Below are 57,671 nucleotides of genomic sequence, written 5' to 3'. Positions count from 1 at the left end.
AGAACTAGATAGAATTAAAGAAGAGGTAAATAAAATAGTTTCTACAGTAGGGGAACAAACTATAGAAAAACTAAAAGAATTTGATAGTGGTATAGCATCTAAATTAAAAACTAATTTAAATTTAAAACCGTGGGACTCAGTATTTTCATTTGATTTAATAAGTGATGATGATATACCTCTAAATAAAAGAGGTAGTGGAGTACGTAGGCTAATATTATTAAGTTACTTCAGGGCAGAGGCAGAAAGAATTTCAAAAGAGAATAATAAAAAAGAGATTATCTATGCAATAGAGGAACCAGAAACTGCACAACATCCAGATTTCCAAAAAATGATATTAGAGTCGCTATCTTCAATTGCAAATGATGTACAGCATCAAGTTATCTTAACAACTCATACACCAGAAATAGCAAAGATGGTTGACCTCGACAGTATAATATTTATTCATAAAGAAACAGATTTCCCGCAGATTGAAAAGGATAATGAACGCAAAATACATAAAATCGCTCGCTCTTTAGGGATATTACCAACTATTCAATCTAAAGTAGCAATTTGTGTAGAAGGAGAAAACGATGTTAATTTTATTATGAATTTAAATCAGTGTATACCTGAATTTAAAGCGATAATTGATTTGAAAAAAGAAGAAATATCCATAATGCCTCTTTCTGGAGGGAAGTTAATAAATTGGATTAACAATGACTATTTGAAAAATTCGAACGTACTAGAATTTCATATTTACGATTCAGACGAACCGAAATACGTTAAGAAAATAGATGAAATGCGTGAATTAAATGATTTGAGAAGGTTTGGGGTAAACACAAATTTTTTAGAGATGGAGAATTATATACCGCCTAAGTTGGTTGCGGATTTATTTAATTTAAATTTAGAAGAGTTAAAAGAAAGTTGGATGCAGATAGATGTACCTAAGAGGTTAATTAATATTTGTATGACAGATATTCGTGATGTAAATAAAAGAGAGCAAATTATTAAATTAAGGTTAAACGGAGAACTAACTAAGAGAATAACTGCTAAAGACTTACATGATATGGGAACTTATAACGAGATAGAATCTTGGTTTAAATCAATTGCCAGTTTGTATTATACGGGAAAGCTGAAAGATATAAGACAATTAGAGTTTAATAGTTGAATTTTATATATTAATAAAGCTATGTGTCAAAAATCTTAATCCTCTGATATGTAATCAATTAATATTCAATATGACCAGATTGTGGAATAACGAAAATGCCCACAAAGCGATGTTTGGGGGCATTTTTTCACCTTAACGTTGTAAATCCGCATAATTCTGACGGAATCCCTTTTAGAAGGCAATCGTTACACTTTTTCTTCATTCAACGTAACGACATTGCCTTTTTTATTTCGTAGTTGTCTAAGTTCTATTTCTGCTGCGTTTAGTCTCTTTACGAGTTCAAGGCGTTCCGCACCTAACAGTTCGCACTTTTCAGAAAAGCGATTAAGTTCAACTTGTAAGTGTCCGTTATGTACCTTCAAATTGTTATATTCGATTTGGTCTATAATTGCCTTATCAAGAAAATCTTCGATTTCTGTTATTCGTTCTTGTGACTTTTCTTGTTTGTTTTTAAATAACAGGTCTTGTGTTTCAATATCCTTAATCCTCTTTTCTATGTATAAACGGATTGTGTTTGGATTGTTGTAAACGGTACTTTTTGAGATATTCGTATCCTTACATATTCCACGAATATTAAAGTTTGTAGATTTAATCTCTTCGAGTATTTCTTTAAGGCGTTCTTCTTTTTCAAGAAAGTATTGTTCGATTGTAAAGAACTGTTCTTGAGTGTTTTCTTTGTAATAACTTAATTCGCCTAAACCAAACTGTTTCAAACGTCCCGCTGTTGCGGTAATAATGTTTTCTCGCTCCATTCTTGCACCTCCTTTTCAATGTCATTAATATTCCCGATAATTTCCGATAATTTCGGGTACTTGCTGCGGACACTTAGAAGACCTATTTCACTGATTTCCTTCCTAAGCAAAAGTAATTCTGGATTCAATTTTCTTTTGATATAGATTTTTATACCTTTTATTTCTCTTTCAAATTCATTACGATATTTCGGATTCTTCTTGTACAAACTTTCATTATATGAAATGATTTTTGCCTTTTCTTCAAACCGTTTTAAAGAATAAGGCAAATCCTCTAAAGAATGAATTTGATTACCAAGGTAGTAGGCATCATTAATAGTAGATAGAAATTCATTTCGTTCGCATAGTTTATTAAAGGATTTTGCACAAATACCTAATTCCATATCCGCCATCGGCGTATCATTTCTTGAAAGTATTTTTACTAATTCTTTAATATCCTTGAAAATGTTCATCTTCTTTTTTTTCAGGAATTTATTAATCTGTTCATACATTTCCTGATATTGCTCGTTTTGAAGCTCCTCTCTGATGTGTTTGTCACTAGTTTCGTTTATATCCGTAATAAGTGTTGAACCGTCCTGTGAAGTCCTTCTCATCAAAGTGTCAATCGCATTTGTTTCTTTTTTCTCAATCTCATTAAGTCGAATATAATGTTGTGTCATTTCCTCAGTTAAATGGTTCATATGTTGGCGAATGAAATCTAAATGATAACCTTTTTCGTACAAAATCGTAGCAAGTACCACTCGATATTGATGGAAAGTAACATAGTATATTTTTTTATCCATTTCATCGTTAGGAACAAAAGCTAATGATTGAAATTTGTTCTTACTTGTTACAGCAAATTGCTTTACTTCATGGTCGATAATTTCTTCTAATCGTAATTCATCTTGATGGTTATAAAAGAATTCTACGAGGCGATAACGCAACATAGTTTTTGATACTTCTGTACCATTGTGTTTGACAAATAAGTAATTTGTTGTCCTTTTATCACTGTGTATCTCGGTAAGCGTCTGATAGGCGAAGAGGGCATTTTCTGTAATAAAACTTCTAGTCATTTTAAAATCGCTTTCTTTGACAGTCTTGTAAGTTTTAAAATTAAGAAAATGAAATACCTCTGTTTCGCCCTTAATGCTTACTGTATCTAGCTTATTTACTTCTAACATTCTAAATTCACCGACACGCATTCCGGTTTCTGCCATTAACACAACCATACACGCTGAAGCTCTTCGTTCAATGGGCAAGTTTTCATTTCGTATATCCTTAATTGCTAAAGATATTATTTGGTTATGAAGTTCTATCGGAATAAATTTATGTTTGCCGGCTTCTCGTTCTCTTTTCACTTTCCTAGTATTAATGTTATTGAGGTAGCTGTAACATTCCGAAAAATCTAAATTAGGGACTCGAAGTTCTATCTCCGATAAAAATAATTTAAGTGCTTGTTTTTTATCTGTTAAAGCACGTTCCGTTATCTTAGTAGTAGATAAAAAATCTTCAAGGAGAGGAACATCTATAAGATTAGGGAAAAACATTTGATGTTCAGATAAGTAATCGATGAAACTTCTTATGACATAGAATTTAGCTTTCACAGTAGTGAAACGATTACGCCGACTAAATAATTCTCTTAAAATTGTATATTTGGCATAATTCTTATATGTTATATCGAGTTCACTATAATCGTAAGTATATGCCCATTCTTCGCTTGAAAATCGTCGGAATTCTTTAAAGCTCCAAACATCTTCCGCAAAGGTTAAATTTGGCGTTATAGAAAAGTTGATAAAAGCTTTCGGCTTTATATCGATAAGTACAGTTTGTATGTTTTCATACGTAGGTAAATTCATTACTGAGTTTAAATTTTGCAAAGGATTAGTCATCTCCAATTTGTTCAAGTAGCTTCGCATAATAAGCTGTATATAGTTTAAGTTCAGCATCGATTATATTGCGTTCTGTGGCGTTTAGCGTGTTTTCTTTGATGATTTTAAGCCTTGCTATTTGCGTTTTAAATAACGGTATTTTAGAGGGGGTAGTAGCGAAATAAGGACACATAAGACATTTGTATTCTTCATCGTCGAAAACACATCCATCCGATTTACATCCACCAAGTTCTTTTTCTACCGGATTAAGACTTTCAACATCTTTTTCATCCGTGATATTTCCGTAAACATCAACCCCTGAAATAGTCACTCCCGCAAACATCTCAGCATAATCTTGTGCAGTAGTTATTTTGCGATAATATTTTATAGCCGTTTTAACGCCGTTTCCAGCCATTTCAGCGATTACAGAGCTTGGGAGACCATCTTGTATACCTTCGGTATACAAATTGTCTATAAAGGTCGTTCGAAGCGAATAAGGGCGATATACGTTATCGAGTTGTCCTTCTAATTCCTTTTGAAATTTAGCAAAGAGATTCGTAAACTGAAAAGTTATTTTTACAATTCTATCTTTTCTCGAACCGTCTCTTTTAACAAATATATATTTATCCATGTCATCATAAGCTTTGCGGTGTGCATCTTCTGTAAGAAGTATAGCTTTTTCGATAAGATTGATTTTCTCGATGGCTAGAGTCGCTTTAACCTTTTCTCTACCACTTGTTTTTGAATAATACTGAATAACACCAGTTTGGTCATATTTCTCTATAATACAGTCCCTTTCTAGGGTTACTATTTCTCCGGGACGCAATTTAGTCGTTGCAGCTAAGTTATAGATTATATAACTTAGTTTACCTATCAAATTTTTCCGACTTTCCTCTTGGAATTTTTGGGTGAATAATTCGAAATCCTTCTTAGACATGGGAATTCCGCCATCATCATCTTTTGGTGTTTGAGAGAGCGTGTCGATTAATATTTGAGGGATACGATATTCCTCTTTGTAAAACTTTAAATAGGCTTTAGTTCGCTTAATATAGTTATTTCTTGTGGCTGGTTCTTTCCAACTTAGATGAAAATTCCATTCATCTAATAAATTTGCATTTACGTAATTACCGTCTTGTAGTCCGTTCACCTTTTTATAGTTAGAAATGAAATTTAAAAACTCGATGACCATGTATACACCAGATACTGCTGAATTTACCGACATAGTAGACTGCTTCCATAAGTAATTTTTAAAATCAGCTCGAAGGGATTTATCTTGAACTTGTGTAAAATCAATGCCTCGATTGTTATTTTTTACAGCACTTGCATAATTATCAGAATTACCGATTATCAGCCATTTGTTTTCCTTCGGTACATCTTCAAAGGGATTATATTTCATCGCTTTAAATCCATTTTCGTAAAAAAGTGTAAAATAGTTACCGCTAAAAAAATGTTCATTATAAAGCGTTCCTTCAAAAATATTATGTTGAACATTTAATTCTTTGATTTTTTTACAAAGAAAAGAATAAAATCGAATAAGTTGTAAAGATAATTTAAATTGCACTGATTCTGTTGTATTGAGTATGTTTGCTTTTTGATAAAATCTATATTGTTTTTTAAATACATCAAATGTAAAGTCGGTAATGCATTCAGGTGACGATTCTACTGCCAACAAACTATATTTAAATAAATACACAAATAACCTTAATCCGTTGTGCTGACGTTTACTGTTTTCACTTAAATAAAAATCTAATAACAATTTTTTCATTTCTTGGTTGCGAACATTTAAATTTAGGATGAGTGGGAGTGTTTTTTCATCACCTTGAAATAAATGTAATTCCGATAGGGAGCTTCCGATAGGGAAATTTGTTCCTAGTCGGTCTAAATAATGGTTGCTGAGAACATAATTCATTTTAGAAGAATTTCGTTCTTGCCAAATTAAGAATGCTTTATGCTCTTTTAATTCAGCTATGCCTTCGGTATTTATATCCGTATTTTCGAGTACATAAAGATATAAATCTAACAGTAACCTTCTTGCCATTTTTCTAGACGCAGATATTTCAGTCTTATCTTGTTCATTCCAGTTTTGTTGACGAATGCACTTCATACCTAGACAATATTGTTCCCAAGAAATTAGCCGGATAGTGCAATCGCTGAATAGGGTAATAATATAGTCTTCAAAATGTTTGTGAATCTGATAACGCTCAGATTCAAGGAAATGCATTTTTGTCAATTTGCATTTAAAAAAGTCAAGGAACAAAGATTTGAATTGTTCATCTTTTAGAAGATTTTGTATGGCTTTTGTGAATTGCGGAATATAATCATTGCTTATCCGGTACGTTCTTGGTGTCATAAATTTAAACCTCTCTTAGTCAAAGCATCTTGTCTAATGGCGAAATCATTCAAATCATCTTCAGTAGGATTGAAATATTTTTTAACCGAATTTGTATTAGAATGACGTAAAGCATCAGCTAATCGAAGTTCGTCATATCCTTCATGTAGAACTTTAAACATTGCAAATCCGTGACGGAAACGGTGATTCAAGTTATCTCTTCTTTTTCCTTTGTCAACTTCAAGACCGACTTCTTTAAAAATACTTTTCATAATTGAATTCCAAGCTCCGCCAGTTATCGGTGTGTAGTTTTTGCTGATAAAGACATAAGCATTTTTTTCTATTTCGACATGACTAACCTTATCCGCTAAATTCCTAACAGAATAATTTTCATAAGTTTTTTCGCTCATTGAAAAAGGAGAAGTAACTTCATCAATATACTCTTGAATTAAATCGTACATATCGGATTTAATACGGATAATTCGTATTCCGTCACCTTTTTCGTAATACTCCTCGTTATTGGATTGATTACGAGAGGTCACTTTTAAACCTTTTGCATTTTGCCACGGTTCATCTGTAAAACGATTTCTCAATATTAAGCGATATTTGCCTTTCGCTTTTGTGATATCTTCTCCATGAATGTCTTCTAATGTTAAGCCTAATACTTCACCTATTCGAAGCCCGTATTCGTACATCAACTTAACGATTATCATTTCTCGAAGTGTATATTTCTCCTCGATTAATTTTATGATTTTCAGATATTCACTGTATCTTATGTATTTCGGAACAACATTTGATTCAACTCTCTTTAAATTAACGGAGTAACTCTGTACCTCCATTGAAGTGGTTTTAGAATTAAAAGCACTTCCTACATCAGTAATTATTTTTGTTCCGTCCGTTTGTTCGAATATATTATTCTTAATCCCTAAATAACGAAGGAAACTTCTATAGACACCAAAATAACTGTTTACCGTGCTATTTGCTCGAACAGTCTTAAAGTCGTATGTAATGTATTGTCCTGTTCCTGTACCACCTTTTAAAAAAACTCTGATTTTATTTATATCAGCAGCGTCTAAATATTTAATATCTGTATTAAAAAGCTCTATGTATGAGTACAAAAATTTTAAAGCTCGGAGAGCCTGTTCTCTTGTGCTATAACTTTCATCGCTTAATTCATCATTTAGATATTTATAAGCTTCAAAATAAGCATTGCCATTCGTACCTATAATCAGCATGTAAGTGAAACCTTTATATTCCTTTTTCCTACCGACTACAGTTACTTCCTGAGTGTAACTTTCTCTAATGTATTTGTACTTGATACCAAAATACCCATTATATTCAACAATTCTATCCACAAATATCCCTCCCCAGTGAAGTAATATACCACTATAATGGACTATTTTCAAGGTAGCTTATCCTTATTAATCACCATTAAAAAAACACAACTACTAGTGCTATAAGAGATAAATTAATGGACTAAATCATAACATAGTATAACTTCACCACCGAAGAATCCTGTACCTAATTTTTTCTGGAATTCTACGCCAACCGAAACACCTTTCGCCGCAGCTAGAAATGCATCTTTTTGACAGATGATTTTACCGTCCAATTCGCTTAAGTTCATTGGAATGATTTTACCAGGATATGGAGAAGCGAAATATACTTTACGTTTGCCCATACCGTTGTTAGTGAACGTCGTCATGAATAAGCTTTCGCCTGTAATTAAACGTTTCCCTGCACCAAGTAATTTCCCCATCAATCCTGAGCCCTGATTTGCTGAACCATCACCGAATACAGTTTCCATCTGAATTTGATCTTCCATCATCATTAAACTTCCGGCTTCCGCCACAACAGTCTCTTGCGGGTCAAGCTCCACCTCTACAAACTGCATATCATCGCCGTGTAAGACGTAGTCGATTTCATGATTTTTCATTTTTATGTCTCCTTACAATCCAATTTAATATTTACATTAATAGATACGCTTGTAGATTCCAAAAGTTTCAAAATGGTGAAAATAATATTTGTCACTGAATAATGTTATTCTGTTATTCTTTTTGAGAAAAAAAGGGAATAAAGTAGAGAATGTCGAATGAATAAAAGGTAAATGAGAATTTGTGAGGTGGAGAAATGAAGCTGTTAAATTTTATTGGTGGAGAATGGATAAAAGACGATTCATTGCAAACGATGCCTGTGATCAATCCTGCAAATGGTGAACAGTTAGGAACGATACCACTTTCGACAAAATTCCAAGTCGAACTCGCTGCTCAAAAGGCGAAAGCGGCTCAAAAAGAATGGGCGCTTGTCCCTGCGCCAAAACGAGCGGATTATTTATATAAAATTGCATTTAAACTGAAAGAAAAGAAAGAACATCTCGCGCAAATATTAACGAAAGAAATGGGCAAGGTCATTGAAGAAGCGCGCGGAGAAGTACAAGAAGGAATCGACATGGCACTTTATATGGCAGCAGAAGGTAGACGTTTATTTGGAGAAACGGTCCCGTCGGAATTGCCGAATAAGTTTGCGATGAGTGTGCGCGCTCCGATTGGGGTAGCAGGACTTATTACGCCGTGGAATTTCCCGATTGCAATTGCGACATGGAAGTCATTCCCTGCGCTCATTGCCGGTAATACGGTTATATGGAAGCCTTCTAACGAAACACCTTTTATGGCTTACGAGCTTGCAAAAATATATGAAGAGGTCGGCTTGCCGCCAGGTGTCGTCAATGTTGTATTCGGTTCAGGTCCTACAGTCGGAACAGCAATTGTCGAGCATCCGGATATCCGTGTAATTTCCTTTACAGGGTCAACAACGACAGGCAGCAAAGTAGCCGAGCTAGGCGGAAAACACCTGAAAAAAGTTTCGCTTGAAATGGGCGGAAAAAATGCGGTCATTGTAATGGATGATGCTAACTTAGATTTAGCATTGGAAGGAATTTTATGGAGCGCATTTGGTACAGCAGGGCAGCGCTGTACAGCATGCAGCCGTGTAATTGTGCATAAAAATGTAAAACAGGAGTTGGAAAATCGTCTTGTGGAAGCAACGAAGCAGCTGACAATCGGGGACGGGTTGGATCCTTCAGTTAAAGTAGGGCCGGTCATTAATAAGGCTGCCCTTGAAAAAATCAATCATTATGTACAGATCGGTAAGCAGCAAGGTGCGAATTTGCTGATTGGCGGAGAAATTTTATCTGAAGGTGAATTGGCAAAAGGTTATTACTATGCCCCAACAATTTTCACCGATGTGGAAGCATCAAGCATACTCGCACAAGAGGAAATTTTCGGTCCTGTCATTAGTATTATTGAAGTCAGCAGTTTGGAAGAGGCAATTGAAGTGAACAACGGTGTAAAGTTTGGCTTATCAAGCTCGATTTTCTCGCAAGATGTCAACACAATCTTCAAAGCACAGCAGTTGCTTGATACAGGAATTGTTTATGTAAATGCCGGAACAACAGGCGCGGAAATTCACTTGCCGTTTGGCGGGACGAAAGGTACAGGAAATGGTCACCGCGATTCCGGTCAGGCAGCGCTTGATGTTTATACGGAATGGAAGAGTATTTATGTAGACTACAGCGGCAAGTTGCAACGTGCCCAAATCGATAATAACGCTTGATGATTCATCTTTAAGAATCATCACATCTCAAAATTCTGGACGCAATCACGCTGATGCGTAATTGACTTAATAAAAAAGGGGATGTTTACATGAAAGTAGTAGTGTTAGGTGCAGGGTTGATGGGGAAAGAAGTAGCGCGCGATTTAGTCCTTAGTGAAGATGTGAAAAAGATTTATTTAGCCGATGTTTCAACAGATCCTACAAAGGAATTCGTTAATACATTGAATACAGATAAGGTGGAAGTAATTCAGCTTGATGCAGAAGATGACAAAGCATTGCGCGATGTCATCAGCCGTGGTGATGTAGTAGTGAATGCACTGTTCTATAAGTTCAATGAACGTGTTGCCAAAGCTGCAATTGATGCAGGGGTGCACTCGGTAGACTTAGGAGGCCACATTGGCGGAATTACAGAATCTATTTTCGAAATGCACGGTCAGGCAGTCGATAATGGCGTGACGATTATTCCGGATTTAGGTGTAGCACCGGGAATGATCAATATTTTGACGGGTTACGGGGCGACAAAGTTTGATTCTGTAGATTCGATTAAACTTTATGTAGGTGGTATTCCAACAACGCCACAGCCTCCACTGCACTATATTCGTGTATTCTCGCTGGATGGGGTATTTGACCACTATACTGAGCCTTCGAAAATGATTCAAAAAGGTGTTCTTACAGAGGTCGAGTCTTTAACAGGGCTGGAGCCGATTTACTTTGACGAGTTCGGAGTATTAGAGGCTTTCTATACATCAGGCGGAATTTCAACGTTATATAAGACATTCCCTCATGTAAAAACACTCGAATACAAAACGATCCGCTATAAAGGTCATGCAGAGCAATTCAGATTGCTTGCTGATTTAGGCTTCCTTGATAAAAACAATAAAGTTGAAGCAGGCGGTCGTGAAGTAAATGTCCGGGAAGTAACGAGGGAAGTATTACAGAAAAAACTGGATATCGGCGATAATGTCGATGCAGTGTTATTACGTGCAATTATTTCAGGTGAAAAGTCGGAAGAGCAAATTACGTATGAATATGAAATGGTCGTTAGAAAAGATACAGAGCAAAACGTGACGGCGATGGCACGTGCAACGGCAAATACAATTTCAATCGTGGCCCAAATGGTTGGTAAGGGACTGATTGCTGAGCGTGGTGTATTTGCACCGGAAACTGTTGTGCCAGGTCGTGAGTTTATTCAGGAAATGGCGAAGCGAGGTGTGGATATTAAAGAAACATCACACCGTTCATCAATGATTGTAAAGTGGTAGGAGTGAGGGTATGAACTTCGAATTTACGGAAGAACAGAATCTTTTACGAAAAACAGTAAGACAATTTGTTGATGCAGAAATTATCCCTTATATTGCCGATTGGGATGCTGGCGGCGGTTTTGATTCAAATTTATGGAAGCGACTTGCCGAACTGGGCTTAATGGGAGTTTGTGTACCGGAGAAATACGGCGGAGCAGGAATGGACTATAATTCACTCGCAATTGTCTGTGAAGAGTTGGAGCGCGGGGATACGGCATTTCGTACGGCCGTTTCCGTTCATACTGGCTTAAATAGTATGACGCTTATGCAATGGGGCACAGAACAGCAGAAGCAAAAATATTTGCTGCCTCAGGCAAAGGGTGAGAAAATCGGCGCATTCGGTCTGACAGAACCTGGTGCTGGATCGGATGTTGCGGCGATGAGTTCAGTTGCAAAACGTGATGGCGATTATTATATTTTGAACGGTCAAAAAACTTGGATCTCCTTATGCGATATCGCAGACCATTTCCTTGTATTTGCCTATACAGATAAGGAAAAAGCACATCACGGCATTTCAGCATTTATCGTAGAGCGTGAATGGGCTGGGTTTAGCTCGAAGGCGATTAAAGGAAAATACGGTATTCGTGCAGGCAATACAGGCGAACTGTTCTTTGAGGATGTCAAAATTCCGGCAGAAAACTTGCTCGGTGAAGAAGGAGAAGGGTTTAAAATTGCGATGTCCGCACTGGATAACGGGCGTTTTACGGTTGCTGCAGGCGCGGTCGGCTTAATTCAGGCTTGTATCGAAGCGAGCGTCAAGTACTGCAAAGAACGTGAAACATTCGGCAAACCGATTGGTGAGCATCAACTAGTCGGTCAAATGCTCGCAAAAATGGAGGCTGGCTATGAAATGAGTCGCCTGCTTGTGTATCGTGCAGGAGAGCTGAAAAATAAGGGCGTGCGCAACACGAGGGAAACATCGCTCGCCAAATGGCAGGCATGCGACTTTGCGAATAAAGCTGCGGATGATGCGGTTCAAATCCACGGGGCATACGGTTATTCCGATGAATATCCAGTAGCCCGATATTTAAGGAATTCCAAAGCACCGGTCATTTATGAAGGGACACGCGAAATTCATACAATGATGCAGGCAGATTATGTGCTAGGGAAACGAGCAGATAAGAAGTTACGCTGTATGCTGCCAAGCTGGCCATTTGAATAATTTGATGAGGCGAAAGGTTGTTGTGACCTTTCGCTTTTTTGTATTGCAAGCGGGGGACTGGTAATTCGGTTATTTTGGATGAGGCTTGGGACATGTAGCTGTAGTTGGCGAATATGTATAGTAAAATGACGAATAAGGAAAAGAAGTTGACGAATAAGTCAGTCCAAGTGGCGAATACCGTCTAGAAACTGTCTAATACATTAAGGTGGCATTATATTTTGGGAATTCATGTTAATATTGACTTATATAACTAATGGGAATCGAAGGGAGAGAGTAAAATGGTAATAATTCGTACAATGCATGCTGAAGATATTCCACAAGTTCAGGGTGTGGCGAAAAAATCTTGGAATGCAACATATGAGGGTATCATTCCTGTGGAGATCCAAGAAAAGTTCCTAAAGATGGCCTACAATGATGAACGGATGAAACAACGAATGGAGCGTTCTTTTCTTTTTGTAGCTGAAATTGATAGCAATATTATAGGGTTCGCGAATTTTTCTCCTGTTAATGAAGAAGGGAAAGCTGAATTAGGGGCTATTTACCTTTATCCAGAATACCAGGGGAAAGGTGTTGGCTCGGCTTTATTGCAAAAAGGAATTAATGAGCTGAACGGCATAAAAGAAATATATATAAATGTTGAAAAGGACAATAAAATTGGCAAGAGCTTTTATGACGCAAAAGGCTTTCAAGTATTGAAAGAGTTCGATGATCAATTTGAGGGCCATACGTTAAAAACAGTGCGAATGGTATTAAATGTGTAGCTTTGTCAGTAAATCAAGGGGGAGAATTTAATATGAATACTGAAGTTCAAAACCTTTACAATAAACTAATTGATGCCTGGAATAGACGTGATGCCAAAGGGATGTCTGATCAATTTGCCGATCAGGGAGTCCAAATTGGATTTGATGGCAGTAAGTTAATTGGCAAAGAAGAAATTTTGGCGCATCTTACGCCTATTTTTTTAGATCATCCAACAGCTCCTTTTATAACGAAAGTAAAAGAGATACGGTCACTTGGAACGGATGCAGCAATTTTATATGCGATTGCGGGAATGATTCCTCCTGGAAAGTCAGATATTGAGCCTGCCGTAAACGCCCATCAAACACTGATCGCGGTGAAAAAGAACAACAGCTGGCAAGTGGAGCTATTTCAAAATACTCCGGCACAGTTTCATGGAAGACCGGAATTAGTGGAGCAAATGACGGAAGAATTAAGGCAGTTGCTTTAGTTTCAGTGGAGAGTGATAGGAATGGTAAGCTGGAAAAATAGTAAGGGAGTGCTGGGTGCGGTCGTTTTATGTGGTGTAGTTTGGTTTGCCCACCCGGCACAAGACAGGGTAAACGAGTTGGAAGAACAAATAAGTTTGCAATATACATACGCAAATCCTCTATTGAGAGATACGGTTAAAGCTCTTCTTGAATACGACTTTAGTGAACATTTAACTGATGAAAATGAAGAGGATTTCAATAGACTTGCTAAAGAGTTTAGAGATGTAACGGATCTGTTTTTCAGTGGAGGTACAGTACATTACGAATGGCAAGATAGATTGGATGATACGAAGTTCTATCTTATGGATTATGCGAGTGGTTCACCGCTTTCGGAGGAGGAGGTTGCAGATTTGTACCAAGTACTGAAGGCTACCCGGTATATTTGTATGGATTTTAGGGATTATGATAATCGTAGTGACTTTTATGACGCAATGCATTCAGAGAATCACGAAATGGTGGAACAAGTGAAAAAACGATTAGCCTGGAAATATAAAAATCAGGGGGAATAGCTTTGAAAATAGGCGATATCATTACATTTAAACGTACATTTACAACTAAAGACGTCGAATTATTTACGGAAGTTTCTTGTGATGAAGGTGTTCATCATATTACGCCGGATGAACAGGGAAGGCTTGTAATTCAGGGATTGCTTACAGCGACGTTGCCGACGAAAATTGGCGGGGATGCCAATGTATTGGCTCGGACAATGAATTTTGAATTTATAAGACCTGTTTTTACCGGGGATACAATTAAATGCGAAGTAGAGATTCAGAGTTATGAATGGGAGGAAAGTAAGAAAAGAACATCAATTGGTACAACGTTCACCTGCAAAAATCAGGATGGAAAAGAAGTATTAAAAGGAAGTTTTGCGGGCGTTATTCTCTAAGTTTTCATACATGCGCAAGCTTTTCGAAATTACGTCTTGCAGGAGCTGGGCAGGTGCTATGATTTCTGAGGTTACAGTGAAAAATCGAGCCAATTATATAATGACGCTTTTATGCAACCTTTAATAAAATAATGGGGCGTCTTTGGGCGTTTAGAGTGAAATGAGCGAGCTTAGTATACTGAGCTTGCTCTTTTTTTTATGAAGAAAATTTGCCATGTGAAGTTATAAATAAGCTAAAAGAGCGAATGCTAAATGAAGTATAAATGACTAAAAGAAGTGTAGATTATGATTCTATATATGGATACAGGAATAGGTTATATTAACCGAATTTTAATATTCCAGTATATTTATTTGGAGAAAATAATTATATATGGAATAATTTTATTATTCTAGAGATAAGAGGGGCTACAGAAGATGAAGAAACTTGGATACTTATTTTTAGCGATGTTCTCAAGTTTGATCCTTGCTGCATGCGCGGAACAAAAAAGTGAAGAAAAAGAAGTAATTACAACAAGTGCTAATCAGAGTGACTGGTCTTATGAGGAATCGACTGGACCTGAACACTGGGGGAAACTCGATCCCCAAAATTTAACATGTGTGAATGGAAGTGAACAATCGCCGATTAATGTTGAAATTCCCGAAGTAAAAGCAGATGGAAATTTAAAAGGGAATGAGATTCACTATGAACCAACACCGTTTACATTAGAAAATAATGGTCATACGATACAGGCGAATTCTACAACAAAAAGCAATCACATTATAATTGAAAATAAAGAGTACAAGCTTTCACAATTTCATTTCCATACACCAAGTGAACATCAGTTTAACGGTCAAAACTTTGATATGGAACTGCACCTAGTACATAGTGATGAGAATGGAAAGCTGGCTGTTATAGGGTTGATGATTCAAGAAGGAAATGAAAACAAACTGCTTGCTTCAATGTGGACTGAATTACCGACAGATAAAACGGCAAAAGGTGATTCCGAAAAGCATATCATTGACTTACAAGCTCTATTACCAGAAGATGAAACGACTTTCCAATACGCCGGTTCATTAACGACACCTCCTTGCACAGAAGAAGTACAGTGGATTGTTTTTGAGCAGCCGATTGAAATGTCAAAAGCACAAATAAAAGCATTCCAGCAAATTTTCCCGGACAACCACCGTCCTGTTCAGCCGATAAATGAACGGGAAATTAATAAAAATGGAGAATGAAGAGTTAAGTAAAAACACGCAAACCATGGTTTGCGTGTTTCTTTATGCTAATGTTAACGATTCAATTATATAGCAAATTCCTTTTATTTACTGTATAATTATCTTGAATTCAAGATAATTATTTCGATGATGGAAAGGTGATTCAGAATGATTGTACATAATCCTTCTACTAAGCGTTTTACAGCAAAAAATGATTGGCAAGAAACACATTTTAGTTTTTCATTTGGTCCGTATTATGATGAAGAAAATATCAAATTCGGTCCATTGCGTGTTTTAAATGATGATATTGTTAAACCGAACAAAGGCTTTGGCATTCATCCGCACAGGGATGCAGAAATTGTATCTATTGTATTAAAAGGGCAGTTAAAGCATGAAGATAATTTAGGGAATGTCGGTACACTTCAGTACGGCAATGTGCAAAGAATGACAGCTGGTACAGGAGTCCTTCATTCGGAGGTGAATCCAACAGAAGCTGAGGATACTCACTTTTTACAGTTATGGATTCTTCCAAATCAGAAACAGTTAACGTCATCATATGAAGATATTACGTTTGACCCTGATAAGTTAAGAAATGAATTGTTACCAGTCGTTTCTCATAATGCGGGGGAAAATGTAGCGATGATCCATCAGGACGTTACACTATATCTTTCAAAATTAGAGGCAGAAAAAGAAATTCAATTCCAGCAAGAAGAAGGACGTAAAATTTACGTATTTGTCATTGAAGGAGAAGTTTCGCTAAATGGGGAGGTTACGATACAAAGACGTGATGATGCACGAATCACCGACCTTCATTCGTTAACAATAAAAGCAAAAAAGGATGCATTTATCCTTTTAATAGATCTGCCTGGAGGTGAAGGATAGATGCTATATGTACGTCATACTGTCGGCAGTAGACTATTCTGCGAAACTACAGAATATGAGATCAAACCAGTTGAAAACAGTTGGGAAATTTCATTTAAAGTTGATCAAGAAATTGCCAATACATTATTAAAATTCAGAGATGAACTCAATATTTTTTATGTGGAAGAAGATAACCAGAATCAAAAAACATGGTTCTATTCATCAGAAGGGGATGTGCGTTTCTTAGAGGATGAAAGTAAATGTATAATCTTGGCTGATCATAAAACCGTTTATCCGGTGTAATCATATACGATAATAAAAATGAGGGTCCTGCCTATTATTTAGACAGGACCCTCGTTCACTTATTTAAGCATTGTCGTTTTTAGAAATTCTTTTGTTCGCTCTTCTTTTGGATGGTTGAAAAATTGATCAGGGTCACCGCGCTCGATAATTTCCCCATCATGCATATACACGATCCAGTCAGCCACTTCTCTAGCGAAGCCCATTTCATGGGTAACAACAACCATCGTCATTCCTTCTTGAGCTAATTCCTTCATCGTTGTTAAAACCTCGCCGACAAGCTCTGGATCAAGTGCTGATGTCGGTTCATCGAAAAGCATGATGTCCGGTTCCATTGCAAGCGCTCTGGCAATTGCTACTCGTTGCTTTTGCCCGCCGGATAGTTTATTCGGGTAGACATCGGCCTTATCTTCCAATCCAACTTTTTCCAGCAGTTGTTTTGCTTTGGAAATTGCCTTATTTTTGTCAATGCCTTTAACCATTACCGGAGCTTCAATAATATTTTCCAAAACAGTTTTGTGGGGGAATAGGTTAAAATGTTGAAATACCATTCCTACCTTTTCCCTTATGTTGTTAAGGTTATCATTTTTAGGGTCGACTTCTTTGCCCCCTATAATAATACTGCCGCTATCTTTTCTTTCTAAAAAGTTCAGACATCGAAGGAGAGTACTTTTTCCTGAGCCACTCGATCCTATTAAACAAACAACATCGCTTTCGAAAACGGTCATATCGATATTTTTTAATACATGTAAGTCTCCAAATGACTTATTCAATTGATTAACTTTAATCATTTCATTTGCTTCCATTGCTTACGCCTCCTACCTGTCGCTAATTGCTAATCTCTTTTCGAAACGGTTTACTAAGAATGTTAATAATGCCACTAACACTAAGTAGTAGATCGCTACGATGAGTAAATAAGTCATTTCGTCAAAGTTGTTAGATCCTAGCGTTGTCGCTACATTAAAGAGTTCATTCATCGAGATAAATGCGGCTAACGAAGAATCTTTCAAACCGATAATGAATTGGTTACCCAGTGGCGGTAGCGCACGGCGGAATGCCTGCGGAAGAATAATTCTTCGTAATGTCAGAACTTTAGTCATCCCTAAAGAACGTCCTGCCTCCATCTGACCTTTATCGACTCCTTGGATAGTACCTCGAAGAATTTCAGAAATGTATGCGCCATTATGAAGCGCCAATGCAAGTGAAGCTGCCCAAAAATCGGGAAGAAGGAAAATTCCGCTTAGTCCGAAATAGAGGATAAAGATTTGAACAATTAGCGGTGTTCCGCGAACTAAAAAGACATATATATCTGAAATGAGTTCTAAAACTTTAAATTTTGATATTTTCATTAACGCAAAGAAAAGCCCGATTACGATACCGATTAAAATGGATACAACCGTTAACTCCAATGTTAAGAGCATGGCTTTAAGGAAAACATCTTTTGTATCTACTAATACTTCTAGAAAATGTGAAAAACTTGGCACTGTACCTACGTCCTTTCTTATTTAGAGGATTGAATTATTCAGGTTTTTTCGTAATGTCCTCACCAAAATACTTCATGCTAATCCGAGTAAGGGTTCCATCTTCCCGGAGTTTTTCCAGCGCCTCGTTTACTCGCTTTAATAGGTTAGGGTTATCTTGAGGGAGTACAATTGCTTGTTCACTGCGTTCAATTAACTGCTGCCCTTCAACTTTAAACCCTTCTTTTGCAGCGTTTTTTCCGGTAACAAAATCGGTGATTACCGCATCATGACGGCCGCTGTTTAACGCCTGCAAAGCAGTGATGTCACTGTCATAGGTTTTAACATTATCGGTATACCTGGAGGCTGTATCAGCATAGGTTGATCCTTTAGCTACAGCGACTTCCTTTCCGGCTAAATCATCAACAGTTTTGATTTCACTTTCTGGTCGGGTAAAAATCTGCGGTCCAGAATAATAATAGGGGGTAGAGAAAGCAACATGTTTGCTTCGCTGTGGATTAATCGTGTGGCTGGCAACAGCTACATCTGCACGGCCAGTCTTGACTCCTTCTACAATACCTTTAAACTTGATTCGTTTTTGAACCGGTTTTAGACCGAGTTCTTTTGCGATCGCCTCACCAACTTCGATATCAAAACCTGACATCGAAAGGTCCTCATCGTTTACATAACTAAATGGTTTAAACTCTCCAGATGCAGCAAAAACAAACTGATCTTTATGTATCAGTTCAGATCCGTCGGCAAGCTTTTCCTTATCCGCACAAGCAGATAAGAAGCAGGCCGCGATAAAACTGAATATCAATACTAACTTTTTTTCCAACCGCATATTACGTATCAACTCCTCTCATTTATCTCTACAATTTTTTTGCTAAGTATCTTACTAATAAGTGTGAATACCCTTTTAATTCCTCTAATAAACAACGAGTGTCATAATTTGTACAAATTTAATACGATTTTTTTCAGCTGAAAATGTCGAGTATTTTTATAATTGCTTTGCTAATATGTATCCATGAAGGAGGGATATGTTGCTAAAAGAATTAAATCAGGTGATTGAATATATTGAAGAACATTTAACCGAGGACTTGTCTCTTGAAAGCATTGCACATTATGCCGGGGTTTCCGATTATCACTTTAGAACAGTATTTTTTCACCTATCTGGGATGACATTAAATGATTATGTGAAAAACAGAAAACTATCGGAAGCGAATAAGGATTTAATAAATGGAGAAAAGGTAACAGATGTTGCGTTTAAATACGGTTATCAGTCAGTCGACGGTTTTACTAGAGCATTTAAAAAATGGTGTGATTGTTTACCTTCGGATGTTATTAAAAAGAAAATGAGCAAATCATTTCCTAAACTCACATTCGTTATTACAGTAAGAGGAGGAATTTCGATGGAATGGAGAATTGAAGATAAAAAAGCGTTTAATTTAGCAGGGGTAAGCAAACGGGTGCCTATGCAGTTTGAAGGGGTAAATCAGGAAATCGTAAAGCTGGCCCAAAGCATAACGGAAGAACAAAGAAAAGAAATGCGTGCACTGCAAAATATAGAGCCTTTTGAAATTGTGAATGCCTCTTACCACGCTGATGCGAATTTCCTGAAAGAAGAAGGGGAGTTAACGCACTTGATCGGTGTCTTAACAACTGAAACTGAAGTTAGTGATCAGTTAGACAAAGTGCGAGTAGAAGCATGTACGTGGGCGGTATTTCCAAATGAAGGACCGTTTCCTGACACATTACAAGAAACAATGGCTAAAACCTACTCGGAATGGCTTCCTACTTCCGATTATGAAATTATCCAAGCACCCACTTTTTCGTTTACTAAAATGGATGAAAATAAAAAAGCTTATGCTTACAGTGAAATTTGGCTTCCTGTTCGGAAAAAATAATAGGCAGGATATCTTTGTACTAAGGTAGAAGAAGTGTAACTGAAGTATAAATAGCGGGAGGGGATCGAGTGGCCCTAATCATTCCAAAATGTATGAAATGTAATAATGAAATTAAAGACGATGAAAAAGTATTGATTCAAATGCGTTACCCGAAGCGAAAAGGGTTTACGGAAATCAAAGCTTATTTGAATTTGGAAGGCAAATTTATTTGTGAAGAGTGCTCAACAGAAATTAATATTTAGACATATAAAAGTTGCTCCATTGGTAAATGAACCTGGAGCAACTTTTTATATGTTTAGGCAATTTTTTTACATGCTTCTGCACATTTAAAGCATGCTTCCGCACATTTCTGACAGTGGTCATGGTCATGCTTTTTGCATTCATTTCCGCATGCTTCACAAATTTTTGCACAAACGGAAGCCAGCTCAGAAATAAACGGTGTACCTCTAGTGATCGCCTGTTCCAAGTAGTTACAAATATCTGCACATTCTCTGTCCAAACGGATACATTCCGTCATCATCTGAACGTGATCCTCTTTTAAGCAGGCGTCAAAACAATGGTTGCATGCTGCCATACATTCATGTAAAGTTTGTAGCAATTGTTGATGTTGCTCATGTGACATAGCCTATTCCTCCTCATTACAATTTGTCCACTTTAATTTTTTTCCCCGTTATTTTGTTCAGTAAACTAACTTAAGTTATCTTAAAAAATTGTAAGGTTATCTTATACCTTAGAGGGGTATAATAAGTTGGGGAGCAAATTAAAAAAAAGGGAGAAATGCAGCGATGAAAAGAAAGAAATTAGTAAGAGGTGCGCTAGTTTTATGTACAGCGTTTGTTTTAGCGGCTTGCGGTGGAAATGAAGAAGATTCAAAATCCAAGGAAGAAATGGACCATTCACAAATGGATCATACCCAAATGGACCATTCAAGTTCAGGTGAAGTACCAGAAGGACTGGCTGATGCGAAAGAACCTACATATCCTGTTGGTAGTGAAGCGGTGATAAACGCTGATCATATGGGAGGTATGGACGGTGCAACAGCAACAATTACCGGTGCATTTGATACAACTGTCTATATGGTTACTTATACCCCAACAACTGGTGGTGAGCCAGTTGAAGATCATAAATGGGTTATCCATGAAGAACTTGAGGATGCCGGAGAAAAACCATTCACTTCCGGTGAAGAGGTCATATTAAATGCGGATCACATGGAAGGGATGGAAGGCGCGGCAGCTACAATCGATTCGGTTGAGCAAACGACCGTATATATGGTGAGCTATAAAGATACAGAAACAGGTGAAGAAGTAACGCATCATAAATGGGTAACAGAAAGCGAACTTTCCCCTGTGGAATAAATTGTGAAAAATAATTAAGCCTTAGTTAATAAATAGGTAAGGTCCTTCACATAATGGTGTGAAGGGCTTTTTACATATTGGACAAAGCGGTAGATTACATGAACTAGCGATTTTAATGTTAAACTCATTAAATAAACATATAGTTAATATAAAAAAACGAATTTTATTATGAGCGATATAGAATCCCTTTAAAAGTAATTGGATTATGTAGTTTTCTTTAACGCTGATGAAGGGAGAGATGATATGGTAAAGGACTTCGAAAAAGTAATGGATTCCCTTTCAAAAATAAATGTTATATCCAATCCGAATAATGAGCCAGTAACAATCATTGGTGAAGCAGAAGGTGTAAGATGTGTAGGGATCGGGACAGATGCGGCAGTTTTTCAGTCCGAAAATGTCCCGGCGTATGCATTCAAACTATATGCGAAAGACAAAGCGGCAAAAGTAATGTTGGAAGAAGGTGTTTACGGAAAGTTAGACAATTCGCCTTTCTTTTCAACATGCTATGGCTCGAACGGCAATTGTCTTGTATTAAGTTACGAGGAAGGGAAAACGCTCTTTGACTGCATTCTTGAAGGCATCCATATTCCGGAACAGGTAATACAAGATGTTGAAGAAGCAAGAGAATATGCGCGCAGCAAGGGGCTGAACCCGCGTGATATTCATTTAAAAAATATACTGTTGCAAAACGGCCGAGCTAAAATAATCGATGTTTCCGAATATACGATGTCCGGTAATGATTTCAGGTGGGAACATTTAAAAAAGGGCTATGAGCAATACTATCATTTAATTGACGGGAAATCCGTACCGATCGGCGTAGTTGAAACCGTTCGCAAGTGGTATAACAGGCGAAGGAAGAATTCATTGTCATTTGAAGAAATTACAACACCTATTTTAAAACTTTTCTTTAAAAATTGATGAGCTACATGCCATGCTGCAAAAAAGCTTCGCAATTCGATGATCTAAATCATCCGAATGCGAAGCTTTTTTAAATAGATTGATTCCGTACTTTTTCGATTAGTGAAGAAATCCACTCACCTTCATTTTCTAAACGACTTATAAAATAGCCGGTCAAAAAATCTCCACCTTCTTTTTTAGGACCCTCCAGCTTAACCTGCATATTCAAGCTTTTAATATGATCTCTTTTCTTTTCAAGCTTTCGTAATTTCTCATCAAGAATCATAATGATTTTTGCACGATCCACAAAGTCCAGATTCATTAAACCTACAATTGTTTCTGATAAGGAATCGGCTTTTTCGAAAAGCTGATAAATTTTGTTTGGAAGCAATGCAAGACCCTGTTCTGTAATAGCGAAAACTTGCTTATCCGGTCGATTTTCTTCTTTAATAATCTCAGTTGGCTGGATAAGTCCTTGTTTTGTCAAAGACTCAAAATGATAATAGAGCTTGCTTTCTGTCAGGTTCGCCAGTTTATCAAAAGGAATCGGTTCTGACAGCTCTTTTTTTAGCTTATATGGATAACTGCTTTCTTTCGCTAACTTGCTCAATATATAAATTTGGATGGACATAGTATTCTCCTATACTTTATACATGTTAATTTCCGCTTACATAAATACAACTCGTGCCTGAAAAAAGCACGAGTTGTATTTTTCCTTAGTTTAACAAAATTATGCGATAACTTCATCCGCTTTTTTTAATGAAGCTGGTTGTTCAGCTGGTTCATCAACTGGCAACGGCTTATGGAAGAGTCAAACGAACGGGTCGAAAGAGAACTTTATTTTACCCATGGAAATGTCTAGTATAAAATTTAAAAAATTCTGTAACTTTTACACTCTTTCCCAGTCTAATTTAATACAAAGTATGGAAAGGGAGGGTTTACATGAAAAACGGCAAATTTTTCGGGATAGGGCTTGTCGCATCACTTGTAGCGGTTTTGGCACTCGGTTATTTTATGTTCGCAAAAAATCCGGAAGTGCAGGCTACGGGTATTTTATTCGAAGGAGAAACGTATTCCATTACGTTAAAGCAGCCAATTACGGAAAAAAGTTTAACGGATGGGTCCATTCTAATTGTTGATGAAAACGGCAATAAGGCTAAAGTGAAATTTTCGGTTGATAAAGCTGGGACTGCTTTATCTGTTGATGGGCTTAAAGTAGGGAAGTACACACTCGAAATTAAGCAAACTGCATACGCGAAAAATGCAAAGTCGCAGCAGGAACAGTCGGTAGCACTTGAAGTAGTAAGGAAAGTGGAAAAACTTACTACAACAGAAGATTTAAAAGATTACTTTAGGGCGTTTGTAGCGCAAGAAAATGCGGTATCGAGTCGCTTTAATGATATGGTGGTTGAAGAATCGGCGATGTCGATGGAAAACAAAGATTCAGGCAGTGGCGGACCGAGTTACTCTACAACAAACAACCAGGTTGAAGGTATTGAAGAAGGTGACATTACAATTACGGACGGCCAATCGATTTATACGATTGTCGACAATAAAGTAGTCATTGTTGATGCTAAAACTATGCATGTAGTAAAGCGTTTAAAGGTCGGCAAAGATATTTATCCATCGCATTTAATGCTGCATGATCAAACATTAATTATCGGATACACACAGTATGTGGAAACACAAAGAGAGCCGTATTATGACGGGAAATCGGTGACGAAAATTGCTTTCTATGATGTAAAAGATGCAAAAAATCCTACATTAGTACGCGAAGTGGGGCATGACGGGGATATTACGAGTCTCCGTAAAGCAGGCAATTATTTGTACGTTGTATCAAGTCGTATGCCGAACTACTGGCTGCTGCAGGAAACACCGGATGTAGAGCTTCGTCCATCTACGTACGATGGGGAAAAGGAAACTATTATGCCAGTTGATAAAATTCGTATGCTACCTGAAAGCAATGAACCGAATTATTTGATCGTATCTGCAATCGATATGAACAATGTAAAGTCGAACGCATGGAAAACAGAGAGCTTCCTAGGTAACAGCGGGCAGTTGTACATGTCAGAAAACGCAATCTATATTGCATCGATGAATCATTATCGTTTCTGGCCAGCAATGGAGAGCACATCTCTTGAAGACACGGTATCTAGTACAATGCCGGTAAATCAAAATGATGAAACGACAATTTATAAAATTTCTATTGATAAAGCAGCGGTGAAAATGACAGCACAAGGTAAAGTTCCTGGTTCTGTATTAAATCAATTCTCAATGGATGAGCACGATGGGCATGTCCGTATCGCTACTACAGAAGGCAGTGCATGGGGTACAACAGCCAATTCGAAAAACCATCTCTTCATTTTGGATGAAAACTTAAAACAAGTAGGTGCGGTCAAGGATCTGGCGAAGGGGGAACGCATTTACTCCGCTCGCTTTATGGGAGACAAAGCGTATTTAGTGACATTTAAAGAAACAGATCCACTCTTTGTTATTGATACAAAAAATCCGACAGCACCGAAAGTGTTAGGGGAGCTAAAAATTCCAGGCTTCAGTAATTACTTGCATCCAATTGGTGAAAATCACTTATTAGGTATTGGTTATGATACGGAAGTGAAGATGGAGGAAGGTTCAAAAGAGCCGGTTGTCTATACAAAAGGAATGAAACTGAGCCTGTTTGACGTGACGGATTTCAATAACCCGAAAGAACAGCAAGCAGTTATAATCGGTGGTCGCGGTACTTATTCTCCTGTACAGTATGACCATAAAGCACTGTTCAAAGATTCGCGTCAAAACTATTACGGCTTCCCGGTTACGATTTACTCGCCAACAGATGAGGAAGACCAGCTGAAATATGAAGGAACAGGTGCTCATATTTACGAAGTAACACCTAAAGGAATTGAGCTTGCAGCGGATATGATCGAAAAGGCGCGTCCTGGTGAACAATATGAAGATTCGTATAATGTTGTACAGCGTCTTCTTTATATTGAAGATGAGCTATTTACAGTATCCCGTTCAAAAGTGACGAGCTTCAACGGTAAAACATTTGAAAAGCAAAAGATGGTAGGTTTCTAAAAAAGATTCAACCACAAGCACAGGTGGAATTGTGCTTGTGGTTTTTTCATGTCCGAAAAAACATAAAGGGGATTCAGGATTTCTTAAGAATTTCTTCATATTTAGCCTTTCTAAATATTAAGATTTGCCCTTTACACTAAAGTTAAGTGAAAAGGAGTGAACGATGATGATTAAAGTAACGAACTTACAACATACATTCTCTATCGGTAAACGCGGAAAGGAAAGACAGGTTCCGGTACTGAATGATGTATCATTTGATGTTAAGAAGGGGGAAATCGTGGCGGTTGTCGGGAAAAGCGGATCGGGTAAATCGACACTGCTTCAGATTCTGGCAGGTTTTATGAAGCCGGAACACGGTTCAATTGTAGTAAATGCACAGGAGATTGCAGGATTCAATGAAGTTCAGAGCGCAAAGTTCCGATTAGAAAACTTCGGCTTTATTTTTCAAAACTTTCAGCTCATGCCAAGTTTGACGGCATTTGAAAATATTGAATTACCGTTAAAATTGAAAGGGATGAACGTATCGGAGCGCAGAAAACGGGTTGAAGTAATTATGAAAAAGGTCGGGTTAACTGAAGTGACGGACCATTATCCAAATGAATTATCAGGCGGACAACAGCAGCGGGTTAGTATTGCGCGTGCACTTGTGACGAATGCACCGATTTTGTTGGCGGATGAGCCGACAGGAAGCCTCGATTCAGAGACAGAGCAGGATATTTTAATGCTGATCCAGCAGCTGAACCGTGAATTGGATCTGACATTTATTATTATTACGCATGATGAGGAAGTAGCGATGATTGCGGACAAGCGCTACCGTATGCATGACGGTCAATTGGTGAAAGAAGGTGAACACAATGCTATTTAAAGATCAGGTAAATTTTGTGATGCAGCATATCAAGAAAAATAAGCTGCGTGTATTTATGACGGTACTTGCCGCAACGATGGGCTGTGCGTTTTTAATCGTGCTTGCCTCGATCGGTTTCGGATTACAGGAATCAATGGAAGATGAGATTTTATCGAGTGAGACGGTGACACAAATAGAAGTGCTCGGCAGTCAAGCGCTGTTTACCGCAGAGGAAGTAGCGGATATTGAAGCGGTAGAAAATGTACAAACGGTATTAAAAACGACTAGTGTGGATGCTAATGTAGCAGGCTATATGGGGGATCGTGATACATCTACATCACTGCGTTTAGTGGACTTTACTGATTATGCATCGGTAGCGAAACCGCTATCGGAAGGGAAATATCCTGAAAACGAAAAAGAAATTATTGTCGGCTATCATTTCGGCCAATCATTATTGAATGAAGCGGACCGTAAATTAATTGAGGAAAAATCAAAGGCAGCAGAAGCGGAAGGTAATTATTACGACGGTGCTGAAGAAGGGTACAAGGATTCGCTTATCGGCAAGGAAGTAGAAATTGCTCTAAGTACACATGAACAACCGGATGCGCTGTCAGAGCGTATGACGTATACGATTGTCGGTGTTATGCCAGAGCCGGCTTATGAATGGGCAACTGAAAACAGGATTTATATGATGGACGAGCAACGTGAAGTGATTGAAGATATGTATAGCCAAGCAATTGCCGATGTAGAGGTAGCCAGTGATTTTGAACTATTTTCTGAGCGCTTCGATATTTATGCGGAAAGCTTGGAATATGTAAAGCCGATTTTAGAAGAGTTACGCGGAAAAGGCTACGGTGTGTATTCCGTTACAGAACAGCTGGATGAGTTAAACGTCTTTTTCCTAGTATTAAAAGCAGGACTTGTTTTTGTTGGAACAATCGCAGTATTGATTGCATCAATCGGAATTTTCAATACGATGACAATGGCGGTGACAGAACGTACACGTGAGATCGGTGTATTAAAAGCAATTGGAGCCAGCCCGAAACTGATTCAACGTCTGTTTTTAATGGAAAGTATTTTTATCGGAGTTATTGGAACAGTTCTTGCAATTGCAATTTCATATATTGTAAGCTTTGCATCAAATGCGCTATTGCCGCTTATTTTAAAGGCAGCAACAGCGGAAGATGGATTCAACAATGTACAATTTTCAGCGATACCGTGGCAGCTCGTAGTGATTGCTGCAGCGATCAGTATCGGCGTGGCAATGATTTCAGGTTTGCGCCCGGCACGTAAAGCAACGAAAATTGAAGTAATGCAGGCGTTAAGACAGGAGTTATAAAATGAAAACAGATAAATGAATTTAAGGACCAAACATACTTGTGTTTGGTCCTTTTAATGCTAAAGAGTTTACTAAGTTAAACAGGCATTTTTGATTGATTGCTTAAAGGGTTCGAGCGCATAACTAATGTAAACCAGACGGCAAACCCAAAATAAATTAATGTCAAAATTAAGAGTAAGAAATGAAACTGCTCCGCCAACTGACGGATTAGGGCAAAAAAGACAACGATACAATGCATCAGATTTCCTAATACGACGGGTTTGTTATAGATGCCTCCGATTAGGGCGGAACGTGTGAACCAGTTTAACATTGCGAATCCTAAATATAGTCCACCGATGATTTGCAAAAGAATCAGAGTAACAGGGGTAGAGGCAATCCCTAATATTTTTGAAATTTCTTCGGGAATAAATGTTCCTGCCAACCCCACCAAACCCATTATCACGGCACTACTACTCAAAAGCCATTTCGTTTTCATTTTGCTTCCTCTTTTCGTTTAGTCAAAAACTTATGCGTTAGCTTTAAACCTTTATAAACTAAGAGAACAGTAAAATCGTTTTAGTTTCAAAACGTGAGGCGGTGCTGGCAGCTGGAAGTTCTAATAAATCTTAAAATGTTCTAATATATTTTTATTTCTTCTAATAAACTTTCGATTTTCTAATATATCTCGCGCTTCATCTAATAAGTGTTGCCGATTATCTAATATCGCTTCCTGATCTTCTAATATCGAAGCGAGATTTTCTAATAACCAAACTTTTGTTCTAATATAAGTTTCAGCTCACCTCCGGGAAACAACCTATGGATAGGTAATCTAATATATTCGGGGTAACACCACTTATTACCTTTAAACCGGTTCTAGAACGAATTCACCCGTGCCACCAGCCGGTTTTACAATTGATGTAGACTAAATATTGATACTCACCTTTGCCATCCTTCTGGATAAACACTTCATAGTAAGAATTTTTGTCGTACACTAAACGTATTTTATCGTTCTTCGAAACAAATTGTTCCTTGATTTCGGCGATGGCTTTCGCTTTCACACTCGGCGCCCATGCTGATGGATGCTCAAATTTTAGTTCATGTGTTGGTACATATGCATATTTGCCTTTATACATAATTTTTGACCAGCCATATTGATCAGCGTTCGATGAGTCTTTCTGATCCGTACCGATTGGAACACCACCGTATACTTTCACAGAAGTTTTTGCTTTCAGTTTACCGAGCGTTTTATAGGATTCACCGGGCGCAGATTTTACGAGTATTGTTTTCTTTGCAAAAGCTTGTTCAAAATCCGCTGCTTGAGCATTTTCATTATTAATTACGAAAATACTTCCTATAAAAACAAGGGCCATTAATAATATTGTTATTTTTTTCATAATAAATTCTCCATTCTATGCTTTTTATTTTTGGGGTGGGCAATTTATAATAACGCATCTTAATAATAGGATATGGTTCTGGAGAAAGGGTTACAAAAAAGTTACAGTTAATGTTTAATGGGGGAATTTGAGGTTAGAGAATCAAAAATGAAAAAGCGGTCCTCCCAATATTAGGAAGGACCGCTTTAAATTACTTATATCTGATTTACTTAAAAATAAATGTTACGAAGCTCTACGCATCGATTTCATAATAAAGCTTACAACGAACACAAGTATAATTGCACCTATGATAGCTGGGACGATATAGAAATCAGAAACTTTAGGTCCCCAACTTCCTAGAAGCATACCACCAATCCATGCACCAACAATACCTGCGATAATATTACCGATAATTCCACCTGGGACATCTTTACCTAAAATTGCTCCTGCTAGCCAACCGATAACCCCGCCAATTATTAAGAACCAAATAAAACTCATAATTTCCATCTCCTATTTCTTATTTTAATTATTTCGCGATAGTGGTTTATAACCTTTATTAACTTTTTTTAAACATTGAAGAGGAAAAAAGTTGGCGAGGTTTTAAGAGAGGTTGCGGATGGTATTCATGAATTTTTGAGAAACGTCTAGTTTCTCAAAAGGGTTTCTAACAACCGCCGCTGTTGCTTCAGCTGAAAATAAGCCTGCTCTGCTTGCTCGAGTGTGACCAATTCGAAATGAAGAGGTTATTTTGGGATGAGCTGTGCAACACGGCGCAAATCGGACGTAATAATCATGCGGTACAATTTGCAAAACATGCACGTCAGGAACTGGAACAGCAAGGGGTAAAAGGTCAGGTGATTTGAGCGTTTGAGTATGGTCTAATGAGAAGTGAGGATTAATTGCTCTCAAGTGAGGATTAAGTGCAAGCATCTGAGGATTATCCCAATAAAAGTGAGGATTAACTTCACTCAAGTGAGGAATAAGTACAAGCATTTGAGGATTAACACAAAAAGAGTGGCGATTAAAAATCACCACTCTTTTTTTAAGTTACTTTTAATGATACGGCAAAATTTCAGAAACCGTTAAAAATTCATAGCCTTCCTTTTGTAAGTATGCAAGGACAGGCTCCAGTCCATCTGCTGTAGATTGATGAATGTCATGCATTAACACGATCGCGTTATTATGCAATACCTCTTTCACCATCGGGAACAGCTTTTCTGAATCGCGGTATTTCCAGTCAAGTGTATCAATCGTCCAGTTAACTGATTTACATGGGATGGCGTTACGAATTTCCTCATTAATCGCCCCATATGGAGGACGGAAAACCGTTGAATTTTCGCCCGTTGCATGGATAATCGCTTCCTCTGTGGAATTGTACTCCTTTTCAATTTCAGCAGGAGACATTTTTGTTAAAACGGGATGTGACCACGTATGATTACCGAGTTCATGACCGCTATCAAGCACTTCACGTACTAAGCCCGGATAATATTGTGCCCGGCTACCTAGCATAAAGAATGTCGCCTTGGCATTGTACTTTTCCAGAAGGACTAAAATCTGTTTCGTTACTTCCGGGTGTGGACCGTCATCAAACGTAAGGGCGATCCGTTTTTTTGATGAACCCTTATCACTAGGAATAATCGTATTTTCGGATTGCATCGCTATTTGGAAATCAGATGCTAAAAGCGGGTTGATGAATGATAAAGGAATTTCAACTACCGGTACACCTGCTTCCGGTTTTGCCACTTCACCTTCATTAAAGTAAATGAAAAGGGAGTCATCTTTTAATGCAAAACGTTTAAATAAACGCCATTTTGGCTCGGTAGCGAATGCGAGCTCCTTTTCTAATACATACTCTTTATAAGTTGGATTTTTAAGAATTTCTGATTGGATATGTGCTGCAAAAGTTTTCAGGCTTTCTAAATCCTCATTTAAAAGATCACGAATATCAAACAGATCGCCTGTTTCATAATCAATTAGAAACGTTTGAATTGTTGTTTGCTTCTCTTCGGTATTTAAAATCGTTTTATTCGTTATAACAAAGGAGTAATAATGATTATGCTTGAATGTTTCAACTGTTATCGTTAGATCGCCTGTTAATTTCTTTGAATCCTGCTGCAGGCGCATCATGCTTATGTAATATTGTTTTGACTGTTCTATATATGCCGTTACCGCGTTATTGAAAGCTTCATATTCCGTTAGCGGATATTGAACGGTATAGGGCATTTTCTTGTCATCAGATCGATCAGTGACAATTTTGACACCGGGAAATTTTGATGCTTCCTCTGTGATCGTATGTTCTTTAGCGGATGTTTTGTCGCTGGGTCGGAAAATTGGATCATCGCTTAAAAAAGTTAAAAAAACAATAATGGCACCTAAAAAACCGATGGCGCCAATAAGAAGTAAGTCAATCCAAGGACCACGCCGTTTTCTGTAAGGGTTCGTCATGATGTACCGGGTTCCTTTCTAATTGGGGTAATCTATTATCTTTATCCAGAATGAAGGTCATTGTAAATTTTAAGGAAATACACTGTTCTGTCAGCATAAATTGTACGAAAAAAGACTATTATTTTCCGATTGCTTCAAGTAATATGAGCTAAGAAGTGGAAGGGGGTCCCTTGAATGAATGCTGAAAATACTGAACTGGCGCTCGACTGCTTTTTGCTTGCTGGTCGTATTATGATTGAAAGCGGTGCTGAAACATATCGAGTGGAAGATACGATGCTAAGAATGGCCCGTTCTCAAAATATGATGAATGCACAAAGCTATGTTACGCCGACAGGTATTATTTTCTCTCTAGGTAAAACACAGCCTACACAAATTACATCGATTCCAACGCGAATTACAGATTTACATCGAATTGTGCTTGTAAACAATGTTTCGCGTAAGCTTACATCTCAAATGATAACATTAGAGCAGGCGTATGACGAGTTAAAGAAGATAGAAAAAACAAATTATTTCCTCCCAATTTCCGTTCAAGTTTTAGCGGCATGTTTAGCGAGCAGTGCCTTTTTATTGCTGTTTGAAGGAACGATTTCTGATATCCCGGCTGCTTTTGTTGCAGGAGGTGTCGGTTTGTATATTGTGACGATTCTTCATAATATGACCCGCGTTAAATTCTTCTCTGAGTTTTTAGCATCGGTAGGAGTGGGAGCTATTGCCTATCTCGCAGTGCATTTTAATGTTGGTACGGAAATAGACAAAATCATTATCGGTTCGGTCATGCCACTAGTACCGGGTCTGCTCATTACGAATGCAGTCCGCGATTTAATGGCAGGACATTTCACGGCAGGGATGGCAAAAGGTGCCGAAGCCTTTTTAACAGCGTTTGCGATTGGTTCAGGTGTTGCGCTTGTGCTTTCGCTATAAATTTTGAATCAATTCGGAGTGCGATCATTTCAAGGTATGATCGATTGGAGGGGAGCGTTAGTTGATGGAGCATGTTTTAGCTCAAATTGTTATCAGTTTTATTGCGACCGCCTGTTTTGGTGTCATTTTTAATGCCCCGATCAAAACAATCCCGGCATGTGGTTTCGTCGGTGCTGTAGGATGGGCAGTATATTATGTTCTGTTCGAAAGCGGACTGGATGATGTTCGCGCATCCTTTCTTGGTGCATTTGTCGTTTCATTAGTAGCATATTTCTTTGCGCGCAAGTTTAGGATGCCGATGATTATATTTAGTGTATCCGGAATTATTCCGCTTGTACCTGGAGGCATTGCATACAGTACGATGCGAAATGTGATGGAGCTCGACTATATTGCAGGTCTGGAAAATGGCATGCGGGCATTTATGATTTCTGGCGCGATTGCAATGGGACTTGTATTTGCGGAAGTAATGATGCAGATTATCCTGCGTATAATGAGAAAGGGAAGAACTTCGATTCAATCCTTTACAAAAGTAAAAAAGAGAAGCTCGTAAAGCACTGATCATCAGTTGCCTTACGAGCTTTTATTTATCCTAATAACGAAGAAATTTCTTCTGTAGAGCTTGGTTTGCTTACGAAGTAACCTTGGATGACCTCACAGCCGATGCCTGTCAGGAACTGCATTTGTTCTTCAGTTTCTACACCTTCTGCAACGACTGTCAGATTCATTGATTTTCCTAGCTGTACCATACCGTTTACGAGCTGCTGGTTTTTTTCCGATTTCAGCGAGCGGATAAATGTCTGGTCAATTTTTAAAATTGAAATTGGCAGAAGCTGCATGTAACGGAACGAGCCGTAACCTGTACCGAAGTCATCAAGCGCAAAGACAATACCTTCATTTTCAAGTGTACGCATTTGCTTAATAATGCCTGTTTCAGCTTCAGCTTCCAATGCAAACTTTTCGGTAATTTCAATTTGTAGTAAATTTGCCGGACACCCGGTACGGTCAAGTGTTTCCAAAATGGACTTGGCCATATTTTTATCACGAAACTCGCGTACAGAAGAGTTGATGCTAACTTTAATCGGGTGGCCCGCATTTTTCCATAGGACCGCTTGTTCACATGCTTTTTCCAGCATAAACGAACCAATATTATTAATGAGACCTGTCTCCTCCGCGATAGGGATCAGTTCATCAGGTGATACAGCGCCGATTTCTTCATCATCCCAACGGACTAATGCTTCGACAGCAGTAATTTTACCGCTTCTTAAATCTAGTTGAGGCTGGTATAGAACATGCAGGTTTTTCTGATCTAATGCAAGCAGTAATCGTTTTTCAACAATTGATCTACGGTTTAATGCAGCATGTGAGGATTTTGATAATGAGACGATGCTGTCACCGCCCGCACTGCGTACAGAAGCGATCGTAGCCAATGAAGCCTTCATTAATTGAGAGAATGTCATTTGATCTTCCGGGAAGCGTGTAATCCCGCCGCTTAATGAAAGTGGAACTGCTACGTTACCGCTGTAGATTGGATTTTGCTGTAAATAATTCAGGAAACCTTGTGTAAACCATTCTGGTAATGGTGTAATTACGACAAATTCACTTTCATTAATCCGAGCCATCGTACTATCTTGGAAATACATTTTCATGCGTTTCGTAAATTCTAAGATAAGTGAATTTCCGGCTACGCCATCATGTAAATCCTTAATTGTATAAAACTTATCGATACTTAAGTAAACGAATGAAAAATGGCGCTCTTCTTCAATCATTTCCCCAATGATTTTTTCCAGACGGTGGACATTCATCATTCCAGTTTCTGTATCGATATATGCGATTTTCTCCAGCTGGAACTGAATCTTTTTCTCTTTTGTAATATTCCGCTCAATCAGTAAATACTCGTTCTTTTCAGATGTTTGGCCCATCATCGGAATCGCTGTTAAATGTACCCAGTAAAGCTGCTCATCCTTTGTCAATTTCTCAACTTCACCTTGCCAAACTTGTCCGTTTTGCAACGTTTTCCAAATTTCCAGGACAACTTTTTCTGATTCGGGATTTTGCGGGAACAATTGCCACAATGTTTTCCCGATGACCCGTTTTGGTGTCCAGCGGCTTGCTGTTAAGAATGGCTGATTTGTTTGAGTAATAAAGCCGTCCTGGTCAAGTGTAACGGTCATGAATGATTGGTGGATCCCGTTTTTAAGGTCGACTAAATGCTGCTGTTCTTCATCCATTAAACGAACTTCTTCATTTGGAATACAAAGAACAAAAATTGCTTCCTTTTTTCCATAGACAGTCGGCTTCGTATAAAGAGTGCAAGTTTTGGAAGATTGACCTTTCAGTGAAAGAGGAATGTTGTGCAAACATAACGTTACCGAACTTGTTAAAATGGATTCAATGACGTAGTCACCTACTTCTGAAAATAGCGTGTCGTGTATGGAATTTCCAATTAGTTCTTTTGTCTCTTGTGTTGGATAGTCTAATTGACGGAGATTTCCATGAACGAGTGTACCATTAGGTAAAAGTACAAAAGAAGGAAAAGGGGTATCTAGTAGTGGCTCAGTACTAGTAGAATAGATTTGTTCTTTTGTCATAAGTTAAGTCTCCTTAATTAATTAATTCATATTGCAATTATAATTAAATAACATAGTTTAGTCATTTAAGATGAATTTTTATTTGTGAAAAATAATCACGCATAGGATTATTATACCTTATTATTGGGTAATAAGTAGTTAAATTTATGCATCTTTACTAGAAAAATTGTATCATGAAGTTATTTTATTTTTAACGGAAATAATATTTGTGGAAAGATAAATTGAACGGATTCATGCGCGAGTATTGCGTTATTTCGATAGCTTTACTAAAATAAAGAAATTATAGTAGTTAGAATTGGAGTAGAAAGAATGAATTTATCGGCAATAACAGTGTCGTTTCCTTTAGATGAAGAAACATATGAAGAAGTACAGAAATTATGTAAAACAGCGGCCGTTTGTGATGGCGTACTATTAAATCAAGTCATGAATTTACCGATAGCGAAAAGCTATGATATGCGGGGATTTTATGTACTTGTATATGATGATGAAAAGAATTTGCTGGTCGGAGCAGGTACTGCAGTCGATTTGATGGGATTAAATACGTATGAATGGTCGATGCTCGTTGCACCGATGTATCGTCAACTTGGAATTGGTACGGCAATATTGAACGTGCTGAAAGAAGGATTGGCGATGCGTGAAAGTGAAGGGGAGCTTGCATTAATCGTGGAAGGCTCACATTACGGCAAAGAATTTCTTCAAAAGAACGGGTATTTATACAGTTTTTCTGAAGCAACATTGGAAGCCCGTGCAGAAGTTCTGCAAAAAGAGGGGCCTGTTACTTTACGCCCGTTTATGCAAAAGGACACAGAAGCACTTGTCGCGATTTTCAGTGATGCATTCGGCGATATTCGTGAGGAATCATTGGAACTAATCGAATTTAATACAACGACTGAAGGCCTAGTCATGTGGACAGCTGAAATTGATGGTGAAGTTGTTGGAACAGTGACGACCCGCAAAGAAGGCGAAGTGCAATGGATTACGGCATTTGCGGTTTCCCCGAAGAGACAACGCCAAGGGATTGGCACTCAGATTTTAAATTTAGTGAAAGATTATTCGCTCCGTTCAGGTGACAAGACAATTTTACTCGATGTGGAAGTAGAAAATATGGCAGCCCTTCATGTATACGAAAAAGCCGGCTTTATGAAGTCATCCCAGCTTGATTATTACATTTATATTGGATTGTAGGCGGTAATTCAAGTGCTTACAAAGTAAACGTTCGACTCATTTATCACTAAAAATAAAGCACCAATCGCATTGCATAACTGCGATTGGTGCTTTTAAGTTAGTACCTTACTCACTTCATCAAAAAAGCCTCTTTCGATGGACCGATTAGATAAAGCTCATGCATGGCACGGGTTAAGGCAACATAGAGCAGTTTCCGGTCAAGCGGATTATCATCATAAGGTGTGTCAAATGACGTGAGAATAACTGCATCAAACTCTAAGCCTTTTGCCAAGTGACTTGGAATAACAAGAAGCTTTTGCTGATCGATTGCTGAATTTTCATCGAGCAGCTGAGCAGGGATATCCGAGTTTTCAAGCTGTTCTATTAACTGAACGGTTTCATCAGTCGTTTTACAAATGAGTGCAATGGATTGATGCTGATTGTCGCGGATTTTTACAAGCACGTCTTGAATTATAGCCGCATCAAAACTTTCGGCGGCAATAAATTCTGGTATTTTCCCATGACGGACAACAGGTTCAACAAGTGGTAAATCTTCATCCATCTGCATCAGAATTTCATTGGCAACATCCATAATTTCAATTGTTGTTCGGTAACTTTTTTGCAGTGTTGCATACGTTGCGCGCGGGAATAGAGAGAGTACCGGCTGCCACTCTGTCAGGGACCGGTAGCTATGGATTCCTTGTGCAAGATCGCCAACCATTGTGAACATATCCGTTTCAAGGCCCGCTTTTAGTGCAGCAAGTTGAAAATAGCTGTAATCCTGTACCTCATCGATAAAAACGACGCGCATTTTCCACTTGTCATCGATACCTTTAATTTTAGCCTGTAAAAAGTAAAGGGCCGCCAAATCCTCCAGCACCCAACGTTCTTTCTGATGCGCTTTTATAAAATGTGCGACTTCTTCCAAAGGCCATTCAGGAGCAACTTCACCCAGCAATGCGCGATTCGTCAAAAGCTCACGGTACATCTGTTTCACTTTTACTTTCTGGAATTTTTTCATATAGACTGTTGCAACGGATTTTGCTTCCTGCTTAATTTTTGGAATGCGGGCATCCCGTTCATCAATGAGCTTTGTGACTGTACGACGGCGTTTGTCTGCGTCACGCATACCACTCAGTGCACGGCCTATTGCATCTTCATAGCGCGTATTCAATGTCGCGAGCACTGCTGCCGTTTTCCGCTTCACCTCTGTTTGAATAACCTTTTTAATGCGTTCAAGCCGTTTTTCGACAGGCATATAATGAAATTCCACCAAAAACAGCTTTCGTAAATGTTCGCCCTTCATAATGCGGTATTTTTCAATAAATACATCATCAAACAATAAAGCAAGCTTCTGTTCATGGTGCTCGATATAGCGGTTCATCATAAGCTCATAAAATGGACTGCCTTTTGTTTTCGCTATCAGAGCACTCTCTTGCTGTACGGAAGGGTTCGCAATGAGCTGCTCGAGCTGTTCATTCGGATTTTGCAGTTTCAGTTTCAGATTCAGTGCATCAAGTACATATTGCGCATACGTTGTTTGGCAAATTTTATCGACGCCAAGTTCCGGTAATACATCGGCAATATAGTCGATAAATAACCGGTTTGGTGCAAGAATCATCAACTGTTCAGGATTGAAATGCTCGCCCATTGTATAAAGGAAATAAGAAATCCGGTGCAGGGCAATCGTTGTTTTCCCTGAACCTGCTGCACCTTGTACAAGGATTGGCTGACGTAGATGTGCGCGAATAATTTCATTTTGTTCTTTCTGGATAGTGGAGACGATTTCAGTTAACCGGACATCGGCTTTTCCTTCCAGCGCTTCTTGCAGGAGCTCATCATTTGTTGTTAAATCGACGTCGCGAAAGTTGATCAGCTCGCCGTTTTCAATTTTATACTGGCGCTTGGCAAACAAATGACCGGAATGTGTTTCATCCCGGACATCATAAGAAATATCGCCAAGGCGGCCATCGTAATAGACATTTGCGACAGGGGAGCGCCAGTCAACAATAATCGGTTCATGGGTCTCACTATGAAAAAGTGAAGTCTTTCCGATATAAAGAAACTCCTCGTTTTCGTTTTCACGCTGGAAATGGATTCGCGCAAAATACGGTTTTTGCCGAATCGCTTCCAACCCTTCTTTTTGATTACGGGCAAGCTCGAAAAAACGTGTATTCATTAAAATATTCAGGAAGCTGTCACTGGAGTCCAAATATTCCACATTGGCCATCGCAGTACGGATATTTTCCTGTGCCGTTTCAATATCTTTTTTCGAGCTATTTAAAATCTGGTCCATATAATGGATCGTTTCGTGCAGACGCTGTTGTTCCTGCTTAAAATCCTGAGCAGTCATTAAATTTTTCCCCCTAACGCGTTACCACTTTGCAACATGTTCTTCAATGCAGCCAAGCATTTGCTGGATATGCAGTGTTTTGCCATCGTCGAGTTGAATAAATCCATCGTAATAACCGACCATCTGATGGACAGAGGAAACGATGAGTTTCGCATTCGTTTCTGCCACACGTTCAAAAAATGGCGTGAAAGTTAAGTTGACGCGTCCGCTAAATTTCGTTTTGATCGTCCACGGATGCATGAAATTAGTGCGATCATAGTGAAATAAAACATCTTCATGAATTTTCGCCATTTCACCGTCGATAAAGATAGCATTTTCGGTCATGCCTGTTCCATCTGTCCATTTACCGCCAAAGTTTAACCCAATCCGCTGCCCACGTACGCGCTGTGATGCCATGCCCCAGTTCCAAGTTGCTTCCCGAGGCCATACACCGCGGCCATAATCGAGGACAGCAAAGCTTTCTTCAGGTGTGAACGTGAACGTGCGGTTCCCGATTTTTACAGTTCCAGTAGTTGGTAACGTGTGATGTTTCGCCGTGAATTGGAATGTTCGACGATTCCATGGAATGACTACATTGAGGGAGTCATCGTCTTTCGGGTGTGCAATCGTCAACTCTGCATGTAATGGGTCCCCGTCAAAATCAGGCGCGGTCACTGTTAAATGGGTCTCGCGGTTGAAGTATGTAAGTTGAATGGACATTTCAGAATTTTTATATTGAATTGTTTCCAGCACTTGTGTCGGCATTTTTACTTTTGCCCCAAGCGGAATTAAAATTGTTTTTTCAAAGTAACGTTGTGTTTCGTATTCGAGGAAATAAACAAAGCATACAGCCGCGTAATCCATATGACTGATTGTCACGGAAAATAAAATTTCCTCACCATATACACACCAGTAATTCCATTTTTTCTTGCGCATAAAATGCCCTGACAAATTACTGTCGATTATAGGTCTACGTGCAAAACCGATTGCTTCCGGATTTAAATTACCTTTTTTATCGCAAAGGGCTATAGGAAGAAAAATTTCCCTTTCTGCATGTTGTGTCATCATAATTCCCCCTAACCGTTTCATAATTTCAATAAAATAATTGTATCAAAGATTTACAAAAACAGGGGATTTTTGCTCTACATTCACAACTCTTTCATAATTAGAAAGTACTCGACATACGCTGTGAAAAAAGGAGAAGATCGTTGCCTGCTTATAATCGGATGGCTGCTGTTGCTTATGCAAATAGATGGTGGGACAGCTTTAATCCTGAATATCCGGTATTTCGGGATGACTGTACGAACTTTATTTCCCAATGTTTACGTGCTGGAGGGGCTCCAATGCGAGGGGCACCGAATCGAGGGCAAGGCTGGTGGATGATCGGACAACCGGAGCGCTGGAGTTATAGCTGGTCTGTTGCACACTCCCTTCGCTGGTATTTGGAAACGTCCACACAAGGCTTACGCGCAACAAGGGTAAACTCTGCAAGTGAACTGGAACTCGGGGATCTCATTTTTTACGATTTTACGGGGGATGGCCGTATAGATCACAGTACAATTGTGACGCGAATTGAGCAGGGGGTTCCGTATGTAAATGCTCATACCTCCAACAGCAGTGACCGCCTTTATACGTATGAAGATTCCACTGCCTATACTCCGAACATGCAGTACTATTATTACCATATTGAAGATGAGTTTTGAGTAAGTTTAGGGAGAGGAAAGGAATAAGCGGAGTTTTCACGCCTGTTTAACTCGTTCCTTAACCGAGTTGTGGTAACCTGCCTCATAATGAACCTTTTTAAAAGGATATCCTCACTGTAATATGTTAAATGTAGATCATTCATGCTAATGTAATAGTAGTAATTGAAGGAGGATTTGGCGATGACTTTATCAGTAAGAGACGCAGTATTACAACGCCGTTCGATTAAACTGTTTAACGGACAACAAGTTGACAAAAAGGCGGTAATGGAAATTCTAGATGATGCAAAATGGGCACCGAATCACGGCAACCGTCAGCCATGGCGCATTGTAGTAGGTGCAGAGGAGCAGCTGCCAAAAGTACATGAACTGCTTCGAGACCTTGCAGTTCCGAAATGGCAGGAGCTTTCAGAAGATGCGCTTGAAATACAAATGAAAAAATTCACATTGGCCGGTGCGTATGCATTTGTGCTTGTGACAGAAGATGTTCGTCAAAAAGAACGATTGGAAGACTATGCGGCAGCCGCTTGCTATTTGCAAAATGTGCAACTGCTGGCATGGGAAAAAGGCATCGGCACGTGCTGGAAAACACCGGGCTTCTTAGACAACCCGAAATTCCGGGAAGCATTAAACGCACAGCCACATGAGCGTGTCATTTCGATGTTCCAGTTCGGTTATTACGATAATGTGCCAAATGTAAGAGTACGTAAAGAGCTTTCTGAATTCGTAACGGAATTTGGTCAATAGCAGGATTAAATGCATGGGGAAACAGTGATTTCCTTGTGCATTTTTTATGGCAACCGTAAGTAGCTACTTAATATTGCAACTGTGTAATATTATTTACCCGCACTTAATTTGAATTCGAGATAATTACATAATAGAATTGAATGTTGTATAAAAAAATATAGATGAGGAATTTATTCAAGAATACGGAGAGATTTCACCAAAGGAGTTATTATGCAATTTAAAAGTTTAAAAACCCGGCTAATGATAATTTTGTTATTAGTTGGAATTATTCCTGTTTTTACGATGGTTACGTACAATTATTTTGCGACGTCAAACAGCTTCGAAGATGTTCAATATGATCAGCAAAATGAAATCGAACTAGGTGTTACCCGATATTTTGAACAAACCGCAGCTGATCTGCAATATTTGGTCGAGCTGTATGCAAGAGATCAGGAAATTCAGCAATTGCTGATGAATAAGGATCGTGCTGCTGTTCAGTCTGATGGTGAAGCATTATTTAACAAATTAAAAGCACAGCATAAACTGGCAGTCATGGAAATCGGCGATGAAAAGGGCACGGTGTATTTAAGAGGTCATAACCCAGCAAAGTTCGGGGATGATAAGTCTGATATTTCTGCAATTCAAGGTGCACTTGAAGGAAATGCTTTCAGCGGGTTTGAGTATGGTTCAAGTGGGTTAGCTGTACGAGCGTTTGCCCCGATTAAGGTAAATGGACAAATCGCTGGAACATTGCAAATAGGCCTTGGCAATGAGTTTATTGCAGAAGTGCAAAATCTATTCCCAGGTATGTCGCTTCAACTTCTTGATGGGGAGGGTGAAATTGTCGAATCATCAGAGCAAGCAAATATCGGAATGAAACTAACTGGTGAGGCGGTTTCGGATGTATTGGCCGGAAAGTCAAAACGACTGAAAAATGATGACAAGCAAATAATCGAAAGCTTTTTACCAATGAGGGATCCTGCTGCTACTTCAGTTATCGGCGGAATACATATCGTACAAAGTATAGAAAAATCGCAAGTCGCGATGGCCAGCATGATTAACATGAGTGTTATAATTTTAATCACCACAATATTTCTTGCTGTCCTTGTTGCATTATTCTATAGTCGCTCCTTAACAAAGCCGATTTTCCACACTTCGCAATTGATGCATATGCTAAGTAAAGGTGATTTGACACAGCGTATGGATGACCATGGTCGACAAGATGAAATTGGACGGTTAATGACGGATATAAAAGTTATGCAGGAAAATCTGCACGGGACAATCGCGGAAGTTTCTTCTGCATCAAGCGATGTATCAGCTCAAAGTACAATGCTTGCCCAATCGACAAATGAAGTCTCCACAGGTGCACTGGCGATTGCCGAAACGATGGAAGCACTGTCGCGCGGCATTGAGACGCAAACAAATGAGATTTCGGAAGTGTACGAAGCGGTAACGGATTTTTCTCATACATTAAAGGAAACGACTGAGCAAGGAACGGAGCTTGGGATGCTATCGCATAACGTTCTTTCCCTATCATCAGAAGGTGCAAAAATGATGGGAACTTCAAATAGACAGATGGAACAAATTCATGGAATGATGCATACAGCGATTGAAAAGATGGGGGATTTAGGCCAGCATGTTGGCCAAATTTCGTCATTTGTCAAAATCATTGAAGATGTGGCCAATCAGACAAATCTACTAGCCTTAAATGCATCCATCGAGGCAGCTCGTGCAGGCGAACATGGAAAGGGATTTGCCGTTGTAGCCGAGGAAGTACGAAAACTTGCCGAACAAGTGGGCAAATCGGTAACGGAAATTACAACGATTGTCGGTACAATTCAGTACGGAACAAAAGAATTAAGTCATTCATTACAGCAAGGCTTTACAACAGTTGAAGCAGGTTCAGAGCAGCTTGCTGTTACTGCCGAAACGTTTAAAGAAATCGAACGCTCTGTACTGCAAATGGATCAGTTTATGAAGCAAGTACTTGTTCAGCTACAATCGATGAGCAAGCAAGGGCAGGAAATCAATGATTCCATGCAGGAAATTTCGGCGATTACTGAGGAAACAACAGCTAGCGTAGAAGAAACGACGGCTACAGTTGTTCAAACAAGTACCACGATGGAAAGTGTTGCGGCAACGACAGAGCAGCTTGCTGAATTGGCCGAGAAGTTGGATGCTATTGTCAAAGAATATAAAGTGTAATGTTGATGAAAAACGAAAAGGAGTTGCCGCATCTTGTCGGCAGCTCCTTAAATTATTCCCTGACGAATAATTTAGAAGGATTGACAGCAACCTAGTATACAATTCATCTAAGAAAGGATGAGATATACATGAAAAAAGTATTATTTCTGCTCGGGCTTCTATTATTAGCAGGGTGTTCGGAGGAAATAGTCGCGTATGAGGGGATGCCGTTAAAAATTGCTGTTTTAGGGGAGTTCCAAGATCAATACAATACCAATATAGAAATTGTAGAAATTACATTCGAGGCACTTGAAGAAGTGGTTACGGATTCAGCTTTACAATTTAATGCACTTTTTATTACGCCAACAGTATTTGGACAAGCTTCTCGGGATGAATATATTAAGGTTTATGAGGAGGCACTTATTCCGATCGTTTATTATGATGCAGCGAAAGGGCATTTTGCTTTTACTAAAGAAAATATAACGTACGATACACTGCATTTTCAAAATCTGATAAATGGTTCACATTCAACGCTTTATTTACATAATGAAATGCCGGTAGAGGATGAATTGGCAAAGAGGAAAAGTGGTATCTATGTTTGCAATTTTTATTTAAGCGGGAATCGTTATGATATTATGCTGAAAGAAATTTATGAAAAAATCGAAACGCTAACTTGATATAAGAGGAAAAATCCCGTTACAAAGCTTTATTAGTTTTGTAACGGGATTTCGTTATTTTTATATTGCCATTTCTTGAACGTCTAATTTAGGTGCGCGTTTACGCTGAGATATTAAGCCGGAAAGGACCGTCATGAAAAATACGCTGGCAACAGTTACGATAATACAAGGCACTAAATATTCGCGGTTCATCGAAAGCAGGATATCTGTACGGAACCAGTTTTGGAATGGGATACCGCAGCCAAGCAGAACAGCAAAGAATAACATTTTTACTCCGACAGGCTTACCTTTCATCTTTTTGATCATCCCATTAATAAAGAGACGCAGCATAGCTAACCCTAATCCGACAAAAGAGAACATGACCAAATACATCTTGCTGGACTCATCTAAAATAAACGCTTTTCCAATCATAAAAGCAATAATGGCTAGTGAAGCAGCTAAAATAATTTTGGATTTTTTACTCATATATAATTCCTCCTGAAAAGTATTGAACAACTTGTTGATTACTGTATTTAGTTTAAAATGAATCGGTATATGAAGCAATCAACAGAATATTTCAAGGTGTTGAGTGGAGAGTTGAAAAAATGTTTCTATCTTAAGGGAGGAAAGGGTTTCTCGTTTGCATGCTATTTTAAAATAAGTTTTGTATAGGGGAGATGGGGAAAAGGTACTTACGAATAATTTAATGGAGGGATGCAAATGTTTTTTGATGAGCCGAAACAGAAAATTGATGTTGCCTATACGAAACAGGAATTGCTAGAAAAACTCCAGGAATTACGTAGACCGGACAATGAATTGGAAGGTACACATATTTACCTTTTAACAAAGGATGTAGATGAATTTCACTCCATCGCACGTGATCAGCAAGTGTCGCTTATTACAACAAATGGTGTCCGCAGTATATTAAAAACAGCATTGACGAAAGAATCGCCAATTGAAGAGAAAATTCGCCGCCTCGGTTTACCGGAAAACAAGCGGCTTGAATACGAAAAAATCATTGAAGATGGCGGGAAACTGCTGATAACAGGTACCGACCCATTTGATGAAGAAGATTGGACAGGCCATACACTCGATGATTGGATTACAAACCGTTCCAATCCATCGAACCTCATTAATAAAGAGGTAATGGATGAACGTCCTGTACCATTTGAGCCTGAAAAAAAGTATGAAGCATTACCGAATACAAGTGTTGCAGGAGATTTTGGCCGCAGCAGTGATGTGGACGATCCGGATATTATTCCGTTAAAAGACGATCAACGTATTGTTCGCGACCCGAATACAAAGGAAATAGGGATTTACCAAGCTCCGCATGAAAAGCAAAATTAAAAGGAAAGTCAGACTGTTCTTTAAGGGCGGTTTGGCTTTTTTATGTGGGGGGTGGCGCAATTTATTAGAACAATGGAGTGGGTTATTAGAAGAAGTGGGGGTGTTATTAGAAAGTCTAGGGAGTTTATTAGAAAATCGGCGGTCTCCTTGGCAAGAAGTCTGTAGTTTTTCCCGCATCAGGGGCAGGGGAAGAAGGGCATCGGGTTTTATTAGAACAATGGAGCGGATTATTAGAACAACGGCGGCCGATATTAGATAATGCGTCGAGGATATTAGAACAAAGCGGGGACTTATTTGAACATCTTCGTAATATATTAGAAAACCGGCTGTTTATTAGAACAAATAAAAATATATTAGAACATTTCAAAGTTTATTAGAAAACGCACCAAGCCAAACTGCCAACGGAAAATAGAAAAACAGATTTTTAAAGGGAATTTCGTCTTTTTATAGAATATTTTGTATGGATGTGAAAGGGGATAAGGACATGGACAAAGTAGTAGCTTCTGTACAACAGGCGATTCAGGCAATAGACGATGGAGCTGTATTATTAGTGGGGGGATTCGGGTTATGCGGTATTCCGGAAAATCTAATTCAAGCTGTAAAAGATAAAGGAACAAAAAATCTGACGGTTGTCAGCAATAACTGCGGCGTCGATGATTTCGGGCTCGGTGTTTTATTGCAAGACAAGCAGATCACAAAAGTCATCGCTTCATATGTAGGGGAAAATAAAACATTCGAACAGCAATTCTTAAATGGCGAGCTAGAAGTTGAATTAACACCACAAGGCACATTAGCAGAACGCATTCGTGCTGGCGGTGCGGGCATACCGGGATTTTATACGGCAACAGGTGTTGGTACGCCAATCGCTGAGGGGAAAGAGACAAAGGAGTTCGACGGCAAAACATACTTGCTTGAACGTGCGATTACAGGGGATTTTGCGCTTGTGAAAGCATGGAAAGCCGATCGCTCCGGAAATCTCGTTTTCCGTAAAACATCGCGTAATTTTAACCCGCTTTGTGCGACAGCAGGTAAAGTGACGATTGTCGAAGTGGAGCAGCTTGTCGAAACAGGCGAACTGGATCCGGACGAAATTCATCTGCCAGGCATTTATGTGCAGCATATTGTCCATAGCGAGTCTTTTGAAAAACGCATTGAACGCCGCACTGTAAGGGAGGAAGCATAATGGATGCACGCATGAAAATTATCCGACGCGCAGTGAAGGAAATACAGGATGGAACATATGTAAATTTAGGTATCGGCATGCCAACTCTAATCGCCAATGAAATTCCTGAGCATTATAATGTGATGCTGCAGTCGGAAAACGGACTGCTCGGAATTGGGCCGTACCCAACAGAAACAGAAGTCGATGCAGATCTGATCAATGCCGGGAAGGAAACGGTCACAGCAAAAGTAGGTGCGACATTTTTTGATAGTGCGGAAAGCTTTGCGATGATTCGCGGCGGGCATATTGATTTGGCGATTCTCGGTGGAATGGAAGTCTCGGAAGAGGGGGACTTGGCCAACTGGATGATTCCCGGAAAAGTAGTAAAAGGGATGGGCGGGGCAATGGACTTAGTTGTCGGCGTAAAAAAGGTCATCGTCATTATGGAACATACGAACAAATATGGTGAGTCGAAAGTTAAACGAGAATGCTCATTGCCGTTGACAGGCAAAAATGTCGTTCATCGGTTAATTACCGATTTGGCGGTCTTTAATTTTCAAGATGGCAAAATGCAGCTAGTGGAACTTCAGGATGGAGTGACACTAGAGGAAGTGCAGGAAAAAACAGAGGCTATGTTTGATGTGAAACTGTAAGTATAATGCGCAAAAAGCAGCTGAGCTTTTTGTGCATTTTTTAATTTCCCTACAACAGCTAAGTGACTTTTACTCTATAAAAACTGTAAACAACAGAGAAATAATGAGTAAATAAATATACACCATTAATGGAAAATTAAAACAAACGTTCTACCTCGGATGCAAGTAAATTGATAGATTCCCTCTATATACGATTATAGAATTGATGGATATTCTTAAAGTATAAATTATTATTTTAATAATTTTGAAAATTAAAGTGATGGAGGGGTCTTATGAAAAAGAAAGCGTTAGCACTATCCTTAACTGGCATTTTGGCACTGGGAGCTGTGGCACCAGCTTCATTAACTGCCTATGCTGTCGGTGAAGGTCCGAACTATGGTGGAAATGAATCGATTCAAACGTCAATCCTATATACTTACGATGAAATGGTAGATTATCTTAAAAAGCAAGACGCAAAACAGGATGCTATGCAGCTTGAAGTGATCGGTCAAACTGTAAAAAAACGAGATATTTACTTGGCAAAATATATTACAAATCCAAACAACCCAACAATCCTATTTTTGACGCAACAGCACGGTAATGAACAATTAACTACAGAAGGCGCATTGGAGTTTATCAAGCATCTTGGCACAGGTAAAACAAAGGGCGTTCTTGATAAGGTCAATATTCTTATTGTGCCTATGTTGAATGCAGATGGTGCGATGGGAGATGTTGACTTTTCTCTAGATGATTATATCGCTGACGGAGGACGTAATTTAACACGATACAATGCAGTAGGGGCAGACTTAAATCGTGATCATGTTGATAAAGTGCACCCGGAAACACAGGCTCTTCATAAAAATGTCTTACAAAAATATGATATTGACTACATGATTGACCTGCATCACCAAGGTACTCAAGCAAGACGAGACGGGAAATTAGTGTCAGGATCTATGCTTTATCCTACGAATGGTAATGTGAAACCGGAAGTATTAGAGAAATCGAAGAAATTGGGAGCTGTTGTATTTAATGCTGTTGATTCTACTGGGTGGGGTCATTTAGCGAAATATAATGGCGGCAATGGTGAGAATATCGGCCGTAATGGCGCCGCAGTTCAATATGATATTGCTACACTTCTATTTGAAATGCGCGGAATGTCCGATCACTTCAATGAATCGGCAGTTATTGGTCAAAAAAGTAATGGTTATTTAATCAAACAAACGATTACAACACTTGATGCTGCGGTTCAAGCAATAGCAGATCGTTCAATTGAAACTGCAGATATCAGTTTCTGGGATACATTGGATACACAAAAATAAAGTAAAAAACAATGTGCAAAAAAGGAGCAAGAGAGTCTACTTATGGACATCTCTTGCTCCTTTGCTATGTTCAATTAATCTGCTTAGTTCATTAATTTAGCATCAAGTGATAATGGAGAACGGTCAGCAAATATGAAATAAATACCTAGTGCTACGTAAACCACTTCTAGTTCATATCCAGCGTAAGTACCGTCACCAAATAATCCAAGTGAAAGTTTTGCTGTGAAGATTGCACCAATCATAATCACTGCAAATATTGCACCAATTATCCGAGTACCAAGTCCAAGGATCAATAATAAACCACCAACTAATTCGATGATTGCCACTACAAATGCAAGACCACTCATTAAACCAAGTGATTCGAAGTAACCTGCTGTATTCTCGATTCCTCCTTGAAACTTAACAAATCCATGGTAAAAGAACATAAAACCAAACACCACTCGAACAAGTAATGATGCCCATTGTTGTTTTGTCATAATAAACTCCTCCTAATAACTTTTTGTAAATTGCTTATTAAAAGTAAGTATAAGAATAAAAATAAAGTGATCTACAATAAAGTAGGTCACACCCTCTTTGATTACTTTTCGTAACCTAGTTTAATAAAGTAATCTATATATTTCAATGATTTAAGTGTAAATAAAAGCAAAGTAAACACTTTCGATAGAAATAAATGTTTTTTGGGGAGAAATTCGGTTGCTTATTTATTTTACCTGAAAAATTGAATACCTGTTTATGGCAATTATTATTAAGTTTTTAGTCGGCAGTACTATTTTTAAGTTTTTAAAGAGTAAGAGTTCAAATAGAAATTGAGGGATATTAATTGTAAAAGAAAATGAAGCGCAATCCACACATGTGCATTGCACATCAATTACATCCATTTAGTGTAGGAACGAGTATGACAATGAGGGGAGGACATCATATCATTTATGCCGAATATTTAATAAACTCAAACTTTAAAAAGGCAGGTGTTTTATGGTTAATCCTATCTTAAAACAGGTTGGCACAATCTTTATTCCGGTAAGTAATATTGAAAACGCGAGGGATTGGTACTGCGAGATTTTAGGGGTGAAAGCAGAGGGTGAAATTCAGTTTGGTCATCTTTATGTTCTGCCTATGGAAGGTACAGGAATTGTGTTAGATAGCAAAATTTATTCAGAGGACAGTGTATTTAAAATACCGGCGTTCCACCTAAATACGGAAAACATCCAAGAGGCATTTCATTTTATGAGGAACAAGGGCGTTGAGTTGATTACAGATATTGAAAATAACCACTATTTTAATTTCAAAGATCCGGATGGGAATATTTTAATGATTTGCCAATGTTAATGGGAGTTGTTGAGAAAAAAGCAAAAGAACTCCACCGCCTAGAATATAGGTGTGAAGTACTTTTGCTTTTACCCTTACTTCGGATACGTCTGACACACACGGCCAATTTGTCCGTCAGCTAAGCGTACTTTAATGCCGTGGGGATGGGAGCTGCTGTTTGTCAGTAAGTCTTTTACGATTCCGCGTGTTGTTTTGCCTGTACGCTGGTCTTGTTTCAGTACGATATCCACTTCCAAGCCTGGATAGACATCGCTTCGGTTTTTGCCGTTCATAGTAAAACGTCCTCTCATTCATAAGTTTCTCTAGTATAGCACGAAACCGAGGAGGACCCGACGTTACAGCCTATTTCGGCAAATGCTTCAAGAAATTCGCAGATGCAAAACCACGCACGTCCTGTTCACTGTAATGCTTTAACAGCTCATTAATAAGATTTTGATGCATTCCAGAATGTTCAAGGTGGGGAATCTTCGCATCGATTCCATCAAAATCGGATCCAAGACCAATCAAATGCTTCCCGCCAAGCGAGCAAATATAGTCAATATGACGAATCAAGTCCGTCATGCTTGCTGTGTTTGTACCGTTGATAAATTCAGGATAGTACACTACATGAATCAGCGCATTTTTTTCAATCATCGCTTTAATTTGTACATCGTTCAAATTGCGCTCATGGTTGCAAACAGCCATGGCATTTGAATGAGAAGCAATTACATAATCGGCATGCTGGATGACATCCCAAAAGCTTCGTTCATGCAGGTGGGTGACATCGGTGAACAGCCGGTGCTCATTATTTAACTTAATGATTTCTTTACCAAACGGTGTGACGCCAATCTGTGATGTACTATGTAAACCGTCTGCAGCTTCGTTAGAGTAATTCCATGTAAGCCCGATCGACAACACGCCTAGCTCTCGGAATTGATGCCAAAAATCAATATCGCCTCCGAAAAAATCGACGCCTTCAATCGTTAAAAAAGCGCCAGTTTGTCCCGGCTGAAGTTTCTCAAAATCTGTCCACTTTTTAATATGCACAACTTGTTCACTTAGCACTTCCTTCTGAAAGTGTGCAATTTGTTTGAAAGCAGCGGCCCGTTTTTCCTCCAATGTTAACGTTGGATAAACATAAATCGCAAACGCCTGTGCCATTACATTTCCTGCAAGCAGTTTATCTGCATTTACATCAAGCAGACCATCATTAAACCGATGGCCGTCCTGCTGCATGCGCCATAATGCATCACAATGTAAATCAATTACTGGAAAACTCATTAAAGAACCCCCTCCATTTTGGTGAAAAAAGGTGAATGACCGCAATCATCCACCTCATTTTAATTTTAGTTTTTATGCATGATGTAGCCCTGCAAAAATACCGCCTTTTGCGACAAGCTCTTCATATGTGCCTTGCTCTTCAATTCCATTTGGTGTGACAACGAAAATATAATCCGCATCACGAATTGTCGCTAAACGGTGTGCAATGATCAACGTCGTACGGTTTTTCGCCAAATCATTCAATGACTGCTGGATAATCCGTTCAGTAGCTGTATCAAGGGCAGAAGTTGCCTCGTCCAATATTAAAATTGGCGGGTTTTTTAGGAACATGCGCGCAATCGCAAGGCGCTGCTTTTGACCGCCCGATAATTTCAGACCACGTTCACCGATTTCCGTTTCGAACCCATCTGGTAAATTCTCGATAAATTCTAGCAAGTTTGCCTGCTCGGCTGCTGCTTTAATATCCTCGAAGCTCGCGCCTAATTTACCATATTCGATATTTTCACGAATAGTACCTGTAAATAAAAATACATCCTGCTGTACTGTTCCGATTTGTTTACGCAGCGAATGCTGTGTTAAATCGCGGATATCGTGCCCGTCGATTGTAATCGCACCGCCCGTAATATCATAAAAGCGGGGGATGAGCGCACTGATCGTCGTTTTCCCTGAACCCGATGGACCGACAAAGGCAACCGTTTTTCCTGCTTCTACTTTAAATGATAGGTTGTTCAGTACTTGCTTGCTGTCCGCATATTTGAAGTCGACATTTTTAAATTCAATATCGCCATTTAAATGATCAACATCAATCGCATTTGGACGGTCGACAATCGTTGGTTCCTGGTCAATCAGATCGCAGAAACGTTTAAAGCCTGCCATTCCTTTTGGATACATTTCAAGCAATGCACTGATTTTATCGATTGGTCTAATTAATACATTCGTAAATAAAATAAAGCTCGCGAACTCCCCGGCTGAAAGGTCGTCGTTAAATGAAAGCCATGCCCCGACGACAAGAACAAGTAACGTCAGTAAACGAGTTAAAATATAAATGCTTGAATGTGTGCCGGCCATTACTTTGTATGCGTAAATTTTCGCTTTACGGAATAAGGCATTCTGATCTTTGAAGCGGTTCGTTTCGAATTCTTCATTTGTAAATGATTTCACGACGCGAATACCTGAGAAGCTGTCTTCCACACGGCCATTGACGTTTGCGATTTCAGTGTACATAACGCTCCAGCCTTTTTTCATTCGTCTATTGCTCCAATACATGACCGCAATCAGAAACGGAACGAAAATCAGGATAATCGTCGCAAGGGTCGCGTTAATATTGAACATAATCGTAAACGCCCCGATGAATGTCATCATTGCGATGAACAAATCTTCCGGACCATGATGCGCAAACTCCCCGATATCGAATAAGTCATTCGTAATACGACTCATTAAATGACCTGTTTTCATATTATCGAAAAACGTATAAGGCTGGCGCTGCACATGATTGAACAGCTGCTGGCGCATATCGGTTTCAATATTGACCCCAAGCTTATGCCCCAAATAGTTGACGACAAAGTTCATGCCTGTACTTAAAATATACGTCAGTAAAAGAAGCGCACTGATTTTCGTAATCATGCCCCAGTCGTTCGTCGGGAGCAGATCATCGATAAACCATTGCACAGCCATCGGGAACAGCAATTCCAAGACGGCCACAAATACCGCACACGAGAAATCGATAATGAACAATCGCTTATGCGGCTTATAATACGTAAAAAATCTTGCTAGCATTTCTAGTCCTTTCTGTTAAACAACTCAAAACTGAGTGCAACCGGTTGTAATAGTAGTGAAAATGATTCTTACTGGGATTATAACATTTTTTGGGAGCTTTTCGAGAGGCGAAATAGTGGGGGATGGAGAAAATTGAAATTTAATCTCGTTGAAGGATTTGGAGACAAGATTATGAAAGTGAGATTTTATTTATAAGGCATGTTAGTTATGATAAGAAAAAAGAAATGGTACACTAAAAGAAAGCAAAGAAGCGAAGGTGTACGTATGAATTTTTACATTGTAATGCAAGGGCGTACATACGATGAGGCGAAGGAAAAGCAGGTCGTATGGTGCTCAATTTTAGACAATAGTGGACAAACACCACATTCTTGGGAGCGAATGAAGGAAATAAAGAAGGGCGATGCGATTTTTCACTGTGTGAAAGGGGAAATTGTTGCCATCAGTACCGCGCAGGAAGATTGCGGGGAAGGGGTAAATCCTTTTGATCAATCAGGCGTAGTGGGACATCTATTTCCGGCAGTTTATGAGGAGCTTCACTTTCCAATTTCGATAAAAGAACATTTTGATGAAATCCAGCCACTGCTCCCAGTCAAATATTCACCATTCCAACATAATGGTGACGGCAATCAAGGCTTTTTATATCCATGTAATGAAATGCTTGCAATCAAGCTGCTGGAGCTTATGAGTGATGCGAATATTTATGAGGAAAATGAAAAACAGCTGGAATTTGCTATGGGGCTCATTGCGCAAAAAGAACGCAATACATTGGCCCCTGTATTAATTGAAACAGAAGCGGAAGCAAAGGTGAAAATCCGTAAAGGTCAGCAAAAATTTAGAAAGCAACTGATGCCGCTATGGGACAATCAATGTGCACTATGCGGCATTTCTTTACCTGGTTTATTACGCGCCAGCCATTCAAAACCGTGGAAAGACGCAACAAATGATGAGCGACTTGATCCATACAACGGTATTCTGCTTTGTCATAACCATGATGCACTATATGACCAAGGCTATATCGCATTTGATGGAACAGGAAAAATTCATATTTCCTCTGAAATTGACCAGATGGATTATGTGAAATACGGCATTCATGAGAAAATGCGCGTTGCCAGAGTGGAAGAGAATAAGAAGTATTTTAAGTGGCATAAGCGGGAGATATTTAGAGGTAAAGGATAATCAATAGAAAAAGCAAGGTGTGACCAAAACTTGGGCTACACCTTGCTTTATTTTATTCCTCTACTAAATAGTGGTAGATGTCGTATTGGATTGGTTGTTCCAGTACCATTTCCATTGTAACGACAGGATAATATTTTCCTTTATCCAAAATTCTTTCAGGCTTTGCAGTGCTTGGGTTTACAGCACATCGACCAAGGTAATAGAAATCTTTACCTTCACCATTGTCTTTTTTTACAAACAGGTAAACGTTTGTCCCGTTTTCAACAGAGTGAATAAGAATTTGCATTTCCTTTGATTTATCGATATATCGATTTTTTGTTGAACACCATTTAAATGTATCGTCTGATAAAAATTCATCCATATAGTTTGTTTCAAGATCGTTTTCATCATTTTTATGATAATTTACGAAAATAGGGAAATCTCCATTTTTCGGACGACCACCATTTAATGTTCCTTCCTCGTTCTTTTCCCAGTCTAGTAAGCGACATACTTCACGGCGAGAGTATTTTTCGTATAGTTTAAATGGTTCGTGATTATTGAATTGTTTGTTTTTCATAAAGGCACATTCAAGTAAATCAACGAAGTACTGTTTGAAATTTTCATCTCGAAGTGATAGTTGCAATTCCTCATTAAACATATAGTATGAATTTGATTTAATAATTAACGGTTTATTTCCGAATTTTTTATTGTCAGCCTCTACGAAAAAGTTTAAAGAAAACACATTTTCAATGCCTTCAATTGTACCTTTATGAATATAAGCATTATGAGCTTGCAATGCTGCAAGATAGCTTTTTTCTGAAATAGATTCTTCTTCTAAAAGAAGCTGTAATAATAAAATTTCATGAATTCTTTTCCCTGATAAAAAGTCCTTCCCTATTAATGCGAGGACAGATTTTTCATAATCGGTAATTGAGGAGATATTTTCTTTCATTTTCAATAAAAACTCATAATAGGTAGGAGTGTAGCTAATAATGACTTCGGGATCTAACGAATTTTGTTCAATAAAATCCTTAAGCATCGGAATACGTCCAATCCGATTTTTAAGCTCAGAATAGCTATCCTTTAACATTTTTAATGTCGATAAATTAGCGTTATTTATCGCTTCAAAAATTTGCTTCTTCGCGATTTCCTCAAAATTAATTGTTGAAACCCCTTGAATATAATCCGTGTTTACTGTGTTGCGGCGAACATTATCTTTGTTCATCGACTTATCACCAGATAGGGCAATCGGAATTAAATAGTTATTTTTGTAGTTGCCGATAAAATCAATGATCGTTACATATTCTTTTACATCATGCTTCCGTAATCCACGACCAAGCTGCTGAATGAAGATGATGCTAGATTGTGTCTGGCGAAGCATTACAATTTGGTTAATGAAAGGAATATCGATACCTTCGTTAAAAATATCTACTGTTAAAATATATTCCAGCTCACCATTTTCTAATTTAGCAATGGCTTCTTCGCGTTCTTCTTGAGAGTGATCTCCGGTCAATGCAGTCGTTTTATATCCGCGCATATTCAGGAGGTTGGATAGGGTACGAGCTTCTTCCTTTGTACTGCAAAACATTAATCCACGAACGCGATCCCCAGAAAATCCGTAATAAGAAATTTTTTCAATAATATGGTCAATTCGTTCACGATGAACTAACTTTTGTAAATCTGCTGTTTCATCGATGAGCTCACCATCAAGCTCATAATCCGTCACACCAAAATAGTGGAAGGGGCAGAGCATTTCTTCTTCTAATGCTGCTTGAAGACGTATTTCATACGCCACATTATAGTCAAATAGTTCATAGATATTGAAATTATCTGTACGTTCCGGTGTAGCCGTCATCCCTAATAGGAATTGGGGTTTAAAGTAATTCATAATTTTTAAATACGATTCCGCACCTGCTCGGTGAACTTCATCAATTAAAATGTAGTCAAAATGATCTTTAGCAAACTGTTGTAAATAAGGGTCACGTGAAATAGTCTGGACCGTTGCAAATAAATAACGTGCATTTAGATCCTTTGAATTTCCTGATAAAATCCCATAATCTTGAGGGTCACCTAATAAAATATTGCGAAAATCTTGCATCGCTTTCTTCAAAATTTGTTCGCGGTGCACGACGAAGAGCATGCGTTTTGGTGCAGCATTTCGAACGTCAAACGCAGATAAATAGGTTTTACCTGTCCCAGTTGCTGAAATAATGAGACCACGGTTTGCACCACTTTGACGAAGGAGCTTTAACTGTTCAAGCGCGGCTGTTTGCATTTTATTAGGCTGTATTTTTAAACTTTCTTTTAATGGATTCGTTATATATAAAGGAGGAGAGGCTACTTTATTATTAAATTCTGGCTTCTCATAATTGATTTGATATTGCGCGATCCATTCGTCATTTAATGGCATCGCACTGTTCCATTGCTGTTCAAATTGATTTTTGAAATGGTGAATAACTTCACCATTTTCAAGAGATGTTAAATAAACATTCCATTCAAAATTTGCCTTCAATGCACTATCCGTTAAGTTAGAGCTCCCAACTATCAATGAATAATGTTGGTCATGCTCGAAAATATAGCCTTTTGAGTGAAAGCCTTTTACATCAGTAACGCGAACTTCTACATTCGTTAATTTGAGTAGCTCTCTAAACATTTTTGGTTGGTTAAAGCTTAAAAAAGTAGAGGTCAAAATGCGTCCGCGAATGCCTTTTCTCTCAAGGTCATATAGCATTGTTTTGATTGTCGCCAATCCGCCTTCAGTAATAAATGCCACAGAAAAGGTGAATGTTTTACATGTTTTCATTTCTTGTAAAAGTGATGAAAGGACATTTTCATGTGCTTTATTGGATAATAATTTCGGTTTAAATTGTGATGAGGCGGCCTTTGATTGATTGATAAACCCTTTATGTAAAGAGGCTTCAAGTTTTTTAATTAACTGTTCCATAAAAGCACCACCTTTAATTATTTTAATAATTTTTCAACTGCGGGAATATCTGCTGGGGCAAAGTCTAGTTCATTGAGTGATGTACGTTTTACCCACTTCGTATTAGAGTGCTCTAAAGCAACTGGTGTTCCATTCACAATTTTCGCCATATATGTTTCAAGACGAACGATAAACGTACCGTAATCATATGTTGTATCTTCCACTTTTTCACCTACAGCAATTTCACAAGTGAATTCTTCTAAAATTTCACGTTTTAACGCTTGTTGCGGTGTCTCATCTTTTTCAATCTTTCCACCTGGAAACTCCCAATAGTTTGGTAATGACATTTGAGGGCTACGTTGTGCACAGTAAATTTCCTGTTTATCGTTTTCGATAATAGCTCCAACTACATGTACTTGTTTTTTCATATTACATCCATCCTATCTAATTATCCTCTCTATAATATAGCCGATCAGGGAAGAATTTGCCGCCAATTAAATTTTTCATCTCAAATGAATCCCTAATCCTCCTTTTTTGATTTATTACTTTCCCTTCAACCAAGTGCTGTATTCAAAATGATAGAATTCACTTTCCTCCTTATGATGAATGTTTTAGAGCTAAGAACTTATTTATTAACTAAAATTAGCTGATGAAGAAACGGATTAAGTGAGTTTCAACAGATGATTTCAAATTATTTTATGGATACATATAATAGGAAGAAAATAGAGGTAAATAAAAAAGATGAAAAAAGTTTTTTAAAACTGTTGACGTTTAATAGAAATGGATGTATAGTTATACAAGTCGCCGGGAGTTACCGCGACAAACGAAACAAAATGAACCTTGAAAACTGAACAAGCAACGTTAATGAAACAAGCTTCTTAAATGAAGCAAACAATAGATTTCAACTTCTAACGAAGTTGGATCGCTAGCAAAGCAAATGAGCTTTCAAACTACTTTTATGGAGAGTTTGATCCTGGCTCAGGACGAACGCTGGCGGCGTGCCTAATACATGCAAGTCGAGCGGAAATTTTATTGGTGCTTGCACCTTTAAAATTTTAGCGGCGGACGGGTGAGTAACACGTGGGTAACCTACCTTATAGATTGGGATAACTCCGGGAAACCGGGGCTAATACCGAATAATACTTTTTAACACATGTTTTGAAGTTGAAAGACGGT

At 38.5% G+C, this 57,671-nt stretch carries 56 protein-coding genes, 1 rRNA gene and 1 pseudogene (1 of these 58 running past the window's edge); 34 read left to right on the top strand and 24 right to left on the bottom strand.

Annotation, left to right across the window (positions count from 1 at the left end):
- Positions 1-1,144 carry the 3' portion of an ATP-binding protein gene (locus tag B5473_RS04305; RefSeq protein ID WP_079523836.1) on the top strand. Its footprint begins 758 nt before the window's first position, so the window shows 1,144 of its 1,902 coding nt (coding positions 759-1,902); the start codon falls outside the window, past its left edge; its stop codon occupies positions 1,142-1,144.
- A gap of 185 nt (positions 1,145-1,329) precedes the next feature.
- Here the strand turns inward: B5473_RS04305 and B5473_RS04300 are convergent, their stop codons facing one another.
- The 5 genes and pseudogenes from B5473_RS04300 to B5473_RS04280 all read right to left on the bottom strand — a co-directional run.
- Positions 1,330-1,896, bottom strand: coding sequence for a hypothetical protein (locus B5473_RS04300; RefSeq protein ID WP_079523835.1), 567 nt, complete (start codon positions 1,894-1,896; stop codon positions 1,330-1,332).
- Entirely contained in the window at positions 1,854-3,728 is a 1,875-nt protein-coding gene (locus B5473_RS04295) for a tyrosine-type recombinase/integrase (RefSeq protein WP_254865239.1), read from the bottom strand. Before B5473_RS04295 ends, B5473_RS04300 begins: the two co-directional genes overlap by 43 nt.
- A 25-nt stretch (positions 3,729-3,753) precedes the next feature.
- The gene (locus B5473_RS04290) at positions 3,754-6,090 is read right to left on the bottom strand and encodes a site-specific integrase (RefSeq protein WP_079523834.1); all 2,337 of its coding nucleotides are present in this window, start codon (positions 6,088-6,090) and stop codon (positions 3,754-3,756) included.
- The gene (locus tag B5473_RS04285) at positions 6,087-7,424 is read right to left on the bottom strand and encodes a tyrosine-type recombinase/integrase (RefSeq protein WP_079523833.1); all 1,338 of its coding nucleotides are present in this window, start codon (positions 7,422-7,424) and stop codon (positions 6,087-6,089) included. The genes B5473_RS04290 and B5473_RS04285 overlap by 4 nt, the downstream gene beginning before the upstream one ends.
- 143 nt (positions 7,425-7,567) lie before the next feature.
- Positions 7,568-8,002 (bottom strand): annotated as a pseudogene (locus B5473_RS04280) (AIM24 family protein); the annotation flags it as partial.
- Positions 8,003-8,196: 194 nt separating this feature from the next.
- On the opposite strand from B5473_RS04280, the gene B5473_RS04275 reads away from it, so the two are divergent.
- The 10 genes from B5473_RS04275 (at position 8,197) to B5473_RS04230 (ending at position 16,653) form a co-directional block, all read left to right on the top strand.
- The gene (locus tag B5473_RS04275; RefSeq protein WP_079523832.1) at positions 8,197-9,678 is read left to right on the top strand and encodes an aldehyde dehydrogenase family protein; all 1,482 of its coding nucleotides are present in this window, start codon (positions 8,197-8,199) and stop codon (positions 9,676-9,678) included.
- Between the two features lie 89 nt (positions 9,679-9,767).
- The gene (locus B5473_RS04270) at positions 9,768-10,940 is read left to right on the top strand and encodes a saccharopine dehydrogenase family protein (protein WP_079523831.1); all 1,173 of its coding nucleotides are present in this window, start codon (positions 9,768-9,770) and stop codon (positions 10,938-10,940) included.
- 10 nt (positions 10,941-10,950) lie between these two features.
- Positions 10,951-12,141 carry an acyl-CoA dehydrogenase family protein gene (locus B5473_RS04265; protein WP_079523830.1) on the top strand — a complete coding sequence of 397 codons (1,191 nt, stop codon included), beginning with the start codon at positions 10,951-10,953 and terminating at the stop codon, positions 12,139-12,141.
- Between the two features lie 278 nt (positions 12,142-12,419).
- Positions 12,420-12,902, top strand: coding sequence for a GNAT family N-acetyltransferase (locus B5473_RS04260; RefSeq protein WP_079523829.1), 483 nt, complete (start codon positions 12,420-12,422; stop codon positions 12,900-12,902).
- Positions 12,903-12,934: 32 nt separating this feature from the next.
- Positions 12,935-13,369, top strand: coding sequence for an SgcJ/EcaC family oxidoreductase (locus B5473_RS04255; RefSeq protein WP_079523828.1), 435 nt, complete (start codon positions 12,935-12,937; stop codon positions 13,367-13,369).
- A 21-nt stretch (positions 13,370-13,390) separates the two neighbouring features.
- Positions 13,391-13,918: a hypothetical protein gene (locus B5473_RS04250; protein WP_079523827.1), complete on the top strand. Its 528-nt coding sequence runs from the start codon at positions 13,391-13,393 to the stop codon at positions 13,916-13,918.
- Positions 13,915-14,295 (top strand): FAS1-like dehydratase domain-containing protein, encoded by a 381-nt coding sequence (locus B5473_RS04245; protein WP_079523826.1) that lies wholly within the window; start codon positions 13,915-13,917, stop codon positions 14,293-14,295. The genes B5473_RS04250 and B5473_RS04245 overlap by 4 nt, the downstream gene beginning before the upstream one ends.
- A gap of 414 nt (positions 14,296-14,709) precedes the next feature.
- Positions 14,710-15,510, top strand: coding sequence for a carbonic anhydrase (locus tag B5473_RS04240; protein ID WP_079523825.1), 801 nt, complete (start codon positions 14,710-14,712; stop codon positions 15,508-15,510).
- A 147-nt stretch (positions 15,511-15,657) separates the two neighbouring features.
- Positions 15,658-16,371, top strand: a complete 714-nt coding sequence (locus B5473_RS04235; RefSeq protein WP_079523824.1) for a pirin family protein — start codon at positions 15,658-15,660, stop codon at positions 16,369-16,371.
- Complete coding sequence (locus tag B5473_RS04230) at positions 16,372-16,653, top strand: hypothetical protein (RefSeq protein WP_079523823.1); 282 nt, start codon at positions 16,372-16,374, stop codon at positions 16,651-16,653.
- Between the two features lie 59 nt (positions 16,654-16,712).
- On the opposite strand, the gene B5473_RS04225 is transcribed toward B5473_RS04230, so the two are convergent.
- The 3 genes from B5473_RS04225 to B5473_RS04215 are packed head-to-tail and all read right to left on the bottom strand — an operon-like array spanning position 16,713 to position 18,954.
- Positions 16,713-17,456, bottom strand: a complete 744-nt coding sequence (locus B5473_RS04225) for an amino acid ABC transporter ATP-binding protein (protein WP_079523822.1) — start codon at positions 17,454-17,456, stop codon at positions 16,713-16,715.
- 12 nt (positions 17,457-17,468) lie between these two features.
- Entirely contained in the window at positions 17,469-18,134 is a 666-nt protein-coding gene (locus B5473_RS04220) for an amino acid ABC transporter permease (protein WP_079523821.1), read from the bottom strand.
- 34 nt (positions 18,135-18,168) lie between these two features.
- Positions 18,169-18,954, bottom strand: coding sequence for a transporter substrate-binding domain-containing protein (locus tag B5473_RS04215; RefSeq protein ID WP_079523820.1), 786 nt, complete (start codon positions 18,952-18,954; stop codon positions 18,169-18,171).
- A gap of 199 nt (positions 18,955-19,153) precedes the next feature.
- Here B5473_RS04215 and B5473_RS04210 point away from each other — a divergent pair, with 199 nt between their 5' ends.
- Positions 19,154-20,017 carry an AraC family transcriptional regulator gene (locus tag B5473_RS04210; RefSeq protein WP_079523819.1) on the top strand — a complete coding sequence of 288 codons (864 nt, stop codon included), beginning with the start codon at positions 19,154-19,156 and terminating at the stop codon, positions 20,015-20,017.
- Positions 20,018-20,085: 68 nt separating this feature from the next.
- Positions 20,086-20,259 carry a Fe3+ hydroxamate ABC transporter substrate-binding protein gene (locus tag B5473_RS04205; RefSeq protein ID WP_079523818.1) on the top strand — a complete coding sequence of 58 codons (174 nt, stop codon included), beginning with the start codon at positions 20,086-20,088 and terminating at the stop codon, positions 20,257-20,259.
- 53 nt (positions 20,260-20,312) lie between these two features.
- Here the strand turns inward: B5473_RS04205 and B5473_RS04200 are convergent, their stop codons facing one another.
- Entirely contained in the window at positions 20,313-20,639 is a 327-nt protein-coding gene (locus B5473_RS04200; RefSeq protein WP_079523817.1) for a four-helix bundle copper-binding protein, read from the bottom strand.
- Between the two features lie 163 nt (positions 20,640-20,802).
- On the opposite strand from B5473_RS04200, the gene B5473_RS04195 reads away from it, so the two are divergent.
- A complete protein-coding gene (locus tag B5473_RS04195; RefSeq protein WP_079523816.1) occupies positions 20,803-21,372 on the top strand; it encodes a YdhK family protein in 570 nt (189 codons plus the stop codon).
- 243 nt (positions 21,373-21,615) lie between these two features.
- A complete protein-coding gene (locus B5473_RS04190) occupies positions 21,616-22,290 on the top strand; it encodes a serine/threonine protein kinase (protein ID WP_079523815.1) in 675 nt (224 codons plus the stop codon).
- A 70-nt stretch (positions 22,291-22,360) separates the two neighbouring features.
- Here the strand turns inward: B5473_RS04190 and B5473_RS04185 are convergent, their stop codons facing one another.
- The gene (locus B5473_RS04185) at positions 22,361-22,900 is read right to left on the bottom strand and encodes a PadR family transcriptional regulator (protein WP_079523814.1); all 540 of its coding nucleotides are present in this window, start codon (positions 22,898-22,900) and stop codon (positions 22,361-22,363) included.
- 311 nt (positions 22,901-23,211) lie between these two features.
- Between B5473_RS04185 and B5473_RS04180 the strand changes: the two genes are divergently transcribed.
- The 3 genes from B5473_RS04180 to B5473_RS04170 all read left to right on the top strand — a co-directional run bounded on the left by B5473_RS04180 (position 23,212) and on the right by B5473_RS04170 (position 27,527).
- Positions 23,212-25,344 (top strand): beta-propeller domain-containing protein, encoded by a 2,133-nt coding sequence (locus B5473_RS04180; RefSeq protein ID WP_079523813.1) that lies wholly within the window; start codon positions 23,212-23,214, stop codon positions 25,342-25,344.
- 166 nt (positions 25,345-25,510) lie between these two features.
- Positions 25,511-26,209: an ABC transporter ATP-binding protein gene (locus B5473_RS04175; RefSeq protein ID WP_079523812.1), complete on the top strand. Its 699-nt coding sequence runs from the start codon at positions 25,511-25,513 to the stop codon at positions 26,207-26,209.
- Positions 26,199-27,527: an ABC transporter permease gene (locus B5473_RS04170; RefSeq protein ID WP_079523811.1), complete on the top strand. Its 1,329-nt coding sequence runs from the start codon at positions 26,199-26,201 to the stop codon at positions 27,525-27,527. Before B5473_RS04175 ends, B5473_RS04170 begins: the two co-directional genes overlap by 11 nt.
- 76 nt (positions 27,528-27,603) lie before the next feature.
- On the opposite strand, the gene B5473_RS04165 is transcribed toward B5473_RS04170, so the two are convergent.
- From B5473_RS04165 to B5473_RS04155, 3 genes are all read right to left on the bottom strand, one after another.
- Positions 27,604-28,002: a multidrug DMT transporter permease gene (locus B5473_RS04165; RefSeq protein WP_079523810.1), complete on the bottom strand. Its 399-nt coding sequence runs from the start codon at positions 28,000-28,002 to the stop codon at positions 27,604-27,606.
- Between the two features lie 388 nt (positions 28,003-28,390).
- The gene (locus B5473_RS04160; RefSeq protein WP_079523809.1) at positions 28,391-28,900 is read right to left on the bottom strand and encodes a hypothetical protein; all 510 of its coding nucleotides are present in this window, start codon (positions 28,898-28,900) and stop codon (positions 28,391-28,393) included.
- Between the two features lie 222 nt (positions 28,901-29,122).
- Positions 29,123-29,377 (bottom strand): GlsB/YeaQ/YmgE family stress response membrane protein, encoded by a 255-nt coding sequence (locus B5473_RS04155; RefSeq protein WP_079523808.1) that lies wholly within the window; start codon positions 29,375-29,377, stop codon positions 29,123-29,125.
- Positions 29,378-29,613: 236 nt separating this feature from the next.
- Here B5473_RS04155 and B5473_RS21030 point away from each other — a divergent pair, with 236 nt between their 5' ends.
- Positions 29,614-29,742 carry a hypothetical protein gene (locus B5473_RS21030; protein WP_303047304.1) on the top strand — a complete coding sequence of 43 codons (129 nt, stop codon included), beginning with the start codon at positions 29,614-29,616 and terminating at the stop codon, positions 29,740-29,742.
- Positions 29,743-29,932: 190 nt separating this feature from the next.
- On the opposite strand, the gene B5473_RS04150 is transcribed toward B5473_RS21030, so the two are convergent.
- Positions 29,933-31,324 carry a polysaccharide deacetylase family protein gene (locus tag B5473_RS04150; protein WP_079523807.1) on the bottom strand — a complete coding sequence of 464 codons (1,392 nt, stop codon included), beginning with the start codon at positions 31,322-31,324 and terminating at the stop codon, positions 29,933-29,935.
- A gap of 174 nt (positions 31,325-31,498) precedes the next feature.
- On the opposite strand from B5473_RS04150, the gene B5473_RS04145 reads away from it, so the two are divergent.
- Together B5473_RS04145 and B5473_RS04140 are read left to right on the top strand one after the other, a co-directional pair.
- On the top strand, positions 31,499-32,245 hold the full coding sequence (locus B5473_RS04145) for a threonine/serine exporter family protein (RefSeq protein ID WP_079523806.1): 747 nt from the start codon (positions 31,499-31,501) through the stop codon (positions 32,243-32,245).
- Positions 32,246-32,309: 64 nt separating this feature from the next.
- On the top strand, positions 32,310-32,795 hold the full coding sequence (locus tag B5473_RS04140; RefSeq protein ID WP_079523805.1) for a threonine/serine exporter family protein: 486 nt from the start codon (positions 32,310-32,312) through the stop codon (positions 32,793-32,795).
- A gap of 34 nt (positions 32,796-32,829) precedes the next feature.
- Here B5473_RS04140 and B5473_RS04135 read toward each other — a convergent pair whose 3' ends face one another.
- Positions 32,830-34,833: a sensor domain-containing protein gene (locus tag B5473_RS04135; protein WP_079523804.1), complete on the bottom strand. Its 2,004-nt coding sequence runs from the start codon at positions 34,831-34,833 to the stop codon at positions 32,830-32,832.
- Positions 34,834-35,142: 309 nt separating this feature from the next.
- Between B5473_RS04135 and B5473_RS04130 the strand changes: the two genes are divergently transcribed.
- A complete protein-coding gene (locus B5473_RS04130; RefSeq protein ID WP_079523803.1) occupies positions 35,143-36,018 on the top strand; it encodes a GNAT family N-acetyltransferase in 876 nt (291 codons plus the stop codon).
- Positions 36,019-36,127: 109 nt separating this feature from the next.
- Here the strand turns inward: B5473_RS04130 and helD are convergent, their stop codons facing one another.
- Positions 36,128-38,350, bottom strand: coding sequence for an RNA polymerase recycling motor HelD (gene helD / locus B5473_RS04125; protein ID WP_079523802.1), 2,223 nt, complete (start codon positions 38,348-38,350; stop codon positions 36,128-36,130).
- 21 nt (positions 38,351-38,371) lie between these two features.
- Positions 38,372-39,394, bottom strand: coding sequence for a DUF2804 domain-containing protein (locus tag B5473_RS04120; protein ID WP_079523801.1), 1,023 nt, complete (start codon positions 39,392-39,394; stop codon positions 38,372-38,374).
- Between the two features lie 143 nt (positions 39,395-39,537).
- Between B5473_RS04120 and B5473_RS04115 the strand changes: the two genes are divergently transcribed.
- The 4 genes from B5473_RS04115 to B5473_RS04100 all read left to right on the top strand — a co-directional run bounded on the left by B5473_RS04115 (position 39,538) and on the right by B5473_RS04100 (position 43,616).
- Positions 39,538-40,032 carry an amidase domain-containing protein gene (locus B5473_RS04115; protein WP_439848466.1) on the top strand — a complete coding sequence of 165 codons (495 nt, stop codon included), beginning with the start codon at positions 39,538-39,540 and terminating at the stop codon, positions 40,030-40,032.
- Between the two features lie 180 nt (positions 40,033-40,212).
- Complete coding sequence (locus B5473_RS04110) at positions 40,213-40,776, top strand: nitroreductase family protein (protein WP_079523800.1); 564 nt, start codon at positions 40,213-40,215, stop codon at positions 40,774-40,776.
- Positions 40,777-41,016: 240 nt separating this feature from the next.
- The gene (locus tag B5473_RS04105; protein ID WP_254865238.1) at positions 41,017-42,960 is read left to right on the top strand and encodes a methyl-accepting chemotaxis protein; all 1,944 of its coding nucleotides are present in this window, start codon (positions 41,017-41,019) and stop codon (positions 42,958-42,960) included.
- A 128-nt stretch (positions 42,961-43,088) separates the two neighbouring features.
- On the top strand, positions 43,089-43,616 hold the full coding sequence (locus tag B5473_RS04100; protein WP_079523798.1) for a hypothetical protein: 528 nt from the start codon (positions 43,089-43,091) through the stop codon (positions 43,614-43,616).
- Between the two features lie 60 nt (positions 43,617-43,676).
- Here B5473_RS04100 and B5473_RS04095 read toward each other — a convergent pair whose 3' ends face one another.
- A complete protein-coding gene (locus B5473_RS04095) occupies positions 43,677-44,081 on the bottom strand; it encodes an MFS transporter permease (protein WP_079523797.1) in 405 nt (134 codons plus the stop codon).
- A 234-nt stretch (positions 44,082-44,315) separates the two neighbouring features.
- On the opposite strand from B5473_RS04095, the gene B5473_RS04090 reads away from it, so the two are divergent.
- The 5 genes from B5473_RS04090 (at position 44,316) to B5473_RS04070 (ending at position 48,055) form a co-directional block, all read left to right on the top strand.
- On the top strand, positions 44,316-44,942 hold the full coding sequence (locus B5473_RS04090; RefSeq protein ID WP_079523796.1) for a general stress protein: 627 nt from the start codon (positions 44,316-44,318) through the stop codon (positions 44,940-44,942).
- Positions 44,926-45,201 carry a hypothetical protein gene (locus B5473_RS04085; RefSeq protein ID WP_079523795.1) on the top strand — a complete coding sequence of 92 codons (276 nt, stop codon included), beginning with the start codon at positions 44,926-44,928 and terminating at the stop codon, positions 45,199-45,201. The genes B5473_RS04090 and B5473_RS04085 overlap by 17 nt, the downstream gene beginning before the upstream one ends.
- Positions 45,202-45,426: 225 nt before the next feature.
- A complete protein-coding gene (locus B5473_RS04080) occupies positions 45,427-46,125 on the top strand; it encodes a CoA transferase subunit A (RefSeq protein ID WP_079523794.1) in 699 nt (232 codons plus the stop codon).
- Entirely contained in the window at positions 46,125-46,757 is a 633-nt protein-coding gene (locus B5473_RS04075; protein WP_079523793.1) for a 3-oxoacid CoA-transferase subunit B, read from the top strand. The genes B5473_RS04080 and B5473_RS04075 overlap by 1 nt, the downstream gene beginning before the upstream one ends.
- 272 nt (positions 46,758-47,029) lie before the next feature.
- Complete coding sequence (locus B5473_RS04070) at positions 47,030-48,055, top strand: M14 family zinc carboxypeptidase (RefSeq protein ID WP_079523792.1); 1,026 nt, start codon at positions 47,030-47,032, stop codon at positions 48,053-48,055.
- Between the two features lie 83 nt (positions 48,056-48,138).
- Here the strand turns inward: B5473_RS04070 and B5473_RS04065 are convergent, their stop codons facing one another.
- Positions 48,139-48,531, bottom strand: a complete 393-nt coding sequence (locus B5473_RS04065; protein WP_079523791.1) for a DoxX family protein — start codon at positions 48,529-48,531, stop codon at positions 48,139-48,141.
- Between the two features lie 496 nt (positions 48,532-49,027).
- Between B5473_RS04065 and B5473_RS04060 the strand changes: the two genes are divergently transcribed.
- Entirely contained in the window at positions 49,028-49,381 is a 354-nt protein-coding gene (locus tag B5473_RS04060) for a VOC family protein (RefSeq protein WP_079523790.1), read from the top strand.
- A 74-nt stretch (positions 49,382-49,455) separates the two neighbouring features.
- Here the strand turns inward: B5473_RS04060 and B5473_RS04055 are convergent, their stop codons facing one another.
- The 3 genes from B5473_RS04055 to B5473_RS04045 all read right to left on the bottom strand — a co-directional run bounded on the left by B5473_RS04055 (position 49,456) and on the right by B5473_RS04045 (position 52,417).
- Entirely contained in the window at positions 49,456-49,653 is a 198-nt protein-coding gene (locus B5473_RS04055; protein WP_079523789.1) for a YwbE family protein, read from the bottom strand.
- Between the two features lie 70 nt (positions 49,654-49,723).
- The gene (locus tag B5473_RS04050) at positions 49,724-50,641 is read right to left on the bottom strand and encodes a dipeptidase (protein WP_079523788.1); all 918 of its coding nucleotides are present in this window, start codon (positions 50,639-50,641) and stop codon (positions 49,724-49,726) included.
- Between the two features lie 72 nt (positions 50,642-50,713).
- Positions 50,714-52,417 (bottom strand): ABC transporter ATP-binding protein, encoded by a 1,704-nt coding sequence (locus B5473_RS04045; protein WP_079523787.1) that lies wholly within the window; start codon positions 52,415-52,417, stop codon positions 50,714-50,716.
- Positions 52,418-52,681: 264 nt separating this feature from the next.
- Here B5473_RS04045 and B5473_RS04040 point away from each other — a divergent pair, with 264 nt between their 5' ends.
- Positions 52,682-53,593 carry an HNH endonuclease gene (locus B5473_RS04040; protein WP_079523786.1) on the top strand — a complete coding sequence of 304 codons (912 nt, stop codon included), beginning with the start codon at positions 52,682-52,684 and terminating at the stop codon, positions 53,591-53,593.
- Positions 53,594-53,645: 52 nt separating this feature from the next.
- Here the strand turns inward: B5473_RS04040 and B5473_RS04035 are convergent, their stop codons facing one another.
- Together B5473_RS04035 and B5473_RS04030 are read right to left on the bottom strand one after the other, a co-directional pair.
- Positions 53,646-56,516: a DUF3427 domain-containing protein gene (locus tag B5473_RS04035; protein WP_079523785.1), complete on the bottom strand. Its 2,871-nt coding sequence runs from the start codon at positions 56,514-56,516 to the stop codon at positions 53,646-53,648.
- 17 nt (positions 56,517-56,533) lie between these two features.
- Positions 56,534-56,923 (bottom strand): (deoxy)nucleoside triphosphate pyrophosphohydrolase, encoded by a 390-nt coding sequence (locus B5473_RS04030; RefSeq protein ID WP_008409031.1) that lies wholly within the window; start codon positions 56,921-56,923, stop codon positions 56,534-56,536.
- Between the two features lie 527 nt (positions 56,924-57,450).
- Between B5473_RS04030 and B5473_RS04025 the strand changes: the two genes are divergently transcribed.
- Positions 57,451-57,671 (top strand): 16S ribosomal RNA (locus B5473_RS04025); the annotation flags it as partial.

The sequence above is a fragment of the Solibacillus isronensis genome (assembly GCF_900168685.1).
Taxonomy (GTDB): Bacteria; Bacillota; Bacilli; order Bacillales_A; family Planococcaceae; genus Solibacillus; species Solibacillus isronensis_A.
The sequence above is the reverse complement of the archived record's forward strand: the minus strand, read 5'-3'. Positions and strand labels throughout refer to the sequence as shown.

Excerpts from the sequence above, each read along its gene's own strand:
- B5473_RS21030 (WP_303047304.1), top strand. The coding sequence starts at position 29,614 with ATGAAGAGGTTATTTTGGGATGAGCTGTGCAACACGGCGCAAATCGGA.
- B5473_RS04225 (WP_079523822.1), bottom strand. The coding sequence starts at position 17,456 with ATGGAAGCAAATGAAATGATTAAAGTTAATCAATTGAATAAGTCATTT.
- B5473_RS04155 (WP_079523808.1), bottom strand. The coding sequence starts at position 29,377 with ATGAGTTTTATTTGGTTCTTAATAATTGGCGGGGTTATCGGTTGGCTA.
- B5473_RS04145 (WP_079523806.1), top strand. The coding sequence starts at position 31,499 with ATGAATGCTGAAAATACTGAACTGGCGCTCGACTGCTTTTTGCTTGCT.
- B5473_RS04175 (WP_079523812.1), top strand. The coding sequence starts at position 25,511 with ATGATTAAAGTAACGAACTTACAACATACATTCTCTATCGGTAAACGC.
- B5473_RS04030 (WP_008409031.1), bottom strand. The coding sequence starts at position 56,923 with ATGAAAAAACAAGTACATGTAGTTGGAGCTATTATCGAAAACGATAAA.
- B5473_RS04200 (WP_079523817.1), bottom strand. The coding sequence starts at position 20,639 with ATGTCACATGAGCAACATCAACAATTGCTACAAACTTTACATGAATGT.
- B5473_RS04190 (WP_079523815.1), top strand. The coding sequence starts at position 21,616 with ATGGTAAAGGACTTCGAAAAAGTAATGGATTCCCTTTCAAAAATAAAT.
- B5473_RS04100 (WP_079523798.1), top strand. The coding sequence starts at position 43,089 with ATGAAAAAAGTATTATTTCTGCTCGGGCTTCTATTATTAGCAGGGTGT.
- B5473_RS04040 (WP_079523786.1), top strand. The coding sequence starts at position 52,682 with ATGAATTTTTACATTGTAATGCAAGGGCGTACATACGATGAGGCGAAG.
- B5473_RS04070 (WP_079523792.1), top strand. The coding sequence starts at position 47,030 with ATGAAAAAGAAAGCGTTAGCACTATCCTTAACTGGCATTTTGGCACTG.
- B5473_RS04300 (WP_079523835.1), bottom strand. The coding sequence starts at position 1,896 with ATGGAGCGAGAAAACATTATTACCGCAACAGCGGGACGTTTGAAACAG.
- B5473_RS04260 (WP_079523829.1), top strand. The coding sequence starts at position 12,420 with ATGGTAATAATTCGTACAATGCATGCTGAAGATATTCCACAAGTTCAG.
- B5473_RS04130 (WP_079523803.1), top strand. The coding sequence starts at position 35,143 with ATGAATTTATCGGCAATAACAGTGTCGTTTCCTTTAGATGAAGAAACA.
- B5473_RS04065 (WP_079523791.1), bottom strand. The coding sequence starts at position 48,531 with ATGACAAAACAACAATGGGCATCATTACTTGTTCGAGTGGTGTTTGGT.
- B5473_RS04110 (WP_079523800.1), top strand. The coding sequence starts at position 40,213 with ATGACTTTATCAGTAAGAGACGCAGTATTACAACGCCGTTCGATTAAA.
- B5473_RS04295 (WP_254865239.1), bottom strand. The coding sequence starts at position 3,728 with ATGAATTTACCTACGTATGAAAACATACAAACTGTACTTATCGATATA.
- B5473_RS04290 (WP_079523834.1), bottom strand. The coding sequence starts at position 6,090 with ATGACACCAAGAACGTACCGGATAAGCAATGATTATATTCCGCAATTC.
- B5473_RS04160 (WP_079523809.1), bottom strand. The coding sequence starts at position 28,900 with ATGAAAAAAATAACAATATTATTAATGGCCCTTGTTTTTATAGGAAGT.
- B5473_RS04105 (WP_254865238.1), top strand. The coding sequence starts at position 41,017 with ATGATAATTTTGTTATTAGTTGGAATTATTCCTGTTTTTACGATGGTT.
- B5473_RS04085 (WP_079523795.1), top strand. The coding sequence starts at position 44,926 with ATGAAAAGCAAAATTAAAAGGAAAGTCAGACTGTTCTTTAAGGGCGGT.
- B5473_RS04150 (WP_079523807.1), bottom strand. The coding sequence starts at position 31,324 with ATGACGAACCCTTACAGAAAACGGCGTGGTCCTTGGATTGACTTACTT.
- B5473_RS04240 (WP_079523825.1), top strand. The coding sequence starts at position 14,710 with ATGAAGAAACTTGGATACTTATTTTTAGCGATGTTCTCAAGTTTGATC.
- B5473_RS04195 (WP_079523816.1), top strand. The coding sequence starts at position 20,803 with ATGAAAAGAAAGAAATTAGTAAGAGGTGCGCTAGTTTTATGTACAGCG.
- B5473_RS04165 (WP_079523810.1), bottom strand. The coding sequence starts at position 28,002 with ATGAAAACGAAATGGCTTTTGAGTAGTAGTGCCGTGATAATGGGTTTG.
- B5473_RS04075 (WP_079523793.1), top strand. The coding sequence starts at position 46,125 with ATGGATGCACGCATGAAAATTATCCGACGCGCAGTGAAGGAAATACAG.
- helD (WP_079523802.1), bottom strand. The coding sequence starts at position 38,350 with ATGACTGCTCAGGATTTTAAGCAGGAACAACAGCGTCTGCACGAAACG.
- B5473_RS04035 (WP_079523785.1), bottom strand. The coding sequence starts at position 56,516 with ATGGAACAGTTAATTAAAAAACTTGAAGCCTCTTTACATAAAGGGTTT.
- B5473_RS04120 (WP_079523801.1), bottom strand. The coding sequence starts at position 39,394 with ATGACACAACATGCAGAAAGGGAAATTTTTCTTCCTATAGCCCTTTGC.
- B5473_RS04235 (WP_079523824.1), top strand. The coding sequence starts at position 15,658 with ATGATTGTACATAATCCTTCTACTAAGCGTTTTACAGCAAAAAATGAT.
- B5473_RS04270 (WP_079523831.1), top strand. The coding sequence starts at position 9,768 with ATGAAAGTAGTAGTGTTAGGTGCAGGGTTGATGGGGAAAGAAGTAGCG.
- B5473_RS04140 (WP_079523805.1), top strand. The coding sequence starts at position 32,310 with ATGGAGCATGTTTTAGCTCAAATTGTTATCAGTTTTATTGCGACCGCC.
- B5473_RS04170 (WP_079523811.1), top strand. The coding sequence starts at position 26,199 with ATGCTATTTAAAGATCAGGTAAATTTTGTGATGCAGCATATCAAGAAA.
- B5473_RS04045 (WP_079523787.1), bottom strand. The coding sequence starts at position 52,417 with ATGCTAGCAAGATTTTTTACGTATTATAAGCCGCATAAGCGATTGTTC.
- B5473_RS04185 (WP_079523814.1), bottom strand. The coding sequence starts at position 22,900 with ATGTCCATCCAAATTTATATATTGAGCAAGTTAGCGAAAGAAAGCAGT.
- B5473_RS04095 (WP_079523797.1), bottom strand. The coding sequence starts at position 44,081 with ATGAGTAAAAAATCCAAAATTATTTTAGCTGCTTCACTAGCCATTATT.
- B5473_RS04230 (WP_079523823.1), top strand. The coding sequence starts at position 16,372 with ATGCTATATGTACGTCATACTGTCGGCAGTAGACTATTCTGCGAAACT.
- B5473_RS04250 (WP_079523827.1), top strand. The coding sequence starts at position 13,391 with ATGGTAAGCTGGAAAAATAGTAAGGGAGTGCTGGGTGCGGTCGTTTTA.
- B5473_RS04060 (WP_079523790.1), top strand. The coding sequence starts at position 49,028 with ATGGTTAATCCTATCTTAAAACAGGTTGGCACAATCTTTATTCCGGTA.
- B5473_RS04255 (WP_079523828.1), top strand. The coding sequence starts at position 12,935 with ATGAATACTGAAGTTCAAAACCTTTACAATAAACTAATTGATGCCTGG.
- B5473_RS04080 (WP_079523794.1), top strand. The coding sequence starts at position 45,427 with ATGGACAAAGTAGTAGCTTCTGTACAACAGGCGATTCAGGCAATAGAC.
- B5473_RS04050 (WP_079523788.1), bottom strand. The coding sequence starts at position 50,641 with ATGAGTTTTCCAGTAATTGATTTACATTGTGATGCATTATGGCGCATG.
- B5473_RS04055 (WP_079523789.1), bottom strand. The coding sequence starts at position 49,653 with ATGAACGGCAAAAACCGAAGCGATGTCTATCCAGGCTTGGAAGTGGAT.
- B5473_RS04265 (WP_079523830.1), top strand. The coding sequence starts at position 10,951 with ATGAACTTCGAATTTACGGAAGAACAGAATCTTTTACGAAAAACAGTA.
- B5473_RS04215 (WP_079523820.1), bottom strand. The coding sequence starts at position 18,954 with ATGCGGTTGGAAAAAAAGTTAGTATTGATATTCAGTTTTATCGCGGCC.
- B5473_RS04135 (WP_079523804.1), bottom strand. The coding sequence starts at position 34,833 with ATGACAAAAGAACAAATCTATTCTACTAGTACTGAGCCACTACTAGAT.
- B5473_RS04090 (WP_079523796.1), top strand. The coding sequence starts at position 44,316 with ATGTTTTTTGATGAGCCGAAACAGAAAATTGATGTTGCCTATACGAAA.
- B5473_RS04275 (WP_079523832.1), top strand. The coding sequence starts at position 8,197 with ATGAAGCTGTTAAATTTTATTGGTGGAGAATGGATAAAAGACGATTCA.
- B5473_RS04180 (WP_079523813.1), top strand. The coding sequence starts at position 23,212 with ATGAAAAACGGCAAATTTTTCGGGATAGGGCTTGTCGCATCACTTGTA.